41 protein-coding genes and 1 tRNA gene are annotated in these 45,569 nt (G+C 72.5%); 12 read left to right on the top strand and 30 right to left on the bottom strand.

Translation table 11 applies throughout. The features are described 5' to 3' along the window. Nucleotides 1–13: 13 nt before the first annotated feature. Nucleotides 14–1,966: a serine/threonine-protein kinase gene (locus tag QI554_RS41975; RefSeq protein WP_281478356.1), complete on the top strand. Its 1,953-nt coding sequence runs from the start codon at nucleotides 14–16 to the stop codon at nucleotides 1,964–1,966. 63 nt (nucleotides 1,967–2,029) lie between these two features. On the opposite strand, the gene QI554_RS41970 is transcribed toward QI554_RS41975, so the two are convergent. The 8 genes from QI554_RS41970 to ruvC all read right to left on the bottom strand — a co-directional run bounded on the left by QI554_RS41970 (nucleotide 2,030) and on the right by ruvC (nucleotide 11,603). Next, entirely contained in the window at nucleotides 2,030–4,678 is a 2,649-nt protein-coding gene (locus QI554_RS41970) for a RelA/SpoT family protein (protein WP_281478351.1), read from the bottom strand. Nucleotides 4,679–4,821: 143 nt separating this feature from the next. Next, complete coding sequence (locus tag QI554_RS41965) at nucleotides 4,822–5,373, bottom strand: adenine phosphoribosyltransferase (RefSeq protein WP_281478349.1); 552 nt, start codon at nucleotides 5,371–5,373, stop codon at nucleotides 4,822–4,824. 112 nt (nucleotides 5,374–5,485) lie between these two features. Further along, nucleotides 5,486–6,670: a protein translocase subunit SecF gene (secF, locus tag QI554_RS41960; protein WP_281478346.1), complete on the bottom strand. Its 1,185-nt coding sequence runs from the start codon at nucleotides 6,668–6,670 to the stop codon at nucleotides 5,486–5,488. Then, nucleotides 6,670–8,583: a protein translocase subunit SecD gene (gene secD / locus QI554_RS41955; RefSeq protein WP_281478344.1), complete on the bottom strand. Its 1,914-nt coding sequence runs from the start codon at nucleotides 8,581–8,583 to the stop codon at nucleotides 6,670–6,672. Before secD ends, secF begins: the two co-directional genes overlap by 1 nt. Nucleotides 8,584–8,737: 154 nt before the next feature. After that, entirely contained in the window at nucleotides 8,738–9,166 is a 429-nt protein-coding gene (gene yajC, locus QI554_RS41950) for a preprotein translocase subunit YajC (RefSeq protein ID WP_281478342.1), read from the bottom strand. 152 nt (nucleotides 9,167–9,318) lie between these two features. Then, on the bottom strand, nucleotides 9,319–10,326 hold the full coding sequence (ruvB, locus tag QI554_RS41945; protein WP_281478340.1) for a Holliday junction branch migration DNA helicase RuvB: 1,008 nt from the start codon (nucleotides 10,324–10,326) through the stop codon (nucleotides 9,319–9,321). 103 nt (nucleotides 10,327–10,429) lie between these two features. Beyond that, on the bottom strand, nucleotides 10,430–11,050 hold the full coding sequence (gene ruvA / locus QI554_RS41940) for a Holliday junction branch migration protein RuvA (RefSeq protein ID WP_281478337.1): 621 nt from the start codon (nucleotides 11,048–11,050) through the stop codon (nucleotides 10,430–10,432). 4 nt (nucleotides 11,051–11,054) lie between these two features. Next, nucleotides 11,055–11,603 (bottom strand): crossover junction endodeoxyribonuclease RuvC, encoded by a 549-nt coding sequence (ruvC, locus tag QI554_RS41935; RefSeq protein WP_281478336.1) that lies wholly within the window; start codon nucleotides 11,601–11,603, stop codon nucleotides 11,055–11,057. A 190-nt stretch (nucleotides 11,604–11,793) separates the two neighbouring features. Between ruvC and QI554_RS41930 the strand changes: the two genes are divergently transcribed. Next, a complete protein-coding gene (locus tag QI554_RS41930; RefSeq protein WP_281478334.1) occupies nucleotides 11,794–12,288 on the top strand; it encodes a group III truncated hemoglobin in 495 nt (164 codons plus the stop codon). Nucleotides 12,289–12,586: 298 nt separating this feature from the next. Beyond that, on the top strand, nucleotides 12,587–13,873 hold the full coding sequence (locus QI554_RS41925; RefSeq protein WP_281478332.1) for a glycosyltransferase family protein: 1,287 nt from the start codon (nucleotides 12,587–12,589) through the stop codon (nucleotides 13,871–13,873). 75 nt (nucleotides 13,874–13,948) lie between these two features. Here QI554_RS41925 and QI554_RS41920 read toward each other — a convergent pair whose 3' ends face one another. The 7 genes from QI554_RS41920 to pgsA form a co-directional block, all read right to left on the bottom strand. Then, entirely contained in the window at nucleotides 13,949–14,701 is a 753-nt protein-coding gene (locus tag QI554_RS41920; RefSeq protein WP_281478331.1) for a YebC/PmpR family DNA-binding transcriptional regulator, read from the bottom strand. Nucleotides 14,702–14,813: 112 nt separating this feature from the next. After that, nucleotides 14,814–15,419, bottom strand: a complete 606-nt coding sequence (pdxT, locus tag QI554_RS41915; RefSeq protein WP_281478329.1) for a pyridoxal 5'-phosphate synthase glutaminase subunit PdxT — start codon at nucleotides 15,417–15,419, stop codon at nucleotides 14,814–14,816. A 148-nt stretch (nucleotides 15,420–15,567) separates the two neighbouring features. Next, on the bottom strand, nucleotides 15,568–16,482 hold the full coding sequence (gene pdxS, locus QI554_RS41910) for a pyridoxal 5'-phosphate synthase lyase subunit PdxS (RefSeq protein WP_281478328.1): 915 nt from the start codon (nucleotides 16,480–16,482) through the stop codon (nucleotides 15,568–15,570). Between the two features lie 237 nt (nucleotides 16,483–16,719). Beyond that, on the bottom strand, nucleotides 16,720–17,268 hold the full coding sequence (locus QI554_RS41905; protein ID WP_281478325.1) for a LemA family protein: 549 nt from the start codon (nucleotides 17,266–17,268) through the stop codon (nucleotides 16,720–16,722). Between the two features lie 4 nt (nucleotides 17,269–17,272). Beyond that, nucleotides 17,273–18,409 carry a glycosyltransferase family 4 protein gene (locus QI554_RS41900; protein ID WP_281478323.1) on the bottom strand — a complete coding sequence of 379 codons (1,137 nt, stop codon included), beginning with the start codon at nucleotides 18,407–18,409 and terminating at the stop codon, nucleotides 17,273–17,275. After that, complete coding sequence (locus QI554_RS41895) at nucleotides 18,406–19,347, bottom strand: phosphatidylinositol mannoside acyltransferase (RefSeq protein ID WP_281478321.1); 942 nt, start codon at nucleotides 19,345–19,347, stop codon at nucleotides 18,406–18,408. Before QI554_RS41895 ends, QI554_RS41900 begins: the two co-directional genes overlap by 4 nt. Then, the gene (pgsA, locus tag QI554_RS41890; RefSeq protein WP_281478319.1) at nucleotides 19,344–19,997 is read right to left on the bottom strand and encodes a phosphatidylinositol phosphate synthase; all 654 of its coding nucleotides are present in this window, start codon (nucleotides 19,995–19,997) and stop codon (nucleotides 19,344–19,346) included. Before pgsA ends, QI554_RS41895 begins: the two co-directional genes overlap by 4 nt. Before the next feature lie 358 nt (nucleotides 19,998–20,355). Here pgsA and QI554_RS41885 point away from each other — a divergent pair, with 358 nt between their 5' ends. Next, nucleotides 20,356–22,524, top strand: coding sequence for an elongation factor G-like protein EF-G2 (locus QI554_RS41885; protein ID WP_281478318.1), 2,169 nt, complete (start codon nucleotides 20,356–20,358; stop codon nucleotides 22,522–22,524). Between the two features lie 79 nt (nucleotides 22,525–22,603). Here the strand turns inward: QI554_RS41885 and QI554_RS41880 are convergent, their stop codons facing one another. Continuing rightward, nucleotides 22,604–23,896, bottom strand: coding sequence for a glycoside hydrolase family 15 protein (locus tag QI554_RS41880; RefSeq protein ID WP_281478317.1), 1,293 nt, complete (start codon nucleotides 23,894–23,896; stop codon nucleotides 22,604–22,606). A 370-nt stretch (nucleotides 23,897–24,266) separates the two neighbouring features. Between QI554_RS41880 and QI554_RS41875 the strand changes: the two genes are divergently transcribed. Both QI554_RS41875 and QI554_RS41870 read left to right on the top strand, forming a co-directional pair. After that, on the top strand, nucleotides 24,267–24,671 hold the full coding sequence (locus QI554_RS41875; protein WP_281478315.1) for a hypothetical protein: 405 nt from the start codon (nucleotides 24,267–24,269) through the stop codon (nucleotides 24,669–24,671). Then, a complete protein-coding gene (locus QI554_RS41870) occupies nucleotides 24,671–25,594 on the top strand; it encodes a hypothetical protein (RefSeq protein ID WP_281478312.1) in 924 nt (307 codons plus the stop codon). Before QI554_RS41875 ends, QI554_RS41870 begins: the two co-directional genes overlap by 1 nt. An 18-nt stretch (nucleotides 25,595–25,612) precedes the next feature. On the opposite strand, the gene QI554_RS41865 is transcribed toward QI554_RS41870, so the two are convergent. From QI554_RS41865 to QI554_RS41835, 7 genes are all read right to left on the bottom strand, one after another. Then, on the bottom strand, nucleotides 25,613–26,017 hold the full coding sequence (locus tag QI554_RS41865) for a thiol-disulfide oxidoreductase DCC family protein (RefSeq protein WP_281478311.1): 405 nt from the start codon (nucleotides 26,015–26,017) through the stop codon (nucleotides 25,613–25,615). A 31-nt stretch (nucleotides 26,018–26,048) separates the two neighbouring features. Continuing rightward, the gene (locus QI554_RS41860; RefSeq protein ID WP_281478309.1) at nucleotides 26,049–26,603 is read right to left on the bottom strand and encodes an HIT family protein; all 555 of its coding nucleotides are present in this window, start codon (nucleotides 26,601–26,603) and stop codon (nucleotides 26,049–26,051) included. Nucleotides 26,604–26,651: 48 nt separating this feature from the next. After that, nucleotides 26,652–27,413 (bottom strand): SDR family NAD(P)-dependent oxidoreductase, encoded by a 762-nt coding sequence (locus QI554_RS41855; RefSeq protein WP_281478306.1) that lies wholly within the window; start codon nucleotides 27,411–27,413, stop codon nucleotides 26,652–26,654. Between the two features lie 103 nt (nucleotides 27,414–27,516). Beyond that, nucleotides 27,517–28,095, bottom strand: a complete 579-nt coding sequence (locus QI554_RS41850; RefSeq protein WP_281478304.1) for a TetR/AcrR family transcriptional regulator — start codon at nucleotides 28,093–28,095, stop codon at nucleotides 27,517–27,519. Between the two features lie 118 nt (nucleotides 28,096–28,213). Further along, the gene (gene thrS, locus QI554_RS41845; protein ID WP_281478302.1) at nucleotides 28,214–30,193 is read right to left on the bottom strand and encodes a threonine--tRNA ligase; all 1,980 of its coding nucleotides are present in this window, start codon (nucleotides 30,191–30,193) and stop codon (nucleotides 28,214–28,216) included. 40 nt (nucleotides 30,194–30,233) lie between these two features. Then, nucleotides 30,234–31,937: a DUF4153 domain-containing protein gene (locus QI554_RS41840; RefSeq protein WP_281478301.1), complete on the bottom strand. Its 1,704-nt coding sequence runs from the start codon at nucleotides 31,935–31,937 to the stop codon at nucleotides 30,234–30,236. 40 nt (nucleotides 31,938–31,977) lie between these two features. Next, entirely contained in the window at nucleotides 31,978–33,648 is a 1,671-nt protein-coding gene (locus QI554_RS41835) for a DUF4153 domain-containing protein (protein WP_281478299.1), read from the bottom strand. A gap of 452 nt (nucleotides 33,649–34,100) precedes the next feature. On the opposite strand from QI554_RS41835, the gene QI554_RS41830 reads away from it, so the two are divergent. The 3 genes from QI554_RS41830 (at nucleotide 34,101) to QI554_RS41820 (ending at nucleotide 36,011) form a co-directional block, all read left to right on the top strand. Further along, nucleotides 34,101–34,505 carry a hypothetical protein gene (locus QI554_RS41830; RefSeq protein WP_281478298.1) on the top strand — a complete coding sequence of 135 codons (405 nt, stop codon included), beginning with the start codon at nucleotides 34,101–34,103 and terminating at the stop codon, nucleotides 34,503–34,505. Nucleotides 34,506–34,602: 97 nt separating this feature from the next. Next, entirely contained in the window at nucleotides 34,603–35,313 is a 711-nt protein-coding gene (locus QI554_RS41825) for a thioredoxin-like domain-containing protein (protein WP_281478295.1), read from the top strand. Next, a complete protein-coding gene (locus QI554_RS41820) occupies nucleotides 35,310–36,011 on the top strand; it encodes a DUF305 domain-containing protein (RefSeq protein WP_281478293.1) in 702 nt (233 codons plus the stop codon). Before QI554_RS41825 ends, QI554_RS41820 begins: the two co-directional genes overlap by 4 nt. A gap of 138 nt (nucleotides 36,012–36,149) precedes the next feature. Here QI554_RS41820 and QI554_RS41815 read toward each other — a convergent pair whose 3' ends face one another. The 3 genes from QI554_RS41815 to QI554_RS41805 form a co-directional block, all read right to left on the bottom strand. Continuing rightward, on the bottom strand, nucleotides 36,150–36,794 hold the full coding sequence (locus QI554_RS41815; protein ID WP_281478291.1) for a DedA family protein: 645 nt from the start codon (nucleotides 36,792–36,794) through the stop codon (nucleotides 36,150–36,152). A gap of 404 nt (nucleotides 36,795–37,198) precedes the next feature. Beyond that, nucleotides 37,199–37,273: transfer RNA gene (locus tag QI554_RS41810), tRNA-Val, on the bottom strand. Nucleotides 37,274–37,323: 50 nt separating this feature from the next. Next, nucleotides 37,324–37,776, bottom strand: a complete 453-nt coding sequence (locus tag QI554_RS41805; RefSeq protein WP_281478289.1) for a TIGR02611 family protein — start codon at nucleotides 37,774–37,776, stop codon at nucleotides 37,324–37,326. Between the two features lie 300 nt (nucleotides 37,777–38,076). Between QI554_RS41805 and QI554_RS41800 the strand changes: the two genes are divergently transcribed. Then, nucleotides 38,077–38,490, top strand: a complete 414-nt coding sequence (locus QI554_RS41800) for an SsgA family sporulation/cell division regulator (protein ID WP_231779752.1) — start codon at nucleotides 38,077–38,079, stop codon at nucleotides 38,488–38,490. A gap of 534 nt (nucleotides 38,491–39,024) precedes the next feature. On the opposite strand, the gene QI554_RS41795 is transcribed toward QI554_RS41800, so the two are convergent. Continuing rightward, the gene (locus QI554_RS41795) at nucleotides 39,025–39,570 is read right to left on the bottom strand and encodes a hypothetical protein (protein WP_281478288.1); all 546 of its coding nucleotides are present in this window, start codon (nucleotides 39,568–39,570) and stop codon (nucleotides 39,025–39,027) included. A gap of 106 nt (nucleotides 39,571–39,676) precedes the next feature. Between QI554_RS41795 and QI554_RS41790 the strand changes: the two genes are divergently transcribed. Further along, entirely contained in the window at nucleotides 39,677–40,186 is a 510-nt protein-coding gene (locus QI554_RS41790) for a DsbA family protein (RefSeq protein WP_281478285.1), read from the top strand. Nucleotides 40,187–40,982: 796 nt separating this feature from the next. Here the strand turns inward: QI554_RS41790 and QI554_RS41785 are convergent. The 3 genes from QI554_RS41785 to QI554_RS41775 all read right to left on the bottom strand — a co-directional run bounded on the left by QI554_RS41785 (nucleotide 40,983) and on the right by QI554_RS41775 (nucleotide 43,815). Continuing rightward, nucleotides 40,983–41,810 (bottom strand): GNAT family N-acetyltransferase, encoded by an 828-nt coding sequence (locus QI554_RS41785; RefSeq protein ID WP_281478284.1) that lies wholly within the window; start codon nucleotides 41,808–41,810, stop codon nucleotides 40,983–40,985. A gap of 122 nt (nucleotides 41,811–41,932) precedes the next feature. Next, entirely contained in the window at nucleotides 41,933–42,766 is an 834-nt protein-coding gene (locus tag QI554_RS41780) for an aminotransferase class IV (RefSeq protein WP_281478282.1), read from the bottom strand. Further along, nucleotides 42,763–43,815: a chorismate-binding protein gene (locus tag QI554_RS41775; protein ID WP_281478279.1), complete on the bottom strand. Its 1,053-nt coding sequence runs from the start codon at nucleotides 43,813–43,815 to the stop codon at nucleotides 42,763–42,765. The genes QI554_RS41780 and QI554_RS41775 overlap by 4 nt, the downstream gene beginning before the upstream one ends. A 517-nt stretch (nucleotides 43,816–44,332) precedes the next feature. On the opposite strand from QI554_RS41775, the gene QI554_RS41770 reads away from it, so the two are divergent. After that, nucleotides 44,333–45,569: DUF4328 domain-containing protein (locus tag QI554_RS41770; RefSeq protein WP_281478277.1), on the top strand; the 1,237-nt coding region annotated here is incomplete at its 3' end.

The raw sequence follows: 45,569 nt of genomic DNA, 5'->3' as shown, positions 1-45,569 counted from the left end.
GTGGCGCGCCGCGATGGCGTCGCAACTGGCCGACGCCGAAACGACGGTGGCCCCGGTGGACGCCACACCGTCCGTCCCGCCGCACCCCGCCGGCCCGCCCGCGGCGGCCCCCGCCGGTCCTCCCCCGCCGCCCGCGCAGGCCCCGCGTGTGGGCCCGCCCCCGCGCCCGGCCGCCGCACCGCACGCGACCCCCGCCCAGGCCGCCCCCGCCCCAGCCCCCGCACCCGCACCGGTCCCCCAGGCCGCCGTCCCGACCGAGCCGCGCGTCGCCACCCCCGCGCCCGCCGCGTCGCCCACCCGCGGCGCCGACCGTCCCGCGTGGACCGGCGGCCCGGACCGCGCCGCGCTGCGCCCGCTGGAGTCGGACGACCCGCGCAGCATCGGCGGCTACGCGCTGCGCGCCCGCCTCGGCGCGGGCGGCATGGGCCGCGTCTACCTGTCCTCGACGCCGGGCGGCCGCCCGGTCGCGATCAAGGTGATCCGCGGCGAGTTCTCCGAGGACCCCGAGTTCCGCCGCCGCTTCCAGCAGGAGGTCGCCGCCGCGCAGCGCGTGCAGGGGCTCTTCACGGCGCCGGTGCTGGACTCGGACGCGCACGCCGCGCAGCCGTGGCTGGCCACCGCGTACGTCGCCGGTCCGCCGCTGCACGAGGCGATCCAGCGGCACGGCCCGCTGCCCGCCGAGACCGTGCTGGTGCTCGTGGCGGGCGTCGCCGAGGCCCTGCAGTCCGTGCACTCCGCCGGCGTCGTGCACCGCGACCTGAAGCCGTCCAACGTGATCCTGGCCGCCGACGGGCCGCGCGTGATCGACTTCGGCATCGCCCGCGCCGCCGACGCGACGCCGCTGACCCAGACCGGCATGAGCATCGGCACGCCCGCCTACATGGCGCCCGAGCAGGCCCAGGGCAAGCCGTCCCAGCCCGCGACCGACGTGTTCTCGCTGGGCGCGCTCGCGGTGTACGCGGCGACCGGCGTGGGCCCGTTCGGCGAGGGCACCGACACGTCGATCCTGTACCGCGTCGTCCACGAGGAGCCGGACCTGGCGGCCTGCCCGGTGGCGGTCCGCGACCTCGCCGCCCGGCTGCTGGCCAAGGACCCCGCGCAGCGCCCGACGCCCGCCCAGGTGATCGACCTGTGCCGGGCGGCGTCCGGCGACTCGCGGCTGCAGATCGCCGAGGGCTGGCTGCCGGACACGCTGGTCGCGGACGTCACGGAGCGCCAGAACGAGCAGCCGCCGCCGGTGCCCGCCGAGCCGAAGCCGAAGGGCAAGGGCAAGCGGCGTGCGCTGGTCACGCTGATCACCGTCCTGGTGCTGGCCGCGGCGGGCGGCGTCACCTACGGGGTGCTGGCGAACAAGAAGGACGACGACAAGAAGCAGAACGCGGGCAGCAGCTCCAGCCAGCAGCCGGGCACCGGCGCCACCGGCGGCGGGGCCCCCAGCGGTAGCCCGACGCCGTCCGTCGAGCCGCCGACCGGCAAACCGACCACCACGACGCCCACCGCCACCGCCACCCGCACCGGCGGCCCCTCGAACAGCGCGAGCGGCAGCCCGAGCCCCGGTTCGATCGCGGGCGGGGTCGCCGAGGGCGGTGTGGTGAACACGTCGCAGATGAACGTGCCGGAGGGCTACTGCGTCGGTCTCAAGAGCGCGGTGCCGATCGTCTACAGCGATTGCGGCAGCAACGGCACGCTGTACTTCCACACCAGCTACTCGCGCGTCGAGGGCGTCGAGCTCGTGCTCCTCGACCCGGGCGAGACCGCCGACTACAACACGTGCCTGACGAACACCAAGTTCGCCACCGACGGCAAGATCGCGTACGCGGTCCTCAAGGCCGGCTCGGTGATCTGCTTCAAGAACAAGCAGGACGGCCTGATCGGCATGGCGCAGATCAACGCCCTGCCGGACGGCAGCAAGGTCAGCACCTACTGGCAGGTCACCCGCACCACCTGGCGCGGTCCGACGCAGTGACGCAGAGGCCGGGCGGCGATCCCGTCGCCGCCCGGCCCCGCGTACCGCCATGTACGGCCGCGCTCAGCCCTGCTGCCGCCCGCTGGTCACCCGGTACGCGTCGAAGACGCCCTCGACGCCGCGCACGGCCTTCAGCACGTGCCCGAGGTGCTTCGGGTCGCCCATCTCGAAGGTGAAACGGCTCAGCGCCACCCGGTCGCGGCTGGTCGTCACGGACGCCGACAGGATGTTCACGTGCTGGTCGGACAGCACCCGCGTGATGTCCGACAGCAGGCGCGACCGGTCGAGCGCCTGGACCTCTATGGCGACGAGGAACACCGACGACGCGGTGGGCGCCCACTCGACCTCGACGATCCGCTCGGGCTGCTGCGACAGCGACTCGACGTTGCCGCAGTCCTTGCGGTGCACCGAGACGCCGCTGCCGCGCGTCACGAACCCGATGATCGGATCGCCGGGCACGGGAGTGCAGCACCGCGACAGCTTGACCCAGATGTCCTCGACGCCCTTGACGATGACGCCCGGGTCGCCGCTGGCGCGGCGGGTGCGCCGGGTCGCGGTCGGCGTGGTGACCTCGGCGAGGTCCTCCGTCGCGCCCTCCTCGCCGCCGAGCGAGGCGACGAGCCGCTGCACGATGTGCTGGGCGGAGACCTGCTGTTCGCCGATCGCCGCGTACAGCGAGGAGATGTCGGTGTAGCGCAGCTCGTGCGCGAGCGTGACCAGCGCGTCCCCGCTGGTCATGAGGCGCTGCAGCGGCAGGCCCTGCTTGCGCATGGCGCGCGTCAGGGCTTCCTTGCCGTGCTCGATCGCCTCTTCGCGGCGTTCCTTCGAGAACCACTGGCGGATCTTGTTGCGGGCGCGCGGCGACTTGACGAAGCCGAGCCAGTCGCGGCTCGGCGCCGCGGACTCCGCCTTGGAGGTGAAGACCTCCACCAGGTCGCCGTTGTCGAGTCGCGACTCCAGCGGCACCAGGCGGCCGTTGACGCGCGCGCCGATGGTGCGGTGGCCGACGTCGGTGTGCACCGCGTACGCGAAGTCGACCGGCGTCGACCCGGCCGGCAGCGCGATGACGTCGCCCTTCGGCGTGAAGACGAAGACCTCCTGGCTGGACAGGTCGAACCGCAGCGACTCCAGGAACTCGCCCGGGTCGTCGGTCTCCCGCTGCCAGTCGAGGAGTTGGCGCAGCCACGCCATGTCGCCGACCTGCGCGTTGTCCTTCTTGGACGCCTTGCCGTCGGTCGCCGCGCGGTTCCCGCCGACCGCCTCCGCCTTGTACTTCCAGTGCGCCGCGATACCGTACTCGGCGCGCCGGTGCATGTCGAACGTGCGGATCTGCAGCTCGACCGGCTTGCCCTCGGGTCCGATGACCGTCGTGTGCAGCGACTGGTACATGTTGAACTTCGGCATCGCGACGTAGTCCTTGAAGCGCCCCGGCACCGGGTTCCACCGCGCGTGGATGGTGCCGAGCGCCGCGTAGCAGTCGCGGACCGAGTCGACCAGGACCCGGATGCCGACCAGGTCGTAGATCTCCGCGAAGTCCCGGCCGCGGACGATCATCTTCTGGTAGACGGAGTAGTAGTGCTTGGGGCGCCCGGTCACGGTCGCCTTGATGCGCGCGCCGCGCAGGTCGCCCTGCACCTGCTCGATGACGCCCGACAGGTACTCGTCGCGCTTGGGCGCGCGCTCGGCGACCAGGCGCACGATCTCGTCGTACATCTTGGGGTAGAGGATCGCGAACGCGAGGTCCTCCAGCTCCCACTTGATCGTGTTCATGCCGAGCCGGTGGGCCAGCGGCGCGTAGATCTCGAGCGTCTCGCGGGCCTTGCGCTCCTGCTTGTCGCGCTTGAGGTAGCGCATGGTGCGCATGTTGTGCAGGCGGTCGGCGAGCTTGATGACCAGCACGCGCGGGTCCTTGGCCATCGCGATGACCATCTTGCGGACCGTCTCGGCCTGCGCGGCCTCGCCGAACTTGACCTTGTCGAGCTTGGTGACGCCGTCGACGAGCATGGCGACGGTGTCGCCGAAGTCGCGGCGCAGCGTCTCCAGGCCGTAGTCGGTGTCCTCGACGGTGTCGTGCAGCAGGCCGGCCATCAGCGTCGGCGGGTCCATGCCGAGCTCGGCGAGGATCGTGGCGACGGCCAGCGGGTGCGTGATGTACGGGTCGCCGCTCTTGCGGCGCTGGCCGCGGTGCCAGCGCTCGGCGGTGGTGTACGCCCGCTCGATCTCGCGCAGGTCGGCCTTGGGGTCGTTGGCGCGCACGATGCGCAGCAGCGGCTCCAGGACCGGGTTGTACACACTGCTGCGCTGGACGCCGAGCCGGGCCAGCCGGGCGCGGACGCGCCCGCCGGTGTCCCCGCGGAGGCTGCGGACCCGGTCGCCGCCGCTGGTGCGCCGGACGACGGGCGGGCGGGACTGCGCCGCGCGTGTCTCGGGGCCCGCACCGGCCGCGGCGGCGCCGTGGCCCGTGCTGCCGGGCGTCCCCTCGTTGTCGGCCGCGGGTCCGCCGGAGGACGCGGGGGCGGCCTGCGCCGGGGGCTTGTCGGCGGCTTCGGGCACCACGGGGGCAGCGTCGGCGGAAGCCCGCTGTGCGGGCTCCGTCGCGCTTTCCGGTGCTTGCCGGTGGTCCCGGTCCGCCGTTCCCCGCGAGGGGGTCCTGGGAGCGTCCTGCGCGGACTCTCCCGGTGTCGGCGCCACGGGCACGACCTCGTCCGGCAACGGCACTCCTCCCGCCGGTTCCTGCGGTTCCCGGGGGTTCGAAACGGACGGCGAACCCCAGTGGACTTCCATCGTAACGAGAGTGGCCCGTCGTGGGTTCTCGCTCGCCCTGCGGCGTCGGTCAGACCAGGATCAACCGGACGTCATACGAGAATGAACGATGCGATCGAGCCATCCTCGATCAGCGGCGTGAGCTTCGCGCGGCCGTCCAGGAAGCCCAGCTCCAGCAGCACGGAGACGCCCGCGACCTCGGCGCCCGCGCGGCGGATCAGCGCGATGGTGGCGGCGACGGTGCCGCCGGTCGCCAGCACGTCGTCGATGACCAGCACGCGCTCGCCGGGGGCGAAGGCGTCCTGGTGCACCTCGAGCGTCGCGGAGCCGTACTCGAGGTCGTAGCTCTCGTCGTACGTCGCGCACGGCAGCTTGCCCTGCTTGCGCACCGGCACGAACCCGGCGCCGGCGCGGTACGCCACCGGCGCGGCCAGGATGAAGCCGCGCGCCTCGATGCCGACCACCTTGGTGACGCCGGCCTCGGCGCACCGGGCCGCCAGGGCGTCGACGAGCGCCGCGAACGCCTCGGGGTCGGCCAGCAGCGGCGAGATGTCCTTGAAGACCACGCCGGGCTTCGGCCAGTCCGCGATGTCGCGGATGCGGCTTTGCAGCAGGTCGCTGAGTTCCACGGGAGTCCTTGTCATACGCGGGTCGGTTCACGAGGCGTGCCCGGACCGTACGCCGGAAAACGGCGGCGACCGGGCGACGCCCGGTCCGGCACGAAGGCCGGCCCGGTCGTCACCCGGTCGCCGTTGATCAGTGCTTGCGCTTGCCGCTCGGACGGCCGGGACGCCGGTTGCGCGTCGACGACACCGGCTGGCGGCGCGGACCCGAGACGCGCGGGCCGGAGCCCGCACCCGCGGTCTCGCCGTGGTCCTCGTCCGCGGTGTCGTCGCGGTCGTCGCCGTCGCCCGCCGCACCGGCCTCGTCGGCGTCGGCACCGCGCGCCGCGGCGGCCTTTGCCTGCGCGGCGCGGTGGGTCGCGACGCGCTTGGCGAGCGCGCGCATCTCCGGCGTGCGCTCCTTGAGGTCCGCGTACAGCGGCGTGGCGATGAAGATCGACGAGAAGGCACCGGCGGCCAGACCCACGAACAGCGACAGCGCGATGTCCTTGAGCATGCCCGCGCCGAGCAGCCCGCCGCCGACGAACAGCAGCGAGGCGACCGGCAGCAGCGCCACCACGGAGGTGTTGATCGACCGGACCAGCGTCTGGTTCAGACCGCGGTTGGCGGCCTCGCTGAAGGTCATCTTGTTCTGCTTGGTGATGGCCTTGGTGTTCTCCTTCACCGTGTCGAACACGACGACGGTGTCGTAGAGGGAGTAACCGAGGATCGTCAGCAGACCGATGACCGTACCGGGCGTGACCTCGAACCCGACCAGCGCGTACACGCCGATCGTGATGACGATGTCGTGGATCAGCGCGACCAGCGCCGCCAACGCCATGCGCCACTCGAAGGCGATGCTGAGGTAGATCACCACCGCGATCATGAAGTACAGCAGGCCCTGCAAGGCCTTGTTCGAGATCTCCTTGCCCCAGCTGGGGCCGACCAGTTCGCTCTCGATCTTGTTCTGGTCGACACCGAGCTTGGTGCTCAGCGCGTCCTTGATCTGGTTGAACTTGGCCGTGTCCTTGCTGGCGATCTGGATGCGGACCTTGTCGCCGCCGACCTTCTGGACGATCGGCTCGTGGTCGCCCGTGAACGGCGCGATGGCGTCGTGCGCCGCCGAGACGGTGACGCCCGGCTTGCTCACGGTGTAGACCGCGCCGCCCTCGAACTCGATGCCCTTGGAGATGCCGCGGCCCAGCAGCCCGCCGATGGCGAGGATGAGGATGACCGCCGACAGGGCGTACCAGCGCTTCTTCTTGCCGACGAAGTCGTACTCGAGCTCGCCGGTGTACAGCTTGTGCCCGACGCTCCGCAGGCCGGAGAGGCGTGACATCAGGCCTCCTTGGGTTCGGCGGTGCCGGGACGCCGCCGGGTCGCGCGGTAGGCCAGCGGCCGCTTGGCGCCGAGGCGCTTCGGGTCGAGGCCGGACCACGGGTGGCCGGACGCGAAGAAGCCCTTGCGCGCCAGGATCACCATGAGCGGCTTGGTGAACAGGAAGACCACGACGATGTCGAGCAGCGTGGTCAGGCCGAGCGTGAACGCGAAGCCCTTCACCTTGCCGACCGACACCCAGTACAGGATGGCGGCGGCCAGGAACGACACCGCGTCCGACACCAGGATGGTGCGGCGGGCGCGCGGCCACGCGCGGGCCACGGCGGGCTGCAGCGACTTGCCCTCACGGATCTCGTCGCGGATGCGTTCGAAGTAGACGATGAACGAGTCCGCGGTGATGCCGATCGCCGCGATGGCGCCGCAGATCGCGGGCAGGTTCAGGGCGAACCCGATGCCGCGCCCGAGCAGGCACATGATCGCGTAGGTCAGCAGCGCCGAGATCCCGAGGCTGATGAGGCTGACGAAGCCCAGGCCGCGGTAGTACATGATCGAGTACAGCGCCACCAGGAACAGGCCGATCGCACCCGCGATCAGACCGCCCTTGAGCTGGTCCGAGCCGAGCGCGGCGGAGACCGTGCTGACCTCGCTCTGCTCGAAGGACAGCGGGAGCGCGCCGAACTTCAGCACGTTCGCCAGGCCCTTGGCTTCCTTCTGGCTGAACTGGCCGGTGATGACGGCCTCGCCGCCCGGCAGCTCCTGGTTCACCGTCGGGGCGACCTGGACGACGCCGTCCAGCTCGACCGCGAAGCGGTTCGTCGGGTACTGGCTGCTGGAGAGCGCCTTGGTGATGTTCGTGAACTTGCCGGTGCCCTTGCCGTCGAACTTGAGCGCGACCTCCCAGCCGCCGGCCTGGCCCTGCGGAGGCAGGGTCGCCTTCGACGAGCTCAGGTCGGTGCCGTCGATGGCGGCCGGACCGAGGATGTACTTCTCGATCGTGCCGTCCTGCGGCTTGCGCTCACAGGCGACCGTCGGCAGGGTCGGGTTGGTCTGCTGGCCGGTGCCGCGCTTGGCGGGGTCGGAGCAGTCCAGCGCGTTGTACTGGGCCTGCAGCTCGGGCGTCACGCCGAACGCGGACAGGTCCGCGTTCTGCTGGCCGGTGCCGTTGTTCGCGGCGCCGGGGTTCTGCGTCATGTCGAACGGCTGCTGCGTGATGTCCGGCGCGGGCGACCCCGGCGGGTTGGCCGTGGGGGTCGGCGGCGGGGTGGTGGCGTCCTTGAGGTTGGGGATCACCCGGCCCTGCGGCTTCGAGGTCGTCGAAGCGGTCGCGGTGGCCTTCGCGGTCGACGAACCGGTCGCGGTCGGCTTCGCGGTGCCCGTGGCGGACGACGAGGCGGACGCCGGCGTCGTGGCCGGCGGCGTGCTGGCGGCGGCCTGCCCCTGCGCGGGGTTGGACGGCGCGGCGCTCGGCGTCGGGCTCGCGGGCGGCGTGGTCTGCGGCTGCGGCTGCGTCACCGGCTGCCGGTCGGCGGCCAGCACCGGACGGAAGTAGAGCTTCGCGGTCTGGCCGACCTGCGCGGCGGCTTCCTTCTCGCCCTTCCCCTTGGGGATGTTGATGACGATGTGGTCGCTGCCCTGCGTCTGGACCTCGGCCTCGGACACGCCGAACGCGTTGACGCGGTCCCGGATGATCGAGACCGCCGTGTTCATGTTGTCCGCGTTCACCGCGTTCTTGGCGACGCCCTGGTCGGGCTTGGCCTTCAGCGTCACGCTGGTACCGCCCGCAAGGTCGATGCCGAGGCGCGGCGTGGTGTCGCCGGTCGCGAACATGATCGCGTAGAGGGCGGCGATGACCACCGTGATGAAGACCAGGGCCCGCCCGGGGTGCCCTCGCGTGCTGGATTTCGGTGCTGCCACCTTCGCCCATCTCCCTTTTGGTGCCGCGCAAGTGCTCCGCACCGGTCGCGGCACAGCGCCCGGACCCGTGTCCGGGTGCATCCGTGGCCTGGACCTGACTCTATTGCCGGCGGCATCCGCGAGGGACACCGCCTCCACCTACGTGCGGGACGAACTAGCCGTCCTTGCGCGGGTGTTCGCCGTCGTCGCCGTCGGCCTTCGCGCTGCCCGGCTTACCGAGGTCGACGGCGTCGCCGTCGGCGCTCTTCGCCGGGACGTCCTCATGTGCCCCGTGCTCGTCGTGCTCGTGGTCTCCGTCGTGCTCGTCGCCGTCGTGCTCCTCGTCCTCGTCGCCGGTGCTGAGCACCGCGGCGATCGCGCTCTTGAGGTAGCGGCAGTGCACACCCGGAGCGATCTCCAGGATCACCGAGTCGTCCTCGACCTCCGAGACCGTCGCGAACAGACCCGCGACCGTACGGACCTCGGAACCCGGCCCCAGGGCCTTCTGCGTCTGCATCGCCTCCATCTGGCGCTTCCTCGCCGGCCGGATGAGCAGCAGGTAGAAGAGCACAAGCATGAGGGGAAGCAGGATGAGGATGTTCACGGCTGGAAACGGTTCCTTTCCGGTGCCGCTTCGCGGCTCGGATCATGAGGTGCGATCAAGGCCGACGTGGGGCCTCGGCGGAGTCTAGACGGATGGATACACAAGGAACAACGATCCAGGCGAGCAGTCGTTCCCGGCCCTCACCCGTTCGCCTATGCGGGCGGAATCAGGCCCATATGGGTCCACGCCGCGGCGGTGGCGACCCGACCACGCGGCGTGCGCGCGAGCAGCCCGCTGCGCACGAGGAACGGCTCGGCGACCTCCTCGACCGTCTCCGTCTCCTCACCGACAGCGACGGCCAGCGTGGAAAGCCCGACGGGGCCGCCCCCGAACAGTGTCACGAGGGCGTGCAGCACCGCGCGGTCCAGGCGGTCCAGGCCGCGGGCGTCCACCTCGTACACGTCCAGCGCCAGGGCGGCGATCTCGCGGGTCACCTCGCCGTCCGCGCGCACCTGCGCGTAGTCGCGCACGCGCCGCAGCAGCCGGTTGGCGATACGCGGCGTGCCGCGCGAGCGCCCCGCGATCTCGGCGGCGCCGTCGGCGTGGATCGGGACGTCCAGCAGCCGCGCCGAGCGGTGCAGCACCCGCTCCAGCTCGGCGGGCGCGTAGAAGTCCATGTGCCCGGTGAAGCCGAAGCGGTCGCGCAGCGGCGGCGGCAGCAGGCCGGCCCGGGTGGTGGCACCGACCAGCGTGAACGGCGGCAGCTCGAGCGGGATCGCGGTGGCGCCGGGGCCCTTGCCGACGATGATGTCGACGCGGAAGTCCTCCATCGCCATGTACAGCATCTCTTCGGCGGGCCGCGACATGCGGTGGATCTCGTCGAGGAACAGCACCTCGCCCTCGGACAGCGAGGACAGGATCGCCGCGAGGTCGCCGGCGTGCTGGATGGCCGGGCCCGACGTGATGCGGATGGGCGCGCCCATCTCCGCCGCGATGATCATCGACAGCGTGGTCTTGCCGAGCCCCGGCGGGCCGGAGAGCAGCACGTGGTCGGGGGCGCCGCCGCGGGCCCGCGCGGCGCGCAGCACCAGCGAGAGCTGTTCGCGGACCCGCTCCTGGCCGATGAACTCGTCCAGGCTGCGCGGGCGCAGCGCGGCCTCGACGGCCTGGTCCTCGCCGTCCGCCTCGGCCGTGACGAGGCGGTCCCCGTCGTGCGTCATGCCCTGCCCCTGGTGTGCGTCGCCGTGTGTGTGGTGCCTCGGGCCGCCGCGCGGTCCGGCCGCCATCCTTGCGCACCCGCCTGACAGCGGGCGGCGGGTCGGCTCATCGGCGGTTCAGGCCGCGCAGCGCGGCGCGCAGCAGGAGGCCGGTGTCGGGGGCGCCGCCGTCCGCGGCCATCGCCTCGGCGTCGGGGGTGACGCGGGCGACCGCCTCGTCGGCCTCGCGGGTCGCGTACCCGAGCCCGACGAGCGCGGCGTGCAGCTGGTCGCGCCAGGACAGCGAGACCGGTGCGCCGATCCGCGCCGCGCCCGCGCCGCCGGTCGGCGCGCCGAGCCGGTCCTTGAGCTCGATGAGCAGCTTCTGCGCGCCCTTCTTGCCGATGCCGGGCACGGCGGTCAGCGCCTTCTCGTCACCGCCGGCGACGGCCGCGCGCAGCGCGTCGGGGCTGTGCACGGCGAGCATCGCCTGGGCGAGCCGGGGGCCGACGCCGCTGGCGGTCTGCAGGAGCTCGAAGACCGTGCGCTCGTCGTCGTCGGCGAAGCCGTAGAGGGTGAGCGAGTCCTCGCGGACGACGAGGCTGGTGGAGAGCCGGGCCGTCGCGCCGACCCGCAGGCCGGCCAGGGTGCCGGGGGTGCACAGGACGGCCATGCCGACGCCGCCGACCTCGACGACGGCGAGCTCGGGGCCGAGTGCGGCGACGGTTCCGCTGACGAATGCGATCACGGGGTCATCCTCGCGTACCGCGAGGCAGGCGCGGTGCCGGTGTCCGGGCCGCGGCGACCGCGGCGGCGAGCCTGTTGGTGGCGCCGCCGCGCCAGATGTGGCAGATCGCGAGCGCGACGGCGTCGGCCGCGTCGGCGGGCTTGGGCGGGGAGTCGAGCCGCAGGATGCGCGCGACCATCGCGCCGATCTGCGCCTTGTCGGCACGCCCTGAGCCGGTGACGGCGGCCTTGACCTCGCTCGGCGTGTGCAGCGTGACGGGCAGCCCGCGGCGGGCGGCGCACACGATCGCGACCGCGGAGGCCTGGGCGGTGCCCATGACGGTGCGCACGTTGTGCTGCGCGAAGACCCGTTCGACGGCGACGCAGTCGGGCTTGTGCCGGTCGAGCCACTCCTCGATGCCCTCTTCGACGGCGAGCAGCCGCGCGTCGATCGCGGCGTCGGCGGGGGTGCGCACGACGCCCGCCTCGACCATGCGCAGCGGGGCGCCCACGCCGCCGTCGACGACGCCGAGCCCGCAGCGGGTCAGCCCCGGGTCGATTCCGAACACCCGCACCCGCAGCTCCCCTGTTCCGCCGTGCCCGGTCACTCCGATGCGAACATGTGTTCGCCCCGGTCGGACGACCCTACCGGAGCGGGACCCGCGGCCGGCGCCCGCCACGCCGCGGGAACGTACGCTGGAACCACTCGAATGCCCGTAGCCCGTTCGTGTCGGCCGACGCGAGACGGCCGAACGAGAGGCGTCCATGCCCGCGTCATCCGACCCGACCCGGCCCGCCGACACCGTCGGAGCGGAGGCGCCGGGGCGGGACATCGCGTCGCGCGAGGACATCATCGTCCTCCTCGAGGACTTCTACCGGGCGGCGTTCGCCGACGACCTGCTCGGCCCGGTGTTCGTCGACGTCGCGCACATGGACCTGGCGTCGCACCTGCCCAGGCTCGCCGACTTCTGGGAGGTCACGTTGCTGCGCCGGGGCGGGTACCGCGGCAACGCGCTGGAACCGCACCGCGCGCTGCACGCGCTGAGCCCGCTGACCGCGGCGCACTTCGACCGCTGGACCCGGTTGTGGGCCGACGCCGTCGAGGCGCGGTTCTCCGGCCCCACCGCGCGCCGCGCGGTCGTGCAGGCCGGCCGGATCGCCGCCGCGATGCGCGCCCGCCTGGACATCGCCGACGACGACACCGCGTGGGCCGCCGCCCCGGAGGGCCGGTCGGCACTGCCGCTCGCACCGCGCGGCTGAGCTCCTCGCCACCGTTCCGGCGTATCCGGCGCCTAAGCGCTCTCGGGGAGGTGGAGCACACCTGCGCGCCGCCCATCACCTCCGGGCCTAGCGGCCCTCCCAAGCTCGCGGCGTTGCGGAACCTCGCGAGTACGACCGAGTACGAGCTTCGGTCCCGCGCCTTGCGATGCACGGCACTGAACAACGCGCAGGCGCACTCCACCTCCCCGAGAGCGCTTACCCTGTATCGGGTCGATCACGCCCGGGCACCTCCGCGCGCAACCACGCGCGGCGCCCGGGTTTCCGCAGAAAGGCCGCCATGCCGCAACCGTCCACGCCGGTCGTCCCGGACGCGTCGGCGGCTCCTCCCGCCGCGGCGGGCGCCGGGTCCGACGTCCGGGACCTCGCCGCCCGGGCGCGCGGCGCCGCGGGCGAGGCGGGCCGGCGGTTCGCGGTCGCGGTGCGCCCGGCGCTTCCGGCGATCGTCGGCTACCTGCTCGCGCGCGTGGTCAACCTGGTCGTGTTCGGGCTCATGGCGTTCGCGGCGCACAAGCCGTTCTGGAAGATGGTCGGTTCGTGGGACGGCCTGTGGTTCCGCGACATCGCCGACTTCGGGTACGTGGACCGGCTTCCGGTGTCACCGCTGGGCAAGCCGTACTGGGTCAACGTCGAGTTCTTCCCCGGCTACCCGTACCTGATGCGCGCCGTCTCCACGGTGACCGGCCTGGACTCGCTCGCCGCGGGCATGGTCGTCACCTTCGCGTCCGGCGCCGTCGCGGCGTGGGGCATATACGCGCTGGGCCGCGAGCTGACCGGCAGCCACCGCGTCGCCACGCTGTTCGCGCTGCTGTGGGCCGTTGCACCCGGGTCGATGGTGCTGACGATGGTCTATTCCGAGGCGCTGTTCGTCGCCTTCGCGTCGTGGGCGCTGCTCGCGATCGTGCGCCGCCGGTGGATGACGGCGATGACGCTGACGATCCTCGCGGGCTTCACCCGCAACACGGCGTTCGCCCTGGTCGCGGCGCTCGGGGTGGCCGCGCTCCAGGTGGTGCTCAGCCGCCGGGACGACGGCACCCGGGTCGGGCTGCCGGCCCCCGAGGCGCGCCGGCCGGTCGTGGCGACGGTGCTGGCGCCGCTCGGCTGCGTCGGCTTCATCGCGTGGGTGGGCTACATCGGCAAGCGGTGGGACGCGTGGTTCTGGATCCAGGACAAGGCGTTCAACCTGCGCATGGACTTCGGTGTCAGCACGGTCCAGTGGATGAACAAGTACCTGACCCACCTGGGCCGGCCGATCTACGTCGTGTGCACCTTCGTGATCATCCTGTCGGTCGCGCTGATGATCTGGTCGTTCCGCGACCGCAAGGTGCCGCTGGCCGTGCACGTGTACGGCGGCCTGGTGATGTTCCTGGCGCTGACCACCAGCAACGGATGGTTCTTCCAGTCCAAGCCGCGCTTCATGCTCCCGGCCTTCACCATCGGGCTGCCGCTGGCCGCGCTGATGGCGCGCTGGCCGCGCAAGGTGGCGGCGGTCGTGCTGGTCGCGGGGGCGGCGTTCTCCGGCTGGTACGTCGGCTATCTGGTGTACGTCGTCAACACGAACCCGTAGCGCCCCACCGACAACGCGAGGGGCCGACCGCGTGCTGCGGTCGGCCCCTCGCGTATGTGTCCGCGCGTTCGCGCGTCAGGCGTCGATCTTCTCCATGACCTCGTCGGAGACGTCGAAGTTCGCGTAGACGTTCTGCACGTCGTCGGAGTCCTCGAGCGCCTCGATGAGGCGGAAGATCTTGCGGGCGCCGTCCTCGTCCAGCTCGACGGTGACGCTGGGGAGGAAGTTCGCCTCGGCCGAGTCGTAGTCGATGCCGGCGTCCTGGAGCGCGGTGCGCACCGGGATGAGGTCTGTCGCCTCGCTGACCACCTCGAACGCCTCGCCGAGGTCGTTGACCTCCTCGGCGCCCGCGTCGAGGACCGCGCCGAGCACGTCGTCCTCGCTGAGCTCGTTCTTGGGGACGATCACGACACCCTTGCGGGTGAACATGTACGACACCGAGCCCGGGTCGGCCATCGAGCCGCCGTTGCGCGTCATCGCCACGCGCACGTCCGACGCCGCGCGGTTGCGGTTGTCGGTCAGGCACTCGATGAGGACCGCGACACCGTTGGGGCCGTAGCCTTCGTAGGTGATCGACTGGTAGTCCGCGCCGCCGGCCTCGGCACCCGAGCCGCGCTTGACGGCGCGGTCGATGTTGTCGTTGGGGACCGAGCTCTTCTTCGCCTTCTGGATGGCGTCGTACAGCGTCGGGTTACCCGTAACGTCACCGCCGCCGGTCCGCGCCGCCACCTCGATGTTCTTGATGAGCTTGGCGAAGAGCTTTCCGCGCTTGGCGTCGATGACGGCCTTTTTGTGCTTGGTGGTCGCCCACTTTGAGTGGCCGGACATCCGCCTCTACTCCTTCAGGTCACCTGTTCGCTGCCGCGGCCCTGAGGCCACGGGAAGATCCTACCGACGCGGGGAGCACCGCCGTGTTCACCCATGGTTCACACGCGCCGGTTCACACGGCGTCGCGGACCAACCCGACGAAGTACTCGTGGACGCGGCGGTCCGGGGTCAGCTCCGGGTGGAACGAGGTGGCGACCAGGTTGCCCTGGCGGACCGCGACGACGCGGCCCTCGTACGGGCCGCTCTCGAGGGTGGCCAGCACCTCGACGCCGGCGCCGACCGACTCGACCCACGGGGCGCGGATGAACACGCCGTGCACGGGCGACTCCGGGGCGGGCTTGAACGCGACGTCGGCCTCGAACGACTGGTTCTGCCGTCCGAACGCGTTGCGGCGCACCGTCATGTCTATCCCGCCGACGGTCTCCTGGTCGGCGCGGCCGTCGAGGATCTTGTCGGCCAGCATGATCATGCCGGCGCACGAGCCGTAGACCGGCATGCCGGCCGCGACCCGCTCGCGGAGCGGGGCGAACAGGCCGAAGGTCACCGCGAGCTTGGACATCGTGGTGGACTCGCCGCCGGGGATGACCAGCGCGTCGACCTCGGCGATCTCCTCGGGCTTGCGGACCGGGCGGGCGAGCGCCCCGGCCTCGGCGAGCGCGACGGCGTGCTCGCGCACGTCGCCCTGGACGGCGAGCACCCCGATGGTGGGTGAAGACACGTTGACCTCAAGGAAGTTTCGGTACGGCTGGGGCTGTGCGGGCGCCGCGGCGCGGTGCGGCACGCGGACCGGGCCCGGCGGCCGAGTGGCCGCCGGGCCCGGACGGGGTACTGCTACGGCAGGTTGCGTGGGCAACGAGCCGCGGGGTTCACCAGCCGCGGCCGGCGTACCGCTCGGACTCGGGCAGCGTGTCGATGTTGATGCCGACCATCGCCTCGCCCAGGCCGCGCGAGACCTTGGCGATGATGTCCGCGTCCTCGAAGTGCGTGGTGGCCTCGACGATCGCCTTGGCGCGCTTGGCCGGGTCGCCGGACTTGAAGATGCCGGAGCCGACGAACACGCCCTCGGCGCCGAGCTGCATCATCATCGCGGCGTCGGCCGGGGTGGCGATGCCGCCCGCGGTGAACATGACGACGGGCAGCTTGCCGAGCTCGGCGACCTCCTTGACGAGCGCGTAGGGCGCCTGGAGGTTCTTGGCGGCGACGAAGAGCTCGTCCTCCTCGAGGGCGGCGAGCTTGCGGATGTCGCCCAGGATGGTGCGCATGTGGCGGGTCGCCTCGACGACGTTGCCGGTGCCGGCCTCGCCCTTCGAGCGGATCATGGCCGCGCCCTCGGCGATGCGGCGCAGCGCCTCGCCCAGGTTGGTGGCACCGCACACGAACGGCGTGGTGAAGTTCCACTTGTTGATGTGGTTGACCTCGTCGGCCGGGGTCAGGACCTCGGACTCGTCGATGTAGTCGACGCCGAGCGACTGGATGACCTGGGCCTCGACGAAGTGGCCGATGCGGGCCTTGGCCATCACGGGGATCGAGACGGCGTTGATGATGCCCTCGATCATGTCCGGGTCGGACATGCGCGCGACGCCGCCGTCCTTGCGGATGTCGGCGGGGACCCGCTCGAGGGCCATGACGGCGACGGCGCCCGCGTCCTCGGCGATCTTCGCCTGCTCCGGCGTGACCACGTCCATGATCACACCGCCCTTGAGCTGCTCGGCCATGCCGCGCTTCACCAGCTGGGTACCGGTCTGGGGGGCGGACTCGGCAGTTGCGGGGGTGGTGGACACGCTTGACCTCTCACACGACGGTATGAAGACGGATGAAGACGGCTGAAGACGGGATGCATCCGCGTCACAGCTGACGTACCGGTCCATCGTACGAGTGATCTGTACCGGCTTCCTGCGCCACTCTGGGGGCGAAAAACCGGACCACTTTACGAATCGTCAACCTGGTGGGCGCCTGTTTGACAGCCTGCGGATTCCCGTCCGCGGTCGTCCCGCTCGTCCTGCCCGTCCTACACGCGGTCACGCCGTGGCGGTGCCGCCCGGCAGCAGCGTAGGCGGCTCCTCGTCGTCCATCTCGAACGTGACGGGGTACGGGGCGTGGCCCGCCAGCCGCAGGTAGCGCACGATGCGGTGGCGCCGCACCGCACGCGCCGACCGTACCGCGTCGTTGTGGAAGCGCCGCGCCATGGGTGCCCGCCGCACCGCGGTCTGCAGCTCGCCGACCAGTTCGTCGCCGCCGAGCCGGGCGCGCAGGTCCTCGACCTGGCCGGGGTCCTCGAAGACGATCCGCAGCGCCCGGGTCAGCTCGCTCTCCGCTATCTCGCGGTCCTCCTCTGCCGCGCCGCGCGCGTCGTGGGCGGCGCCCGCGAGCACCAGCGAGCTGGCCGGGTCCAGCAGCCCGGACGTGGCGATCTCCAGCGCGATCGAGGCGCGGCGCACCAACTGGGCGTCGAGCGCGGCGCGCGTGGAGTCGACGCGGGCGTGCAGCCGGTCGAGCCGGCCCGCGGTCCAGCTGAGGTAGATGCCGATCGCGAGTACCGCGAGGATGATCCAGACGGCGGTCATCATGGGCTCAATCCGCCTGTCCCATAAGCGGGTTCGCACCCGCCGTGACGGTCTCGTAGACGCCGAGGATGTCGGCGCCGACGGTCTCCCAGTCGTAGCGGCGCACGTGCCGGACGCCGATCTCGCGCAGTTCGGCGCGCCGCTCGGGGTCGCGCAGCAGCGCGATCGCCGCGTCCGCGAGCGCGTCGGCGTCCTCGACGTCGAACAGCTCCCCCGCCCGGCCGCCGTCGAGCACCTGCCGGAACGCGTCCAGGTCGCTCGCCAGCACCGGCGCTCCCGCGGACATCGCCTCGACGAGGATGATGCCGAAGCTCTCGCCGCCGGTGTTGGGCGCGACGTACACGTCGACGCTGCGCAGCAGCCGCGCCTTCTCCTCGTCGCTCACCATGCCGAGGAACGTCACCTGGCCGCGCACCGCGTCCGGCAGCCCCTCGGCGGCCTCCTCCTCGTCACCGCGCCCCGCGACCAGCAGCCGCACGCCGGGCAGCGCCGCCGCGATGCGCGGGAACGCCTCCAGCAGCACCGGAAGTCCCTTGCGGGGCTCGTCGATCCGCCCGATGAAGCCGAGCACCGGCGCCTCGGGGGTGCCCTGCCACGCGGGCTCCGGCTCGGCGTCCGCGAAGAACGCGACCTCGACGCCGTTGGGGATGACCACCGCGTCGCCGCCCAGGTGTTCGACGAGCGTGCGGCGCGCGTACTCCGACACCGCGATCCGCGCGCTGATCTTCTCCAGCGCCGGCTGCAGGATCGGGTACGCCGCGATCATCGCCCGCGAGCGCGGGTTGGACGTGTGGAACGTGGCGACCACGGGCCCGGACGCCGACCAGCACGCCAGCAGCGACAGGCTGGGCGTGGCGGGCTCGTGGATGTGCAGCACGTCGAACTCGCCGTCGTGGATCCAGCGGCGCACCCGCGCGGCGGACAGGAAGCCGAAGTTCAGCCGCGCCACCGAGCCGTTGTAGCGGATCGGCACCGCGCGGCCCGCGCTCACCACGTACGGCGGCAGCGGTGTGTCGTCGTCGGCGGGCGCCAGCACCGACACCTCGTGGCCGCGCGCGATCAGCCAGTTCGCGAGGTCGCGCACGTGGTACTGCACGCCGCCCGGAACGTCCCACGAGTACGGGCAGACGACGCCGATCCTCACCCGCGGCCCCCGGGCTCCGCCCCGTTGCCGCCCTGGATCTTCGCGAGGCGCTCAGCGTCCAGGTCGGACAGCCACAGCCGCTGCGGCATGTGCCAGTCCTGCGGGCTCTTGCGGATGCCGGCCGCGAACGCGTCGGCGACGCCCTGCGTCATCGCGGCGATCTTCGCCTTGCGGTCGCCCTCCTCGGGCACCGGCACGACGGGGTGCAGCGTCGCGTGGATGCCGACCTTGCGGTACGCCAGCGTCACCGGGATCAGCGCCGCGCCGGTCTGCAGCGACAGCGCCGCGGGCCCGGCCGGCATGCGGGTCTGCTCGCCGAAGAACTCGACCGGGATGCCGTTCTTCGTCAGGTCGCGGTCGGCGAGCAGGCAGATCAGCCGGCCTTCGCGCAGCCGCCGCGCCAGCACCCCGAAGGTGTTGGCGTCGCCGCCGGTCAGCGGCAGCACCTCCATGCCCAGCGACGTGCGGTACTCCAGGAAACGCTCGTACAGCGCCTCGGGCTTCAACCGCTCGGCGACCGTGGTGAACGGGTAGCCGCGCGCGGTGATGCTCGCGCCGGCCAGGTCCCAGTTGCCCATGTGGGGCAGCGCGAAGATGACGCCCTTGCCGAGCGCGGACGCCTTCTCCAGGCGGTCCAGGTGCCCGATCGACATGCGTTCCAGGACGGCCTTCTCGTCCCACACCGGGAGCCGGAACGCCTCCTGGAAGTAGCGCAGGTAGGAGCGCATCCCGGCCCGCGTCACCTCGGAGATGCGCTTGTCGCTCGCGTCCGGCAGCACCCGGCGCAGGTTCGCCTCGAGCTGCTCGACGCTGTCGCCCCGGCGGAACCACACCCAGTCGGCGGCGGCGTTGAACGCCGTCCGCGCCACGGGCTCGGGCAGCCACTTGACGACCGACCAGCCCAGGCCGAACCCCGCGTCGACCAGGCGCTGTTTCACGCCGTTCCACCGCCCTCCGGGGCCTGGTTGGGCCGTGCCAGCTCGAGGCCGTCGGCCTCCTTGCGGACCGCGATCATGCGCTGGAAGACGGTGACGACGCTGCCCACCGCGACGTACCAGAGGGCGACTTCCTGGATGTACGGGAGGCCCAGCCCGTCGAGACCGGTCGCCACGAGCACCACCACGAGGCGGTCGGCGCGCTCGACCATGCCGGACACGTCGCACTTGAGGCCGAGGCTCTCGGCGCGGGCCTTCGTGTACGACACGACCTGGCCGGTGCCGAGGCAGATCACGCACAGCACGGTCAGCCGCAGGTTGTCGCCGTCGCCCGCGAACCACACCGTGAGCGCGCCGAAGATCGCCGCGTCCGCGACGCGGTCGAGCGTGGAGTCGAGGAACGCGCCCCACTTCGTGGACCGCCCGATCTGGCGGGCCATGTTGCCGTCGACCAGGTCGGAGAAGATGAACGCGGTGATCACCAGCGTCCCGACGAAGAAGTGTCCGAACGGGAAGAAGACCAGCGCCCCCACGACGACGCCGAGGGTCCCGATGAGGGTGACCGTGTCCGGACTGACCCCCTTGCGGATGAGGAAGCTCGCGAACGGGGTGAGCACGCGGGTGAAGAAAGCGCGTGCGTATTTGTTGAGCATCGCCTTCCCGAAGGATCGCTTGGGGACCGCCTGGATGGCGGCGCGCCGCGGAGCCCTGATGGCCCCGTGCCGCGACCGCCCGGTCACGACATCGTACTGACGCTCCAGGACCGCGATGTCCCCGCGTCTGATGGGCGCGCCGTATTGGTCGGGGCACCCTTCCGGGCGGACACTTGGACACGGCCGCCTTCGGTTGGGCGCGCGTACTTGTGCTCGCCCCGCTTTGGGCGGAAAGCTGCCGTGAGGAACCGGATGTGCGGACTTAAAGGGGCCGACTCCCGGCCTTCTGCCGCACCTCCACGACCCACGACCCATTGGCGCACATTGGCGCAAAGCCAGGCATAAGGAGGTGGGCGCATTGGCGGACAGGTCTGGTGGTTCAACCGGGGCCGCCGGCGCAGGACCGACGGTTGACGGCCCCGGGCAGGTACGCAACGTCGTCCTGGTAGGCCACACCGGTGCGGGCAAGACGACACTGGTGGAGTCCCTGCTCGTGGCGACCGGGACCATCTCGCGCCCCGGTCGCGTCGAGGACGGAACCACGGTGTCCGACTTCGACGAGATCGAGCACCGCCAGCACCGCTCGGTGTCCCTGGCGGTGGCTCCCGTCGAGTTCGACGGCGTGAAGATCAACCTGCTCGACACCCCCGGCTACGCCGACTTCGTCGGCGACCTGCGCGCGGGCCTGCGCGCCGCGGACGCCGCGCTGTTCGTGGTGTCCGCCGCCGACGGCGTCGACGGCTCCACCCGCATGCTGTGGGACGAGTGCGCGGCCGTCGGCATGCCGCGCGCCCTCGTGGTCACCAAACTCGACTCGGCGCGCGCCGACTTCGACGAGATGACCGCCATCTGCCAGCGCGTCTTCGGCGACGGCGACACCGACCGCGTGCTGCCGCTCTACCTGCCGCTGCACGACGACGAGGAAGGCGTCGGCGGCCTGATGGGGCTCCTGACACAGCGCGTGTACGACTACTCGTCCGGCACGCGCGTGACCCGCGACCCGGACCCGGAGCACCTCCCGCTCATCGAGGAGGCCCGAAACCGGCTCATCGAGGCCGTCATCGCCGAGAGCGAGGACGAGACCCTCATGGACCGCTACCTGTCCGGCGAGGAGATCGACGTCGACACGCTGGTCACCGACCTGGAGACGGCCGTCGCGCGCGGCTCGTTCTACCCGGTGCTGGCGACCTCGACGGTCAACGGACTGGGCACCATCGAGCTGCTCGAAGGCATCGTGCGGGCCTGCCCGTCGCCGCCCGAGCACGAGGTCCCGCCGGTCACCACCCCCGAGGGCAAGCCGGCCGAGCCGCTGACCTGCGACCCGGAGGGGCCGCTGGTCGCCGAGGTGGTCAAGACGACGTCCGACCCGTACGTCGGCCGCATCAGCCTCGTGCGGGTGTTCTCCGGCACGCTGCGCCCCGACATGACCGTGCACGTGTCCGGGCACGGCCTCGCCGACCGCGGCCACGAGGACCACGACGTCGACGAGCGCGTCGGCGCGCTGTCCTCGCCGCTCGGCAAGACGCAGCGGCAGCTCGGCCGCGGCATCGCGGGCGACATCGTCGCGGTCGCGAAGCTGACCCGCGCGGAGACCGGCGACACGCTCTCCGACAAGGACCTGCCGCTCCTGATGGAGCCCTGGATAATGCCGGACCCGCTGCTGCCGGTCGCCATCGAGGCGCACAGCAAGGCCGACGAGGACAAGCTCTCGCAGGGGCTCGCCCGGCTCGTCGCCGAGGACCCGACGCTGCGGCTCGAGCACAACGCCGACACCCACCAGCTGGTGCTGTGGTGCATGGGCGAGGCGCACGTCGACGTGCTGCTCGACCGGCTCCGCACCCGGTACGGCGTGGCGGTCGACGCGGTCCCGCACAAGGTGTCGCTGCGCGAGACCTTCGCGGCCAAGGCCACCGGACGCGGCCGGCACGTCAAGCAGTCCGGCGGGCACGGCCAGTTCGCGGTCTGCGAGATCGAGGTCGAGCCGCTGCCGAACGGCGAGGGCTTCGAGTTCGTCGACAAGGTGTACGGCGGCTCCGTGCCCCGGCAGTTCATCGCGTCGGTCGAGAAGGGCGTCCGCGCGCAGATGGCGCGCGGCGTCGCGGCCGGCTACCCCGTCGTCGACCTGCGCGTGACGCTCGTCGACGGCAAGGCGCACTCGGTCGACTCGTCCGACATGGCCTTCCAGATGGCCGGTTCCCTGGCGCTGCGCGAAGCCGCCGCCGCGACCGAGGTGCACCTGCTGGAACCGGTCTCCGAGGTGGTCATCTCGATCTCCGACGAGTACGTCGGCGCGGTCATGAGCGACCTCTCGGCCCGCCGCGGCCGCGTCGTCGGCACCGAGCCGGTCGGCGGCTCCGGCCGCACGATGGTGCGCGCGGAGGTCCCCGAAATAGAGATCAGCCGGTACGCCGTCGACCTGCGCTCGCTCTCGCACGGCACCGGCGACTTCAGCCGGTCCTACGCGAGGCACGAGCCGATGCCGCACCAGCTGGCGGCGAAGGTGAAGGCCGAGGCGGCGAACAGCTAGGACGCGGTCGGGACGGGGTCGCGCGCGGGCGTGGCCCCGTCCCGGCACGTCCGGGGGTCTTGTGTCCGGACGGGCCCACCTAGCCCGGCGGGGTCGGGAGCGGGCGGTCCAGCGCGGTCGTCGCCAGGATCACCGCGGCCGCGGTCCACGCCAGCGGCGCCACCGAGGCCGGCCTGCCGTTCGGGGCGACCTTCTCGGGCAGCGAGCCGTGCGGGGTGCGGTGCCGGGCGAGCCAGAGCAGCCGGGCCTCGGCGGCGGCGCGGTTGCCGGACGCGGCGTCGTACAGCGCGAACGACGCCGTCTCGGGGGTCCAGGCGACCTGCGGGTGGCCGCGCCAGTTGTTGCCCGGGAGGATGCCGCCGTTGTCGAGCGTGAGGGCCTGGGCCGCGCGGTGGACGGCGTCGGTGACGTCCGGCTCCGGCGCGGCGAACGGCAGGGCGAGCCAGGTCACGGCGGTGTCCGCGAGCCCAGAGGCGGAGGGCGTGCGGCCGTACCCGTATTGCCCGAACTCGTCGCGGATGCCGTCCCGCAGCACGTCGGCGGCGTGCGCCCAGCGCTCGGCCTCGGCGCCGTGCCCGCCGGTGCGGGCCAGGTCCGCGGCCGCGTGCAGCCCGGCGAGCAGCGGCGCCGCCGTACCGAGGGTCCGCTGGTCGGTGCGGGTCTCCCAGTAGTCGGCGCCGGGGCCGGGGATGCCGTCCTCCCCCAGCGAGGCCGCGGCGCGGTCGGCGGCGGCGCGCACGGCGGGCCACAGCTCCTCGCGGGCGGCGGCGGCCGACGGGTCCGCGGGGTCCTGCTCGGCGTACCAGAACCAGACCGCCCAGGGCACCCAGCCGGACGCGTCGAGCTGGGCCTCGCGTCCGTCGGCGACGGGACGGCCGTCGAGCCGGTAGCGGGCCTCCCAGCCGCCGTCCCGGCGCTGGAGCGCGGCGAGGTGGCGCAGCACGGCCAGGGCCTCGCCGCCGTGGCCGGTGGCGGAGTACGCGGCCGAGACCCAGGCCGCGTCGCGGGGCCAGGTGTACCGCCAGATCGGGCTCCACGCCGCGGCGACGCCGCCGTCGGGGCGGGTGAGCAACCGCATGTCGAGCAACGCGCGTTCGGCCGTTTCGCGCAGCTCACCGGGCGCGCCTGGAACGCGTCCGGCGTCCAGCCACGCGCGTTCCGCCTCGGTCGGCGGGGTGGGCGGGGCGCCGGGCGGTAGTTCCACGATGCCGTCGGGCGCGTCCGGGTCCGCGGCGACACCGCCGGACACCAGGGCCGGGACACGCTGTGCGGGGCTCGGCGCCCCGGCGTCGTCAACGGCGGCCAGCGCGATGCCGGTGCCGAGCAGGGCGAACACCACGCCCACCACGATCCACCGGCCCGCCCGACGCATGCGTGCCCGCCTTTCCCGCGCCCGGGGCCGGTCGGCGGTGTGCCGGGCGCAATCGTTCCGGCCGCGCATCCGACCAGTGTGATCAGTTTATGAACACGCCTGCCCGTCACTGCCCATCACGCATGTCCGCGTCGCGTCGCTCCCCCTTCCGGCGGGCCGTGCGCCCGCCGTTCGGCCGACGGGCGCGGGGCCGGACGCGCGATGACCGGCGCCACCACGGCCCGGATAGAGTGGCCCGGTTCCGGAAGCCAGCCGCGGCGGCGTAGGGCGCGCCACGCGCCGCCCCGTCCGCGGCGCGAACGACGGGGATCTCGTGACTGCTGCGCCGGGGGACGTGAAGTCCTTGTCCGCGCCCGGCCGATGGTGGCGCATGGCGGCCGCAGTGCTCGGCATCGGACTCCTCGTCTACGGGACCGCGACGCACAACGACGACAACTTCCCGTTCGCCCCTATGTCGATGTTCGCGTTCCGCACGGACCCGAACGGGTCCATCGACGCCTACTACCTCGAGGCGAACACCGACTCCGGAGCCCGCGTCAAGGTGCCGATGACCCGCAACGCCGCCGGCATGGCGCGCGCCGAGCTGGAAGCGCAGCTGGGGCGGATCATGGCGGACCCGTCGCTCCTGCAGAGCATCGCCGACACCCAGCGGCGCCTCCAGCCGGGGATGCCGCACTACACGCGCCTGTACGTCATGCGCGAGCGGATCGTCCTCAAGGACGGCGCGCGGGACCACAAGGAGACGCAGCAGCTCGTGGATTGGCAGGTGCGCTGATGTCGGGCACCTCGGCGCCCGGGGCGCCGGCGGGCGGCGTGCGCGGGGTGCTGCGGCGCTGGTGGTTCGAGCCCGTGGCGGGCTCGCGGATCGCGTGGGTGCGGGCGCTGGTCTACCTGTTCATCCCGTTCGACATCCTCGTGGTCACGCAGGATGTCAAGGGCACCGCGGCGCTGCCGGGGAACCTCTACCAGCCGGTGCTGTTCGCCCGCCTGCTGCACCTGCCGACCCCGACACCCGGGATCGCGGACACGCTGCAGTGGGTGCTGCTGATCGCCGCGCCGCTGGCGGCGACCGGGCGCTTCCACCGTGTCCTGGGCGTCGTCGTGGCGGCGGCGTTCTCGTGGTGGCAGCTGATCAACATGTCGTACGGCAAGGTCGACCACGACCACTTCGCGATCATGATGGCGGTGTGGCTGCTGCCCACCGCGGGCCGGGCCCGGTTCCGCGACGACACCCCGAGCGAAGCGGCGGGGTGGACGCTGCGCTGCATGCAGATCGCGGCGATCTCGACCTACTCGCTCGCGGCGTGGGCGAAGGTCAAGGAGTCCGGCTGGGGCTGGGCGAGCGGCGCGACGTTCACGTGGGCGATCGAGCGGCGCGGCACCCCGCTCGGGCACTGGTTCCTCAACCACCCCGACCTGCTCCGGTTCGGGCAGTGGGTGGTCTTCGTCGCCGAGGTGCTCTCGCCGGTGATCCTGTTCCTGCGCCGCTGGTGGCTGGCCGCGGCGCTGGTGTTCTGGCTCGGCTTCCACCTGTTCACGTGGCTGTGCATAGGCATACATTTCCTGCCGACCATCATCACGCTGACCGCGTTCGTGCCGTGGGAGCGGGCGCGGGCCACGGTCGAGGGCCGGTTCGCGGGGCGGCGGGCCGCCCGGCCGGCCCGGACCGAGTCCATACCGGCGGAGCAGCCCGCCTGACCGGCGGGTGCGGGGCGGTCAGGCCGCCGCGGACGCTGCGCCGGGCCGCTGGTGCGCCGGCATCGCGCAGGCGGGCGTACCGCCGGGCAGCTTGTAGCGGTTGTCGGCGATGAGCCGGTAGGCCTTGGCGGCGACCAGGTTCACCGGCGGCAGCTGCAGGACGGCGCCCGGCACGGACCACGCGCCGCGCTTGTAGGCGAGCATCTTCGCGACCGCCTCGGCGCCGCCGTACACATCGCCCGTGGACGTGACCCACAGCACCTCGTGCATGGCCCGCTCGGCGGTGATGCCGAGCTCTTCGAGGTCGGCGAACTGCCACGCGGTGACCTCGATGTCCGGGGCGATGTAGCGCTCCATGACCTCGACCGACTTCGTGCAGAAGCCGCAGTCGCCGTCGAAGACCAGTACGGGACGGGTCGTCATGTCTTCCTCCGAGTGCAGAGCCGCGGTCGGTTCAGTGCGCGGGCCACGCGTCGGCGATCATCGCCCGGGTGTCGGCGAGCAGCTGGGGCAGGACCTTGGTGTGCCCGATGACCGGCATGAAGTTGGTGTCGCCGCCCCAGCGCGGCACGAGGTGCTGGTGCAGGTGCGCGGCGATGCCGGCGCCGGCGACCAGGCCCTGGTTCATGCCGATGTTGAAGCCCTGGGCGCCGGACGCCTTGCGCAGCGCGGTCATCGCGCGCTTGGTGAACTCGGCGAGCTCGGCGGTCTCGGCGTCGTCGAGGTCGGTGTAGTCGGCGACGTGCCGGTACGGGACGACCATCAGGTGGCCGCCGTTGTACGGGTACAGGTTGAGGACCGCGTACACGCTGTCGCCGCGCCGCACGATGAGGCCGTCGGCGTCGTCCATCTTCGGGATCTCGCAGAACGGGCAGCCGTCGTCGGACGCGGGCCCGCTCGGCTTGTTCTCCCCCTTGATGTACGCCATCCGGTGCGGAGTCCACAGCCGCTGGAACGCGTCCGGCTCGCCCACCCCGTTCTGCTGCTCCAGCTCCGGCTCGCTCGTCATGATGGGAATCCTATGACGACGGCCTGTCACCGTACGCCCGCCCCTGGTTCAGGCCGTGACGCCGCCGTCCAGCACGAGGTCGGCGCCGACGGTGAATCCGGCCTCGTCGGAAGCGAGGTACAGCACGGCCGCCGTGATCTCGTCGAGCGACCCGACGCGGCCGAGCGGAATGCTGGAGGCGAGCCGTGCGTCGCGGTCCTCGCGGGTCTCGCCGGGCCGGTAGGACATCGGCCCGTCGCTCGCGCCCGGGCTGACCGTGTTGATCCGCACGCCGTCCTGGATGTGGTCGGCCGCGGCGGCGCGGGTCAGGACGGCGACGGCGGCCTTGGAGGTGGCGTACGCGGCGGCGCCGGGGAGCCGCCGGTGGGTGCCGATGTTGGACGCGATGTTGACGATGGCCCCGCCGCCGTGCGCCTTCATGTGCGCGATCTCGTGCTTCATGGCGAGGAAGACGCCCATCACGTTGACGTCGAGCAGGGCGCGGAACGCGTCGGCGTCCAGCTCGCCGACCGGCCCCGAGGGCCCGAACGCGCCGGCGTTGTTGAAGGCGACGTGCAGGCCGCCGTGCCGTTCGACGACGGCCCTGACGAGGCCTTCGACGTCGTTCTCGCTGGTGACGTCGGCGACGACGTGGTCGGCCTTGCCGCCGTCCTTCTCGATGAGGGCGACGGTCTCCTCCAGACCGGCCTCGGTGCGGCCGGCGACGACGACCGTGGCGCCCTCGGCCGCGAACCCGCGGGCGGCGGCGCGGCCGATGCCGGTGCCGCCTCCGGTGACCAGGACGACCTTGCCGGTGAAGCGTGCGGACATGGCTGCTCTCCCCTTACTCACGGTGCTCACGTCACTTGAATATCTGGAATGATCGTTCCAATATGAGGGTGCACGAAAGCGCACCCACTCCCCGCCGAAACCGTCAGCGCAACGCGCCGAGCGCCACCTCCGCCGCCGCCCGGATCCGCGCCGGATCGTCCGACGCCTTGCCGACCAGCCGCATGCCCTGCAGCACCACCAGCAGGAACCGCGCCAGCTCGCGCGCGTCCCGGTCCGCCGGCAGCTCGCCCTGCGCCCGCGCCCGGGTGAGCGCGGAGACCAGCGTCGCCTCGATGGAGTCCCAGTTGGACGCCACCTTGCAGGCCAGCACCTCGTCGTGCGCGACCAGTTCGACCGCGGTGTTCACGGCGAAACAGCCCATCCGGTCGGTGTCCTGCGACGCGTCGTCGGCGAACCGCTCGACCAGCGCGCGCACCGCCGGCAGCACCGGCCCCGGCTGGGACAGGATGCCGGCGAAATCGACGCCGTTCTCCAGGTAGCGGTCGAACGCCTTGCGGTACAGCTCCTGCTTGCTGCCGTACGTCGCGTAGATGCTCGCCCGCCCGATGCCCAGGTGCTCGACCAGGTCGGCCATCGACGTCGCCTCGTAGCCCTTGCGCCAGAACAGCTCCAGGGCCCGCTGCAACACCGCGTCCGGGTCGAACTCCTTGGTCCTCGCCATGCCCCGAAACCTATCCCTTTCAAGAACGATCAGTCAAGAATGGCGGCCACGCAAAGGGCCGCCGCCCGCCCCTCACGAGAAGGGGTGGGCGGCGGCCCAAGGCTTACGTGGGCGCGCGTCAGACCTGCACGCGGTCCTCGACGGCCTTCACGATCTCGGCGACCGCCTCGTCGACCGGGATGCCGTTCTTCTGCTCGCCGTTGCGGTAGCGGAACGAGACCGCGCCGTTCGACGCGTCCTCGTCGCCCGCCAGCAGCATGTACGGCACCTTGGCCTTCTGCGCGTTGCGGATCTTCTTCTGCATGCGGTCGTCCGCGGTGTCGATCTCGACGCGGATGCCCTTCGCGCGCAGCTTCGCCGCGACGTCCTGCAGGTACGGGATGTGCGCGTCGGTGATCGGGATGCCGACCACCTGCACCGGCGCCAGCCACGCCGGGAACGCGCCCGCGTAGTGCTCGAGCAGCACCGCGAAGAACCGCTCGATGGAGCCGAACAGCGCGCGGTGGATCATGACCGGGCGCTGCCGGTTGCCGTCCGCGCCCTGGTACTCCAGGTCGAACCGCTGCGGCAGCTGGAAGTCGACCTGGATGGTCGACATCTGCCAGGACCGGCCGATCGCGTCCTTGGTCTGCACCGAGATCTTCGGGCCGTAGAACGCCGCGCCGCCCGGGTCCAGGACCAGCTCGAGGTTCTGCTTCTCGGCGGCCTGGCGCAGCGTCTCGGTGGCTTCCTCCCACTCGTCGTCCGCGCCGACGTACTTCTCCGGGTTCTTGGTGGAGAGCTCCAGGTAGAAGTCCTCGAGACCGTAGTCGCGCAGCAGGTTCAGCACGAAGGTCAGCAGCGAGTCCAGCTCGGCCGCCATCTGCTCCCGGGTGCAGTAGATGTGCGCGTCGTCCTGCGTGAAGCCGCGCGCCCGGGTCAGGCCGTGCACCACACCCGACTTCTCGTACCGGTACACCGTGCCGAACTCGAAGAGCCGCATGGGCAGTTCACGGTAGGAACGGCCGCGCGCCCGGTAGATCAGGTTGTGCATCGGGCAGTTCATCGGCTTGAGGTAGTAGTCGATGCCCTCGTCGAGCTGCATGGGCGGGTACATGCCGTCGGCGTACCAGTCCAGGTGCCCGGAGACCTCGAACAGCTTCCCCTTGGTGGCGTGCGGCGTGTAGACGAACTCGTAGCCGGCCTCCTCGTGGCGGCGGCGCGAGTAGTCCTCCATCACACGGCGGATGATGCCGCCCTTGGGGTGGAACACCGCGAGGCCCGAACCGATCTCCTCGGGGATCGAGAACAGGTCCAGCTCGCTGCCGAGCTTGCGGTGGTCGCGCTTCTCGGCCTCCTCGAGGAAGGTCAGGTGCGCCTTGAGCGCGTCGCGGCTCGGCCACGCCGTGCCGTACAGGCGCTGCAGCTGCTTGTTCTTCTCGCTGCCGCGCCAGTAGGCCGCCGCCGAGCGCATCAGCTTGAACGCCGGGATGTTCCGCGTCGTCGGCAGGTGCGGGCCGCGGCACAGGTCCTTCCAGCACAGCTCGCCGGTCTTGGCGTCGATGTTGTCGTAGATGGTCAGCTCGCCGGCGCCCACCTCGACGTTCGCGCCGTCGTCGCTCGACGCGGCGGAGCCCTTGAGGCCGATCAGCTCCAGCTTGTACGGCTCGTCGGCCAGCTCGACGCGCGCGTCGTCGTCCGCGACCACGCGGCGCGAGAAGCGCTGCCCCCGCTTGATGATCTCCTGCATCTTCTTCTCGATGCTCTTGAGGTCATCCGGCGTGAACGGGATCTCGACGTCGAAGTCGTAGTAGAAGCCGTCCTTGATCGGCGGGCCGATGCCGAGCTTCGCCTCGGGGAACAGCTCCTGCACCGCCTGCGCCATGACGTGCGCGGTCGAGTGGCGGAGGATGTTCAGGCCGTCCTCGGAGTCCATCGCGACGGCCTCGACCTCGTCGCCGTCCGCGACGACGTACGCGAGGTCCTTGAGCACGCCGCCGACGCGGGCCGCCACGACCGACTTGTCGCCGTCGAAGAGGTCGGCGGCCGTCGTACCCGTGGCCACCAAGCGCTCTTCCCGCTCCGGGTCGCGATTGATGATCACTCGGGCGTCGGACACAGCCTTCTCCTGACAGTAGGTCGTTAGTGGTGATCCGATGCTATCGGGGTACGGAGGGTGGACGCGCCTGCCCGTCGCCCCGGCGGGACGCGGGGGCGGCATAGGGGTCATAGGTGTCGTCGCGGTCGCCGCCGGAGTCGTCCGCGGCCGGCTCGCACTCGACGTCCGCCAGCAGCGGGCGCCGCGCCAGCAGCGCGCGGGCCCGGGACCGCGCGAGGTTGGTCTCGAACCAGGCGTCCGGCCCGTGCGCCAGGTCGGCGGCGATGGGACGCAGCAGGCAGGTGCGCTGCGGCTCGGGGAAGCGGTCGAGCCACGGGACGGCGTCCGCCGACAGCCCCTCGAGGTCCCGGGCGTCGACGACACCGGTCTCGCGCTGCCGGTCGAGGTCGACGCGGGCGATCAGCGCGTCCGGCGAGACAAGGCCGAGCGCCAGCAGCACCGCCGCGCCCGACGCCCCGACCACGCGCGGCAGGCGGCGCGCGGCAGCCGCCCACGGGCCGGTTACGAGGACCAGCACCACCACGACGCCCAGCCACAGCTCGAACGTGGCCGCGCACAGACGCAGCCTGGTCAGGCCCGAATAGTCGACGTACAGCTCGAGCCGGTGCAGCGCGGCGACCACCACGACGAGCGTGAGCACGCAGAGGATGCCGGTCAACGCCTCGAACAGGCGGCGCCCCGGTGCACCGCGGGCCGGGCCCGCATAGGCGGCGACGGCGAGCACCGCCAGGGTGAGTGCGGTGACGACGATCAGCGTGACGAACCCCTGACGGGCGTACTCGGCGTAGTTGACGCCCTTGCGGGCCAGCACGTCCTGGTAGCCGTCGAACACCACGACGGCGATCTGGACGAAGACGAACACCGCGAAGACCGCGTCGAGGACGAGCAAGGGCAAGGCCCACTCGACGGTCCGCCGCGCCCCGGCCCGCTTGGCCGGAGGCTCGACGGGCCTCGGTCGTACCGCCACGAACGCGGCCGCCAGCACGACGACGGCGCCGCCCGCCCCGACGAGGACGCGGCCGACGTTTCCGCGCGGATCGACCGCGCCCAGCGGGATCACGAAGAACGCGGCGACGACGGCGTCCGCCATCGCGAACAGCGCCCCGAAGACGACCAGCAGCCCGAGCGCCGCGACTCCCCCACGCAGCGCCGCGCCCCGCGGGCCGCGCCGACGGACCACGCCGCGCGCACCCCAGAGCACCCCGGCCGGCACCGCCCGCACGACGGCGAGCGGCCGCGCGAACATCGCCGACCAGGTCTGCGGACCCGTCAACGCGAGCGCCCCGAACCCGAACGCGGCGACGGTGGTGTAGCTGTGCAGCCACGAGTCGTCCCGCAACGCCGGCAACGCGGCGAACCCGACGGAGAACAACGCCCACAGCAACTGCCAGCCGTGCGCCCTGACACCCCGCCGCCGCGCAACGCACCAAGCGGCGGCCCCCGCGAACCCGGCGGCGACGAGGAGGTTGACGCCGAGAGCGTGGCGCAACGTCAACGCGCACCAGACCCCGGCGGCGAGGGCGAGGAGGAGCACGGGGGCAGGTGCGGCGAGGACAGCGGGGCGTGAGCGCGGATCGTCCGGGCCGGTCGGGGCGGGCTCGACGGGGTTCGGGCCGGCGGGATCCGCGCGAGAGGGGTCGCCCTCGACCGCGTCCCGGCCGGTGAGGTCGGGTTCGGCCGGTTCGGGACCGGTCGGCTCGTGCTCGGCGGGCTCGGATGCGGCCCGGTCGTCGCCGGGGCTCACCGGTCCTCCACAAACGACGTGGCGACGCAGGAACCCGCACTCATCGGCGCTCACCCGGCTCGGACGACACCGCCGACGGGCAGTTCCACTTCGGCTTGACGGGGCGGTCCCGGAGGATCCGCTCGGCCCGCACCTCGGCGAGACTCGTCGCGTACCAGGGGTGGCCCTCGTCGAGGTCGGCCGCGATGTCCGCCAGGGCGCAGGAACGATAGGGCTCGGGCAGCCGGTCCAGCGCCGGCACGGCGTCCGGGCCCAGGCCCCGCACGTAGTCCAGGTCGATCGCGCCGGTTCGCTCGTACAACCGCACGCGCTGGTCGGCGACCATCGCGTCCGGTGACACCGCACCCAGCACCGCCACGGTGACCAGCGCCCCGGCCGCGGTGATGCGCGGCAGCGCGGCGGTGACCCCGCGCACCAGTGTGGCCAGCACCACCATCAACAGCACGGCGCACAGCCACACTTCGGCTCCTGCGGTGACCAGTCGGACGCGGTCGAGGCCGAAGTCGCCGACGTACGACGCGGTCCGATACAGGGCCGCCGCCCCGACGCCGACCGCGAGCAGCGCCAGGACGCCGACGAGCCGCTTGGCCAACCGCCGGTCCGCGGCGCGCTCACGCGGCACGACGGTCATCGTCACCGCGACGACGGCCAGGGTCAGCACCGTGACCGTCATCAACTGCCAGAACCCGTCGCGGGCGTACGCGGCGCGCGAGGTCTCCACGTCGTCCAGCAGCCCGTCCTGGTGGCCGAAGAGCACCACGGCCTGGATCACCACGAAGCCGAGGAACAGCACGTCGAGGACCGCGAGCGGAAGCAGCCACTCGATGCGCGACCCGACCCGGTACCCGGCGCGCTCGGGCTCTGTGTCCTCCCGCTGTCGGTCACGGCGGTCGTACGCGGTCCACGCCGCGGTGGCGGCCAGTGCGGTCCCGAAGACGGCGAACAGCACACGCAGCAGGACCGGGCCGACGCCCTCGTCCGGCGCGAGCCCGCCGAGCAGATCCGCGAACACCGCGTCCGCGGCGGCGAACAGCCCGACGAAGACGCCGCCGAGGGCCGCGGTCGCCGCAACGGCCCGCATCGCGGCACCGGTTCCGCCGCGCCGCCGCGCCACCAGCGCGGAGACGCCCTGCGAGACCCACTCCGCTCCGCCGGGGAAGCGCGCGATCACGACCAGCGGCTGCCGGGCGACCTGCGCCCACCGCCTCCCGCCGCCGAGTGCGAGCGCCGCGGCCGCGAACGCGGCGACCACGGTGAGATAGCCGAACCCGTCGTCCCCGCGCCACAACGGCACCGCGGCGAGGAACAGCCCCAGCAGGGCGAACCCGCCCCGCCACCACCCAGGCCGCCCCCGCCGCCCGCCGGCCCGCCCGGCGACGATCGCCGTCCCGGTCGCCGCGAGCGCGACCACCAGAACGTTCGCCCCGAAGCCCGACGCCGCGCAGAACGCACCCGCAAGCACCGCGGTGAGGGCGACCCCGACGAGCACCGGCCACGGAGCGGGATCGTCCTCGGACGGCCAGAAGGACCGACTGACCGCCAGAGGCGGGGACGGAGGCTCGCCGAGCAGGTACGGATCCCACCAGCCGGAGCCACCCGCCGGCCCGTCCACCCGCCCGCCGCTCTCGTCGTGGGCGCCGGTCCCTCCGGAGGCCGGCTCCCGCGCCGCCTCCTCCGCGTCGTCGCCTCTGCCGTCCGTCTCGTCGCGCACGCCCCGCCACCTTCCCCGTCATCTGCCGACGCGGATGACAGACCCGGCTCCAGCCGGTGCCCCGTCGGCGACCCGCCGCAGACGCTAGGGCGGCGATACGGCGATTCCGCGCGGTGATCGCGGAGCACCTGTGAAGGTCGTGTGCGAGATCACCGCAGGTCAGCGGCCGTTCAACGGGGCTCCACGACGCGCACACAACGCCCGCACACGGCGTTCACAAGGCGCGCACCGTGCACGGGCGTGCCGTTGACCGACCGGCGGGCGCGTGCGACGTGCCTCACGGGGCCGAGCCGACGGCGGCTCGGCCCCGTCGGTCGGCGTGCTCCGGCGCGCAAAAAGGGGCCGCGACCACCTCGGTGATCCGGCCCGCGTCGGCCCTGGTTTACCCATCGAGTCGGCCAAATATCCGTCCCGCCTCTGGATCGTTCACTCTTTCGGGTGAGAATGGGCGCGTGACGCATCGGACGGACGTGTTGGCCGCACCGCTGCGGCCCGCCGTTCGTGCGTTGGCCGTGGCGCTGCTCATGCTGGCCGCGCTCCTCGGCGGGACGTTCCCGGCGCACGCCGCCGCGTCCGCTCCCCCGGCCGTCACCGCGTCCGACACCGGGCAGCCGATGCTGTGCCCGTTCCACGCCTCCAGCCCCGACGACGCGCACGGCGGCCCCGGCGGCTGCCACCCCGACGTCCGGGTGTGCTCGCAGTCGACGGTTCCGCCCGTGCCGCCGGTGTTCCCGCCGCCGGTCGGATCGTTCGTCCCCCCGTGGCTGGTCGACCCCGACGCCGTGGGGCCCGCCCCCGCGTCGGCGGGCAGCGCCGTGCCGACCGAGCTGACCCATCTCTGCGTCAGCCGGACCTGAGCAGGGCCTGTCGCGCCCCCGCACGCCCGCAGTCGGCGTCCGGGCGCGTCCGCCCACCCTCGACCACAGCACACACAGACTTTCCCCGGAGGGGACCATGGGGCCGCAGTCCGGCTCGAAGAAGCAGAACAAGGCCGCCAAGAACGCCAAGATGGCGGCGGCCAGGCAGCGGGTCGCCGAGCAGCGTGAGCGGGACCGCAAGTCCGCGCGCCGCCGCTCGGCGATCCTGGGTTCGGCCGCGGTGATCGTCGCGGGCGGTGTGATCGCCGGCCTCGCGGTCGTCGTGATGACGTCCGACGGCGGGGGCGGCGACAAGACCGGCACCATCACCGCCGAGGTCGCGCCCGCGCCGAACATCGCCAGCCCGATCCAGGGCGTCGTGGCGTACAGCGCGAGCCGCACGCACGAGCCGAACAAGAACATCATCTACAAGGAGCAGCCGCCGGTCGGCGGCCAGCACGACCCGAACTGGCAGACCTGCGGCATCTACAACGAGTCCATCGCCGACCGCAACGGCGTGCACTCGATGGAGCACGGCGCGGTCTGGATCACCTACAGCCCGACGCTGCCCGCCGACCAGGTGGCGAAGCTGAAGGCGAAGGCGAAGCAGGACTACATGCTGCTGTCGCCGCACGACGACATGTCGACGCCGATCACGGTGACCGCGTGGGGCTTCCAGCTGAAGGTCGACAACGCGGACGACCCGCGCATCGACGACTTCATCAAGCTGTACCGCGTGAACCAGCAGACGACGCCCGAGCCCGGTGCGTCGTGCAGCGGCGGAGTGGGGAAGCCGGTCAAGTCGTGACGATCCGTTCCAAGGCGGTCGCGCTCGCCGCGGCCGCGCTCTTCGCCCTGCCCGTGCTCGCGGCCTGTTCGTCGGACGACGGCGGCTCGGCCAAGCCCACGGGCACCCCCACGATGCTCGGCGTCCCGCAGCCGGGCGTGCCCAACCCGCCGAGCGACACCTCCGTCGACGCCGGCTTCGCGCGGGACATGAAGGTCCACCACGCACAGGCCGTCGAGATGTCGTTCGTCGTCCGGGACGCGACCCAGGACGAGGCGACCCGGCGGCTGGCCTACGACATCCTCACGGCGCAGCAGAACCAGATCGGTCAGATGACCGGCTGGCTGAGCGTGTGGGGCCTGTCGCAGACCACGATGGATCCGCCGATGAAGTGGATGTCGCCGGCCGGCATGACGGCGATGTCCGGGCACTCCATGGCGCCCGGGATGACGATGGCGCCCGATCCGAACGCCCCGCTGATGCCCGGCATGGCGACCAAGGATCAGATGGACAAGCTCGCCACCCTGAAGGGCCGCGAGGCCGAGGTGATGTTCCTGCAGCTGATGATCACCCACCACCAGGCGGGTGTGGCCATGGCCCAGGACGCCGTCGACCACGCGACGACGCAGGTGGTCAAGGACCTCGCCAAGTCGATGGTCAACGGCCAGCTCAGCGAGATCGACCTCATGCGCGGGATGCTGACCGAACGCGGCGCCTGATCCGCACGTCAGACGGAAGGGCCGGGTGCGCGCGACGCGTGCCCGGCCCTCGGCGTCTCCCAGGGCCGCTCGCGCCCTGAGGGCGTCCGACCCCGACCAACCCCTGCGGCGGGACGTCCCGGGCCCGCAGCGCGGCGCTCAGCCCGCTTCGGCGCCGACCTCGACCTGCGACGCGGCCTCGTCGGCGGCCTCGCGGCGGCGGCGCACGACCCTCACGATGCGCGCCGGTATCCCGACCAGCAGCGGCACCGACGCGCCCAGCGCCATGCCGCAGCCGGCCACGAAGAGCGGACTGTCGTGCACGAACTGGCCGGCGAGCGCGCCGAGGGTCAGGGCGTACGACACGGATATCGTCGCGCCGACCGCGGTGGCCGCCCGGAACTGCCGGGGCGGATAGCCGACCCGGCCCGCGAGTATGTTCACCGCGGTACGCCCGCCCGGCAGGAACCGGGCCGCGACCAGCGCGGCCATCCCGCCGCGGTTCAGCGCCCGCTCGGCGAGGTCGAAGGCCTTCTGCCGACGCGGCCCCAGCGTCATGTCGCCGCCGCGCCGCAGCCCGGCCCGGCCGACCGCGTACGCGCACTGGTCGCCGACGAACGCTCCCGTCGCCGCCAGCGTCAGCACGAGCGCCAGGTAGCCGAAATGGTCCCGCCCGACGGCGGCGGCCGCCATGACCAGCTCGTCGCCGGGCACGACGGGCACGACGGAGTCGGTGCAGACGGTCAGCGGCAGTACGAGCCAGAGCCAGGGCGAGAACAACAACCCTGTGCCGGCCGCGCTCACTCCGTGCCTCCGGTCCACCGTGTGGTGCGTGGTTGGTCCGTGTCGGTCACCGACAGATCATGTCGTGCCGCGCTTCGAGACAACACAGCGGGTCCCGTCTCACCCGTCACAACGCCCTCCCCCGACGGCCCCGAAAACCCCCAGGTGCCCCACCCCGAAGCCCAGCCCCGAAAGACGAAGCCCGACCCCTCTCAGCCCCCACCCCGAAGACCGGGGATGCGGGCGGCGAAGCCCCGCCAGCCCCCACCCCGAAGGCCGCGGTGCGGGTGGCGAAGCCCCGCCCCTCTCAGCCCCACCCCGAAGGCCGGGGGTGCGGGTGGCGAAGCCCCCGCCGCGGCGAAGCCGCCGAAAAAGAAACAGGCAACCCGGTCCGCGCTTTCCGCGGACACAGGTTGCCTGTTGCCTGGTGGGCGATACTGGGATCGAACCAGTGACCCCTTCGGTGTGAACGAAGTGCTCTCCCGCTGAGCTAATCGCCCGGGCCAGGAAGAACCCTACCGCATCGACGAGGGGCTTTTGGCCACGGCCGTCACCACACCTGCCACGGCAGGACGAGGCCGAACGTCAGCAGGTAACCGCCGGCGGTCGCGGCGATCAGCACGCAGCCCGCGGTCAGGATGATCATGTTCCGGCGCCGCGTGCGCGGGTCCAGCGCCCGCTGCGCCGCCTTGGCCGCCTGGTCCTTCGTCCACAGCAGCGTGCGCTGCGCCCAGACGAACTCGGTCCCCAGGATCGCGAGGCCCACCAGCAGCGCCGGGATGCCGGGGCCGGGCAGCACCATCATCGCCATGCCCGCCGCGATGACCGCGAAGCCCACGATGGCGACGCCGATCTGCCACGTGAGGTGGAGCGTGCGGGAACGTTTCACGAAGTGCGGGGCGCGTGAGGTGTGGTGACGCGGACGGGGCACCTGGGACCGCTCGTCGGCCGTTTCGGGTCCGGCCGTCGTCGCGTCGGCGTCGGGAACGGCGCCCGTGTCCATCCGTTGTTCCCCTCGTCTCTCGCCTCAAAGCAGCGCGACCCGCACACCTCGCGCGGGTCGGACCACGGTACAAGGGAGAGCCGCGAGTGAACATGTGTTCCCCCATGCGACGGCGCGTCTGGGACGCCTCTACGGGGCGTACACGGGACCATTGGCGGGTTTCGCGGGGACTTCGCTCTTAAGGAGTACCCAGAGCCGCGTATATCGGGCAACGACGTTTACGAACGGCGTGTAGGTGGGATGTTGCGAACGCCGAGTGCGAATCCCCGAGCGCACACTGAGCGAAAGGCCATGGCGCTTATGAACACCACGGTCAGCTGCGAGCTGCACCTGCGCCTCGTCGTCTCCGCCGAGTCTTCGCTTCCCGTCCCCGCGGGACTGCGCTACGACTCGTCGGACCCCTACGCGGTGCATGCCACTTTCCACACCGGTGCGGATGAGACGGTCGACTGGGTGTTCGCCCGCGACCTGCTCGCCGAAGGGCTGCGCCAGCCTTCCGGCACCGGAGATGTCCGCGTGTGGCCGTCCCGAAGCCACGGCCAGGGCATCGTGTGTATCGCGCTGAGCTCCCCGGAGGGCGAGGCGCTTCTCGAGGCTCCCGCGCGGGCGCTCGAGTCGTTCCTGAAGCGCACCAACGCCGCGGTCGCGCCCGGTGCCGAACACCGCTACTTCGACCTCGACCGCGAGCTCTCGCAGATCCTCGCCGAGAGCTGATCCTTCCGCCACCCCCTCTGGCCTGCGCGGTCGGTCGCCAACCGACCGGACATCAACGGGCCCGCAGGGGCGGCGCGGCGGGGCGGCTCCCACGGGATCCAAGCACCTTGCAGTAGCCCGGAAGCCGACCGGACCTCCCACTCGGGGAAGAGGGTCCGGTCGGCTTCTGCGTCCCCGGGAGCGTTGTCGACTTCTCGCCACGCACCGGTTGGGGCGGTCGGCCACGGCGCCGCGCCCGGGCGGTTCGAAGGCCATGGATGACGGTCGCGCCCGGCGTTCGCATTTCTCGTAAGAGCGTCCTATCCGATGCCGGATCTGGCCGGAGTCGATAGATCTACGGTGCTCGCCGAGGGTGAAGCTCAGGGGTTCCTGGGAATTGCCTGAACTTCCCGGTTATTCGCGCATACATATCCACTGGGACGCATCATGGATGTCGCGTCGCGGCGGCCTTCGCGTCCGCCCGGAAGTGACCGGATTCACAAGCGCGCGTCAAACCCGCCATCGCTATCCGGCGGAAAAGCGCGGTTCCCAGGGTTAGATTCCCCGCCTGCGGAGGATCTCCTCGATCTCGTCGAACTCCGGGCCGAGGCCGCTGTCGCCACGCCGCCCACGCGGTTGTTTGGCCGGCTTCCCAGGACGCTGCGCGGGCTGGCCTTGCGCCTGGCCCGACGTCGACTGCGGCAGGCTCCGGCCGGACGCGCTCGGGCCGCCCCCGCTGAGCAACGCGTCGATCGACGACCGGCCCGACGCCTCGGGGGCCGGCGGGGAGTCGTCACCGCTCCGCGCGCCGATCATCCGTACGACCAGCAGCAGCCCGACGGACACCGCCAGCACCGCGACGCCGGCCCACGCCGTCACACCGAAGGCCAGGTCGGTCGCCCAGTCGGCCACCGCGGACCCCACCCTGCGGCCCAGCGTCGCCAGACCCGTCAGGTACAGCCCGATGGGGATGAGCGCGAGGCCGACCCAGCGGGTCGCCCGCAGATACCTGCCCTTCTGGGCGGACTGCACCGCCAGCACGAACCCCAGCCCGGTCAGTGCCGCGCATACGGCCCCGGTCACCACACCTGCGCCGGACATCACGTGCTCCCTCCACGACGGAACACCTCCATAGTGCCCGCACGCGCGCGCTGCGGGCGTCGTACTGGAGACCGAGTACCCGTCTCCACCTGGAAGACTGGCGGTTATGAGCTCTCCGCGCCCTCCTCGCGTCGACATCTGGTGCGAACTGCAGTGCCCCGACTGCCGCACCGCCCTCACCGACCTGGCCGCCCTGCGCGCCCGCTTCGGCCCCGAACTCGTCGTGGAGCTCCGGCACTTCCCCCTCGAAAAGCACAAGCACGCCCACATCGCGGCCCAGGCCGCCGAGGAGGCCCGCGCCCAGGGCGCCCTGTGGCCCTACGTCGAAGCCGTCCTCGCCCGCGTCGAAGACCTGGCCGCCGCAAAGGGCCCGGCCGCCGAACGCCTGCTGGTGGAAATCGCCGCCGACCTCGGCCTCGACGCCGACGAGCTGGAGCTCGCCCTGATCGACGGCCGCCACATCTTCCAGGTAGACGCCGACGAAGCCGAAGGCGCCGCCATCGGCGTCAAGGGCACCCCGACCTACGAGGTAGCCGGCGAATTCCTCGACGCCCACCTCGACCAGACCGGCATCCGCCAACGCATCGAGGACCTCCTGACGGCCCAGGGCCACTGACGGAACCGCACACACGCGCCACACCCGCGACGGGGAGCGCCCGCACGCGCCCCTGAACGGCCGCGCGCTCTCGCCCCCACAACCCGAGCCGCCACGCGCGGACGAGCGAGACCGGGCCGGCGCGGAGCGAGGACGCAGGCACCGAGCGCGAGCGCAGCGTGAGCGCGGCGCGCGGGGCTGGGCACGCGGTCGGTCTCGCAGACCTCCCCGTGGCGCGAGTTCGGCTCGATCGCCCGAGCGCGGGCTCAGCGCTCGGCGCTCGGCCTCGGGCCGCCGCGCCCGGGCGGGGAGCTCGCGGGCAGGGGTGGGCTAGTCGGCCGCGCCACCCGCGCCGCCTTCGCCCCCGCAGCCCGAGCCGCCACTTGCGGGCGGGCGAGACCGGGCTGGTGCGGAGCAGAGGCGCGGGCACTGGCGTCGAGCAGGGGGCTGCCCACGCAGGGCCGGTCTCGCGGGCCTCCCCGTGGCGCGAGTTCGGCTCGATCGCCCGAGCGCGGGGGGGGTCGGAGGTCGTGTGCATTGCCACGGTGCCGGTTTCGGCTCGGATCGGGTCGGGCGAGGTGGGTTACGTGTACACCGGGCTCGCACGTCACCGGGGCCGCGCCGTCTGATGCGGGCGGGGAGCGCGTGGGGTGGCCAGGCCGTCGGCGTCGCAGGCGTCGCTGCGGTGTCGGGTTCGAGTCGGGCGCGCGAGAGTGGGGCTCGTGTGCGTCGGGCTCATGCGTGGCTGGCGTAGCCCCCCAGTCGCGCCCGCGTCCGGCCGCCTCGGCCTCCCAACTCGCAATCCTGGTAAGGCTTGTCAGAGGATGGGTTTGCCGAGTTGGCGGGATTGGGTGCGGTAGCCCATGGCGGTCGCGATGTGGCGGGCGGCTGGGACGGGGCCTACGAGTTCCAGGCCTAGTTCGCCCAGGCCGGCTGCGTAGGCGAGGTGTTCGGCGGTGCGGAGGAGGAGGCGGCCGTGGCTGCGGCCTCGCCAGGGGGTGGGGACTTCGAGGGCTCGGACTTCGGCGCGGCCGGGGGTGGTTGGGGAGGAGTCCAGCCAGACGACGCCTGCGAGTTCGTGGGTGGGGGTGCGTAGGGCGTAGGGGCGTTGCTCGCCGCCGCGGAGGCGGGCGTGGGCGCGGGCTTCGGCGTGGCGGAGGGACCAGCCTTGCTCGCTGAGCAGGGTGACGCAGCGGAGCCAGGCGTCGTCGGTCCAGGCGGCGTGCTCGTCGGGGGTCATGGGGGCGAGGGTCAGGCCGCGCGGGGCGTCGGGCATGCTGCGGGCGGCGCCGATGCCGCCGCGGACGCGGGCCACGAGGTAGCGGCTGTCGAAGGCGTATCCGAGCGTGGCCGCGAGGCGCAGGCCTGGGAGGTTGCCTTCCGGGACCTCGACGGCGACGCGGCCGCAGCCTCGGCCTCGCAGTATCTCCTCGGCGGCGAGCAGGGCGACGCAGCCGTGGCCGTGCCGGCGTCGGGAGGCGAGGACCTCGACGTGGTCGATCCATCCTGTGCCGTCGCCCCACCGCCCGTGCGCGTCGAGGTGGAGGCGGCCGATGGGGCGGCCGTTGGCGCAGATCGCGTACCAGTCGCCGGCACCGTCGACCGGGCGCGTGGTGTGCGGTGCCGGTCGCAGTGTGGTGGTCACGTCGGCCGCCCCCGTCCTGATCGCGGTGCCGGTCGACGTACTGATCGATCGGCTCGTCGATGGGGTGCTGCCCGCCCGGCGCGCGGGTCAATCCGGCGCGGGGCGGGCGGCGCGCGGCCCGGTCAGGGGTCGATGTCGGCGGCGGCGCGGACTTCGAACGCCGCCGTGGCCGCACGCGTCAGCGGTCCGGGCTCGCCGAGCTCGCGGTCGTCGATGCGGTGGACGGCCTGGACGTCCCGCAGCGAGGAGGTCAGGAACACCTCGTCGGCTTCGGCGAGCACGGACAGCGGCAGGTCGGCCTCCTCCGCGTCGCACCATTCGAGGACGAGCGCGCGGGTGATGCCCGCGAGGCAGCCCGCGGACAGCTTGGGGGTGAGCAGGCGCCCGCCGAGGGCGACGAACACGTTCGAGCCGGTGCCCTCGCACAGCAGGCCCGCGGTGTTGACGAAGAGGGCCTCGGAGGCGCCCCGCTTGGCCGCGTACGCCAGCATCACCACGTTGTCGGCGTAGCTGGTGGTCTTGAGCCCGGTGGTGGGGGCGTGCTCGTTGCGCGTCCAGGGCACGGTGACGACGGCGGTGCTCGCGGGGCGCGGCTTCGCGGCGCCGAGGGCGACGACGAGGGTGGCGGGCGCGCCGCCGCGGTCGGAGCCGAGGGGCGAGGGGCCGCCGGTGTAGGTGATGCGGAGCCGGCCGGGGCCGTCCAGCGGGTTCGCGGAGAGGACCTCGGCGCAGGCCTCGCGGACCAGCTCGTGGTCGGGGTCCGGCAGGCCGAGGCCGCGCGCGGAGCGGGTGAGCCGGTGGAGGTGGCGGGTGAGCGCGAAGGCCTGTCCGCCGACCGCCTTCATGGTCTCGAACACACCGTCGCCGACGGTGAACCCGTGGTCCACGACGGACACCGTGGCGTCCTCTTCGTGGACCAGGCCGCCGCCGGTGGTGTCCCCCAGCCATATCTTCATCGTCCCGCTCCCTCGGTGGTGCCGTCGTCGTGGTCGAGGCCGCCGCCGGCCGCGACCCTCAGCAGGTTGTCGGCCTTGAGCTCGGTCTCGTCCCATTCGCCCTGCGGGTCCGAACCGTAGGTGATGCCCGCTCCGGTGCCGAACCTGAGGTGACCCTCACCGTCGAGGAAGAAGCTGCGGATGCCGACCGCGAGCTCTCCTTCGCGCCGGTCGGCGTCGACCCAGCCGACGGCGCCGCAGTAGGGGCCGCGCGGGACGGGCTCGAGTTCGCGGATGATGCGCATGGCGCTGGACTTGGGGGCGCCGCTCACCGACCCGGGCGGGAAGGTCGCGGCCAACAGCTCGGGCCAGCCCGCGCCTTCGGCGAGCCGGCCGTCGACGAGCGAGACGAGGTGGACGAGTCCGGGGTGCTTTTCGACGATGCACAGGTCGGGGACGGTCACGGTCCCGATCGCGCTGGCGCGGCTGAGGTCGTTGCGCACCAGGTCGACGATCATGATGTTCTCGGCGTAGTCCTTGGGCAGCAGGTCGGCCTCGGTGCGGCCGGTGCCCTTGATGGGCCCCGACTCGACGCGGTCGCCGCGCCGCCGCAGGTACAGCTCGGGGGACGCGCAGGCGACGTGGACACCGTGCCGGGGCAGCCGTATGACACCGCCGTAGGGCGCCGGGTTGCCGCGCGCGAGGTGGCCGGCGAGTCCGACGATGTCGGCGTGCTCGGGGTCGGGCAGCGGCGCGGTCAGCATGCGGCACAGGTTGACCTGGTAGACCTCGCCCTGCTCGATGTACGCGCGGATGCGGCGGACGCCGTCGCGGTAGGCGTCGGCGTCGAGCGAGGTACGCCACGCCTCGGGCGCGGGGCCGCGCCACGGCGCGGCCGGAAGTGGCGCCTCGCGGACGTCGGAGAAGCGGGCGAACACCATGCCGCCCTCGAAGTCCACGACGACCGCCCAGAATCCGCTCGAGTCGAGCGCGGCCGGGTCGTCGGTGACGTCGTGGAGGCCGGTCGCGAGCCGTCCGCCGAGGTGAGCGAGCGCGGGGAGTGAGTTCACAGGTCGTTCTCGGAATCCACGGGTCGCAGGATGTCGCGGGAAGTCGCGGGTTCCAGGGCCCGGTCGGGGCTCTGGACACTGGGGCACGGGAGCGGGGGATTATCCCCGGCGCGGGCCCCGGATGGGCACCTATTGTAAGGACGTTCCCGAAACGTGGCGGTGCGGGATCCGTGCACCGCGGCATCTCGATCCGGACACCTCGTTCCGGCGCCGCGTGCGGCACGGCATGATGCCGTGTCGGGGGGCCGGGCGATGCTTGCGTACCCCCGCCGTCCGCGTGCCCCGTGGGGTGGGCGGGTGCTGTCGGGCCCCGGTCCGGCGGCCGTTGCCGAAGCGCTGTTCTTCTCCTGTTTCTGCTGATTTCCGTTTCGCCGTCCCGATTGCTCCATCGCTGGTTCAACCGGTAACCGAAGGGTTTCCATCCGTGCTCTGTCCCGCCTGCGGCACCTGGTCCACCCAGGCCGACCGCTGTTCGCACTGTGGTGCCGCGCTGGCAGCGCCGCCGGTTCCCGCCCCCGTGGGCGCCCCGGCCGCTCCGCAGCCGCCGGCCCCGGCCCCCTACGGGCAGCCCGCGCAGGCCGTCCCGGCTCAGGGCGCCTACCCGCACAACCCCTATGCGGCGCAGAACCCGTACGCGACGCAGCCGCAGATGCCTGTGCAGCAGCCGTACGGTGTGCCGGCCGGGGCTCCGATGGGGGCTCCCATGGGCGCGTACCCGGGCCAGCCGGGGATGCCGGGGATGCCGACGGGCGCGTACGGCGCACCGGCTCCGGCGCCGGGCTTCCCGGGCGGGCCCGCGCCGTACCCGGGGATGCCCGGGTACCCCGGCACCGCCCCGTTCGGATGGCGTCCGCCGCAGCCGTTCCGCCCGCTGAAGGGCCTCGCGGTCGCGCTGTACGCGCTGCTCGGCGTCTCGGCGCTGGGCGCGGTCGTCACGATGGTCGCGTTCTTCATGCGCGCGTCGCTGCTGAACGACCTCATCGACGACGCCTCTTCGGTTTCGTCGGGGGACGCGGACAACGCCGACAACTTCGTGGTGGCGTCGACCACCCTCACCGGTCTGGTGATGGCGGCGACGGCCGTGGTCTTCGTCATCTGGTTCTACCGCGCGCGGTGCAACGTCGACCTGTTCGGCCCGTCGAAGCAGCGCCTGGCGCGCGGCTGGGCGATCGGCGGCTGGTTCTGCCCCGTCGTGTGGTTCTGGTTCCCGAAGCTGATCGCGCACGACGTCTGGAAGGCGAGCGACCAGCACGCCCCCGAGCGCGGCGGCAAGACGCCGGGCCGCCAGGCGACGCTGTGGGTCTGGTGGGTGCTGCTGCAGCTGGCGATGTGGGCACCGTGGATCGGCACGTTCCTCTACCCGAACTTCGACGACATCGTCGTGGACGACGCCCCGGACCTGCGGACGGCGGACTACGTCTCCGGCTCGCTGCGGGTGCTGCTGGTGCTCGCGTCGGTGGCGGCGGTGTTCGTCGTGCGCAAGATCACCGCGCTGCAGCACGAGCGTGAGGCCACCGCGCTGGCGGCGGCCGGGCTGGGCATGGACCCGGCGGCGTACATGGCGGCGGTCGCCGCGGGCGCGGCCGGTGCCGCGGTCGCTGGTGTCGCCACTGCGGGTGCCGCGGGTGCGGTCGGCGTCGCGACCGCGGGCGTGCCCGCTCCGGCGGCGGCCCCGGCCGCCGAGTCCGTTGCGGCGCCGGCGGAGGCTGTTGCGGCGCCGGCCGCTCCGGTCGCCGCTCCGGCAGCTGCCCCTG

Source organism: Yinghuangia seranimata, assembly GCF_029953285.1.
GTDB classification, from domain to species: domain Bacteria; phylum Actinomycetota; class Actinomycetes; order Streptomycetales; family Streptomycetaceae; genus Yinghuangia; species Yinghuangia seranimata.
This window is presented reverse-complemented; position numbering and strand designations above follow the sequence as displayed.

What these genes read in the sequence shown, in the direction of transcription:
- QI554_RS41975 (WP_281478356.1), top strand. Translation starts at nt 14, where the DNA reads ATGGCGTCGCAACTGGCCGACGCCGAAACGACGGTGGCCCCGGTGGAC.
- QI554_RS41965 (WP_281478349.1), bottom strand. Translation starts at nt 5,373, where the DNA reads ATGACAAGGACTCCCGTGGAACTCAGCGACCTGCTGCAAAGCCGCATC.
- secF (WP_281478346.1), bottom strand. Translation starts at nt 6,670, where the DNA reads ATGTCACGCCTCTCCGGCCTGCGGAGCGTCGGGCACAAGCTGTACACC.
- ruvB (WP_281478340.1), bottom strand. Translation starts at nt 10,326, where the DNA reads ATGACGCACGACGGGGACCGCCTCGTCACGGCCGAGGCGGACGGCGAG.
- QI554_RS41930 (WP_281478334.1), top strand. Translation starts at nt 11,794, where the DNA reads ATGCCCGCGTCATCCGACCCGACCCGGCCCGCCGACACCGTCGGAGCG.
- QI554_RS41925 (WP_281478332.1), top strand. Translation starts at nt 12,587, where the DNA reads ATGCCGCAACCGTCCACGCCGGTCGTCCCGGACGCGTCGGCGGCTCCT.
- QI554_RS41920 (WP_281478331.1), bottom strand. Translation starts at nt 14,701, where the DNA reads ATGTCCGGCCACTCAAAGTGGGCGACCACCAAGCACAAAAAGGCCGTC.
- QI554_RS41905 (WP_281478325.1), bottom strand. Translation starts at nt 17,268, where the DNA reads ATGATGACCGCCGTCTGGATCATCCTCGCGGTACTCGCGATCGGCATC.
- pgsA (WP_281478319.1), bottom strand. Translation starts at nt 19,997, where the DNA reads ATGCTCAACAAATACGCACGCGCTTTCTTCACCCGCGTGCTCACCCCG.
- QI554_RS41880 (WP_281478317.1), bottom strand. Translation starts at nt 23,896, where the DNA reads ATGCGTCGGGCGGGCCGGTGGATCGTGGTGGGCGTGGTGTTCGCCCTG.
- QI554_RS41875 (WP_281478315.1), top strand. Translation starts at nt 24,267, where the DNA reads ATGGCGGCCGCAGTGCTCGGCATCGGACTCCTCGTCTACGGGACCGCG.
- QI554_RS41870 (WP_281478312.1), top strand. Translation starts at nt 24,671, where the DNA reads ATGTCGGGCACCTCGGCGCCCGGGGCGCCGGCGGGCGGCGTGCGCGGG.
- QI554_RS41865 (WP_281478311.1), bottom strand. Translation starts at nt 26,017, where the DNA reads ATGACGACCCGTCCCGTACTGGTCTTCGACGGCGACTGCGGCTTCTGC.
- QI554_RS41860 (WP_281478309.1), bottom strand. Translation starts at nt 26,603, where the DNA reads ATGACGAGCGAGCCGGAGCTGGAGCAGCAGAACGGGGTGGGCGAGCCG.
- QI554_RS41855 (WP_281478306.1), bottom strand. Translation starts at nt 27,413, where the DNA reads ATGTCCGCACGCTTCACCGGCAAGGTCGTCCTGGTCACCGGAGGCGGC.
- QI554_RS41850 (WP_281478304.1), bottom strand. Translation starts at nt 28,095, where the DNA reads ATGGCGAGGACCAAGGAGTTCGACCCGGACGCGGTGTTGCAGCGGGCC.
- QI554_RS41825 (WP_281478295.1), top strand. Translation starts at nt 34,603, where the DNA reads ATGGGGCCGCAGTCCGGCTCGAAGAAGCAGAACAAGGCCGCCAAGAAC.
- QI554_RS41805 (WP_281478289.1), bottom strand. Translation starts at nt 37,776, where the DNA reads ATGGACACGGGCGCCGTTCCCGACGCCGACGCGACGACGGCCGGACCC.
- QI554_RS41800 (WP_231779752.1), top strand. Translation starts at nt 38,077, where the DNA reads ATGAACACCACGGTCAGCTGCGAGCTGCACCTGCGCCTCGTCGTCTCC.
- QI554_RS41795 (WP_281478288.1), bottom strand. Translation starts at nt 39,570, where the DNA reads ATGTCCGGCGCAGGTGTGGTGACCGGGGCCGTATGCGCGGCACTGACC.
- QI554_RS41790 (WP_281478285.1), top strand. Translation starts at nt 39,677, where the DNA reads ATGAGCTCTCCGCGCCCTCCTCGCGTCGACATCTGGTGCGAACTGCAG.
- QI554_RS41780 (WP_281478282.1), bottom strand. Translation starts at nt 42,766, where the DNA reads ATGAAGATATGGCTGGGGGACACCACCGGCGGCGGCCTGGTCCACGAA.